This window comes from Deferrisoma palaeochoriense (assembly GCF_054656955.1).
Genome location: NZ_BAAHXI010000035.1, coordinates 1 through 42423 on the forward strand (window position 1 = coordinate 1; position 42423 = coordinate 42423).

Sequence of the window (42423 nt, forward strand, 5' to 3'; positions counted from 1 at the left end):
TCGAGGGGGCGTGGGTCGAGCGTGTGAGGCGAGGCGCGAGCGTGGCGAAGCGTGTGGAACCGAGGCCCGATGAGGTTGTTGATCTTTTTCGGTGGCGATAGCGAGGGGGACACACCCGTTCCCATTCCGAACACGGCCGTTAAGCCCCTCAGCGCCGATGGTACTGCCTGGGCAACTGGGTGGGAGAGTAGGTCGCCGCCGAGCCTTTTCGACGAAGCGCCCCCGTGGAGGTCACCCCTCCCGGGGGCGCTTTCCTTTTGCGGGATCTATCCTCAGCCCTTGAGAGCCTCCCGGACGAGTTCCACGAGCTCCGGGGTGCGAAGGGGCTTCCAAGCGAACCCGGCCAGCTCCAGTTCGGCCGCCTTTTCGGGGCCCAGCTCCGGGTCGAATCCGGTGCAGAGCACGACGGGGAGCCCCGGATGCCGGCCCCAGAGCTCCGGGAGAAACCCCGTGCCGCGGCCGTCGGGGAGGGTCTGGTCGAGCACCGCCGCGACGAGGTCCGGGCGGTCCAGATGACGGCGGGCCTCGGCGAGGCTGCCGGCCGTGACGACCCGGAAGCCGGCCTCTTCCAGGGCCTCGGCCGCGAGCTCCCGGATCGTCTCCTCGTCGTCCACGAACAGAACGGTGCCGCCGCCCGGCCGGCCGGGCAGCGGGGCGGGGGCCGCGGGGGGCGGTGCGGCCGCAGCCGCCTCGGCCACCGGGAAATAGAGGCGAAACTCGGTGCCTTTCCCGGGGCTGCTTCGGAGGGTGACGCGCCCGCCGGCGGCCGTCACCACGCTGTGCACCAGCGCCAGCCCCAGACCCGTTCCCTGGCCCGGGGGCTTGGTGGTGAAGAACGGCTCAAAGATCCGGGGTTGGAGCTCCGGGGGGATGCCTTCGCCCGTATCGGTGACGGTGAGCACGGCGGAGGGCCCCTCGGGGAGCCCCGGCGGGGGGGCGCCTCCCTGCTCCTTCGGCTGGAGTACGCGGATCTCGATCCGGCCCTCCCGCTTCCCGATCGCGTGGGCGGCGTTGGTGCAGAGGTTCAGGACGACCTGGTGAAGCTCGGTCGGGTCGGCGAATACGCGGCCCTCTGCCCCGGGATCCGCGGTGAACGAGACCTGGATGTTCGCCGGCAGGGTGGCCTCCATGAGGGCGGCGGCTTCCCCCGCGATATCGGCAAGGTCCACGATTCGGGGGGCCCGGGGCCGGTCGCGGCCGAAGGCGAGCACACGGGCCACGAGGTCCCGGGCCCGTTCGGCCGCCCGGGTGAGCTTCTGCAGGTTCTCGGCTTCACGGGACTCGGGGGGGAGTTTGCCCGCCACCAGGTCGGCATAGCCCAGGATGGGCTGGAGAAGGTTGTTGAGCTCGTGGGCGATGCCCCCGGCCAGCACCCCGAGGGCCTGGAGTTTCTGGGACACCGCGAGTTGGCGTTCGAGTTCTGCCTCGTGGGTGATGTCGCGGACGACCGCGAGCACCTCCGCTCCCGAGGCCGGGGCGAACCGGGCCTCGAACACATGGCGGCGGCCGTCGCGCTCCACCTCGAACTCCAGGTGCCCCCCCTGGGCGGCGGCCGCGCACTCCTGCACGACGGCGAGCGCATCGGGGGGGAGCGGTCCGTTCGGGCCGATGCGGTGCCCGACGGCCTGCCGGGCCTCTTCGGCCAGGGGAAAGCCCGGTGGGGCCGAGGCGTCCCGGTAGGTGCCGTCGGCGTCGATCCGCAAGAGGAGATCGGGAAGAGCCTCCAGGAGGGCCCGCAGACGCCGCTCGCTTTCGGCCACACGGCGGAATGCCCGGCTGGCCCTGTGGATGTGTCGGATCCGGTGCCCGAGGAGCCTCCAGCTCAGGGGTTTGCCCAGAAAGTCCGTGGCCCCGGCGTCGAAGGCGGCGGCCAGCGCCTCCTGATCGTCCCGGTCGGTGATGACGACCACGGGTATGGCGGGGCCTTCCGGGTGGCGCCGGATCTGTTTGCACAGCGTCAGCCCGTCGATGCCCGGCATTCGGACGTCGAGGAGCACGAGGTCCGGGGGCGAGGCGGTGAACGCCTCCCAGGCGGCCTCCCCGTCCGCGGCCTCCACCACGGCGAACCCCGCGTGCTCCAGGGTTGCCCGGATCAGGATCCGGGTGGTCGGTTCGTCGTCGGCCACGAGGGCCAGCGGCCGTTTCTCAGCGCGTTCCATGGTGCGTTTCCCCCTCCCGGGCCGAGGCCCACTTCGCGAGCGCCTCGGCCACCTCCTGGTACACCCCCTGGAGCCCCTCGGCCGTTCGCCGTGCCTCCTCCACATCGCCGGCCCGCAGCGCCTGGTCGATCGCCCGGCACCGCTCGTGGAGTCCCTCGGCCCCCACGTTCCCGGCCGCGGATTTCAGCGCGTGTGCGGCCTCCCGGGCATCCGAGGGGTCGCCCCCGTCGAGCCCCTCCCGGATCCGCGCCACGAGCCGGCCCGACGACGCCAGAAACGCCCGGGCCACCTCCCCGGCGAGGCCCGGCCCTAGGTCCGCGAGGGCCGCCTCGTTCACCGCCGGCGCCCCGGTGGGCGGGGCGGCCGGAAGCCACCGGCCCAGCAGTTCGGCCAACTGCGCCCTCCGGAACGGCTTGGCCAGGTAGTCGTCCATGCCGGCCGCCAGGCACGCCTCCCGGTCGCCGGCCATGGCGTGGGCGGTGAGGGCGACGATCGGCACGGTGCCCCCCCGACGCCGGATCTCCCGGGTCGCGTCGTACCCGCTCATCCCCGGCATCTGGCAGTCCATGAGGATGAGATCATAGCCCCCCTTCGCCCAGGCCTCCACGGCGGCCCGTCCGTCGGGCACCACGTCCACCCGGCAGCCCATCTCCTCCAGGAGTCCCCGCGCCACCACCTGGTTCGTCGGGTTGTCCTCGGCCAGGAGCACCCGGGCGTCGAAGTGGGTCGCGGGGGCGGCGGCCGCACCCGCCCGGACGTGTTCCTCGCCGGGGCCCGCGCCGGCCCCGCTGAGGAGGCGGCGCAGTTCGGTGGGCCGTACCGGCTTCCGGAGTACCGCCGCCACCCCGGCCCGAGCCGCTTCGTCGAAGGCCTTGGGATCGGCCGAAGAGGTGAGGAGGACTTTTCGGATGCCGGCCCACCGCGGGTCCTCGGCCATCCGTGCCGCGAGGTCGATGCCGTCCATGTCCGGCATGACCATGTCAAGAATCGCGAGGTCGGGGAGCCGCCCGTCCCGGGCCGCCCGTTCCAGGACCTCCAGAGCCGTGGGGCCGTCGGCCGCGCACAGGGCCTCGGCCCCCCAGCGCCCGAGTTGCTCGGCGAGGATCTCCCGGTTCGTCGCGTTGTCGTCCACCACGAGCACCCGAAGCCCCCCGGGCCCGCGTGTCTCCTCCTCCGCCTCCTCGGCGATCTCGAAGGGCACCGCGAACCAGAACCGGCTCCCCACCCCCTCCCGGCTCTCGAACCCGATCTCCCCGCCCATCCGTTCGACCAGGTGCCGGGAGATCGCGAGCCCCAACCCCGTGCCCCCGAACCGCCGGGTGGTGGAGCCGTCGGCCTGGGTGAACGCCTCGAAAATGTGGGGTTGGGCGGCTTCCGGGATCCCGATCCCGGTGTCGGCCACCTCGAAGCGGATCTCGGCCCGCCGGGCCGACCGGGCCGTGACCTCGGCCGAGACCACCACCTCCCCCTGGGGGGTGAACTTGACCGCGTTTCCCACCAGGTTGTGGAGGACCTGCCGGAGCCGCACCGGGTCGCCCCGCACGAGGGTCGGGAGCTCGGGGTCGAGGCGCACGGCCAGCTCCAGGCCCTTGGCGTGCGCCGCCTCGCTGAAGGTGTCGGCCACGTCCTCCACCAGAGCGGCCGGGGAGAGTTCGATCACCTCCAGCTCCAGCCGGCCGGCCTCGGCCTTGGAGAAGTCGAGGATGTCGTTCAGGAGCGCCAGCAGGTGCTCGGCCGAACGCTCGGCGGTGCGCACGAACCGCTCCTGGCAGGCGTCGAGCCGGGTGGAGAGCAGGAGATCCAGCATCCCGAGCACCCCGTTCATGGGGGTGCGGATCTCGTGGCTCATGTTCGCCAGGAACCGGCTCTTGGCCCGGCTCGCCTCCTCGGCCGCCTCCTTGGCCTCCCGCAGCCGCTCCACCGTGCGTTCGAGTTCCTCGTTGGTCCGCTCGAGTTCGGCCGTGCGCCGGGCCACGAGGTCCTCCAGCCGCTCCCGGTGGGCGGCAAGCTCCCGGTCCCGGACCTCGAGCTGTTCGAGCATCTCGTTGAACCCCAGGCACAGCCCGCCGATCTCGTCCGTGCCCTGGGGTTGGACCCTGAGGTCGAAGCGTCCGTCCCGGGTCACCCGTTCCATGGCGGAGGCGAGATCCTGCAGCGGCCGAGCCACGGCGGCCTGAAGCCCGCAGGGCCAAGGCGAGCGCCAGGGCCAGGATCCCCGCCGCCAAACCGGACGACGCGAGGAGGTCGCGAGCGAGCGCGCGGCGCCAGGCCCGTAGATCGGCCCGGAGCCAAAGGGCCCCGATCGGCCGGCCGTCAAGCTCCACCGGCGTGCCCACGACGAGTTCAGCCCCCTCCCACCGGACGGCGGACTCCCGCAGGACCCCGGCGGGAAACGGCGCCGATGCCCCCGCGGGGTAGGCGGCGAAGGGCCGCCCACCCGGCGTGAGGACGGCCGCCTCGGTCACGATGGGGTGGGCCCGAAGGGCCGAGAGGGTCTCCTCGGCGGCCTTGGTGTCCTGGAACGCCAGGGGTGCCGACACGTTCACCGCGAGCACCCGGGCCAGGGCCGTGAGTTCGTTGGCGGCCTGGGAGGTTTTGTCCCGGACCCTCTGGACCCCGAGCACCCCGGTGACCACGAGGGCCACGAGGGCGGTCGGCACCGCCACCGCGAGGAGGAGCTTCCAACGCACCGGAAGGTTTGCGAACGCCCGCACCCTCATCGGAGTTCCTCCACGAGCCGGGCGAGGCGCAGCACTTTGGAACTGAGCTCCAGACCGCCCCGCCGAAGCGCCGCCCGGTTCACATCGATCCGTACCCGGCCGCCCATATGCCAGAAGCTCACCGCTCCTCCCCAGGTCGCGAACCCCTCGATGTCCGCCACCGAGAGGACCGGTTTGCCCCGAATCGCGGCGATCACCTCGGCCGCCCGCTTTCGCTCCGGGGCCGCCACGTACGCGACGTGGCAGCCGTCGAGCGCGGTCAGGGCCTCCAGCCGCTGGGTCTCGACGGGGTGGCCCTTGACCGTCTCGCCCGCGAGGCCCGCAAGCGCCTGGGTCACGGGATCGTCGCCCAGGAGGCACACCCGAAGCGGGCTCGCCGCGACCGGGAAGGTGCCGGGGGGCCAGTCGGTGAACCGGGCGAGGTTGAGGACGATGGCCGCCTTGATCTCGGCTTCGGCGAGGCCCCCCTCGGCGAAGCCGAGCCGGGAGACGAGGGGCACCGCTGCGATGGCGGCCAGGAACTCGCGGCGGGTCAACGCCATGCCGGTCGCCTCAATGGGTCCAGGTCACCCGGGCGTACACCGACCGCTCCACCTCCGCCGGCACCGTGGAGAGGATGTCCGGGGTGAACTCGGGGTGCGCGGCGTCCAGGAGGTTCTGGCCGACCAGGGACACGGTGAGGCCCGGCAGCGGCGTCCACCCGATGCGCAGGTCGGCCGTGGTGTAGGCGTCCACGCCGAGGCCGGGGAGCCCGGCCACGTGACGCACCCAAAGGTCCAGTTCCCACCCGGCCGGGAGATCCCAGGACGACAGGAGGGACACCTGGTTTCGGGGTGCCTCGCCCTCCGCCGCCTCGGATAGGGTGTCCCGGCTTTCGTCCTCCGGGGTGAGCCGGAGCACCAGCCAGGTGTAGGAGAGCCGGAGCCGCCACCACTCGGTCGGGTGCCAACCCGTTTCCAGTTCGGTGCCGTAGACCGCACCCCGCATCCGGTTCTCGGCGGTCATCTCCTGGACCCAGATCCCTCCGGCCCCGGGGGTGGGGTCTCCCACGGGCTCCACGGTGCGCAGGTCCCGGTAAGCGTGCCAGAACGCGGTCGCGTCGGCGGTAAAGGTCCGCCCGAACGTGCCCCGGTAGCCCAGTTCGTACGCCGTGAGCTTCTCGCTTTCGAACTCCTCGTTCCCCACCAGGTGGATCTCCACCGGCACGGGCATTTCCCCCGTGGGCTCCAAGCGGGTCATCCGGAACCGGATGTCGGCCTCCGCGCGGCTCGGGGTGCGCACGGCCCGGCTCACGGCGGCCCACACCCGGTGGCGCGGGGTCACCACCCACAGGGCCCTGGCGTTGGGCTGCACCTCGGCCCCGGTGTAGTCGTTGTGTTCGAACTTGGAGCCCAGGGTCAGGCGCACCCGGCCCGGCACGAGATCGATCTCGTCCTGGAGGAAGGCGCTCCAGAGCCGGTCGGTCCGGCGGTCGTCGGACACCTCGGCGGCGTAGCTGTCGTCCAACCGGTCCCGGGTGAGCCGCGCCCCCAGGCCCCACACGATCTCGTGGCGTCCCCCAGGGTGAAGCGGTGCTGCAGATCGAGGTCCCAGGTGTCCCGCACCTCGCCCAGGACGTCGGAGGAGCGGTCGGTGCGGTCGTAGTAGGCCTGGACCGAGAGTTCCGCGGTGGGGGAGAACCACCGGTTCCAGCGGCCCAGCGCGTAGGCCCCCCGGACGTGATCCTCCTCGTCGAACTCCCGCGCGGGGTCCCCGGGCCCCACCAGGGCCCGGGTGCGGCTCTGCACGGCCTCGTGGTAGGCCTCGCCCTGGACCATCCAGGTCGAGGCGCCCGCCATCCCCCCGTCGAGGCGCCACCCGCCCCGGAGGCCCTGCCACGCGTCGTGGGCGTCCCGGCCGTTCGTGTCCACCGAGGCGTCCCGACCGAACCCCCGCGCCCACACCCGGCCGAAGGCGTTCCCCACCGCGAATCCGTGCCGCAGGTTCACGAAGCCCCGTTCCTCGGTTCCCCCGCCCAGGGTGATGCGGGTCCCCAGGGTGTCCTTGGCGTGGCGGGTGATGATGTTGATCACCCCGTTCACGGCGTTCGCGCCCCACAGGGTGGCCCCGGGCCCCCGGATCACCTCGATGCGTTCCACATCGTCCAGCGGAAGATCCTGCGCATCCCAGTGGACGCCGGAGAAGAGCGGCGTGTACACCGTGCGGCCGTCCACGAGCACCAGGAGTTTGTTGGAGAACCGTCCGTTGAACCCCCGGGCGCTCACGGCCCATTTGTTGGCGTCGATGCGGGCCACCTCGACCCCGGGCACGAGCCGGAGCGCCTCAGGCACGCTCGTGGCCCCGGACCGACGGAGGTCCTCGGCCGTGACGACCGTGACCGCGGCCGGCGCGTCGGACAGGACCTCGGCCCGGCGGCTCACGGTGGTGACCTCCGTGGAAAGGAGTTCCTCGAGGCTCATGGTCGTGAGCCCCCCGCCCTCCCCGGCGGCGGCCGGTACCCACCCCAGGCACAGGAGCGCGGCGAGGCACCCCGCAAAACCAACCGGTCGGTTGTCGGATTCCGTTTCGAGGGGCCATGCCGGTCTCTCCTTTGTGTCGGTCAGGAACGGGTCGCGGACGGGTGGGCCGGTACCTCGGCCGCCGACACCCCGTCGCGGCTCGTTTCCTTGACCCGGTACATGGCCTGGTCGGCGAGCCGCACCAGGGCCAGCTTCGTCTGGGCGTCGTCGGGGAAGGTCGCCACCCCGAAGCTTGCCGTGATCCGGATGCGGTAGCCTTCGTCCTGCAGGAAGTACCGCGACCGGATTCGGTTGCGCAGGTTCGAGGCCATCTGGACGGCCCCCTCCTTCGGGGTGTTGGGGAGCACCACCACAAACTCGTCGCCCCCGTACCGCACGGCCACATCGGCCTTGCGCACGTGGGACCGGATCACCCGGCCGACCTCGGTGAGGAGCCGGCTTCCCACCAGGTGTCCGTAGGTGTCGTTCACATCCTTGAAATAATCGAGGTCCAGGAACACGAGCGACACCGGGTACCCGTACCGTCGGGCCCGGTCGAGTTCGTAGTCGAGCACGTCCAGGAGGTAGCGGGCGTTGTAGAGCCCGGTGAGGTCGTCGGTGACCACCAGATCCCGCACCTTCTCCACGTACCGGGCGTTCTCGATGGCGATGGCCGCGTAGTCGGCGATGGTCGAAAGGATCTGCAGGTCGGCCTCGGTGAATGTGCGCTCGTCCAGGGGGTTCACGAGTTCGATCACCCCCAGAACCCGGTTTTTGCTTTTCAGCGGCACGCACACGATGGACCGGGTGTTGAACTGCACCGCCTCGTCCACCTTGGGCGCAAACCGCGGGTCCTGGCGGACGTCGGAGATGAGCAGGGGGTTCCCGTGGAGGGCGACCCACCCGGCGATGCCCTCCCCCTTCTGGAGGCGGATGTCCTTCAGGCGGTCGGCCGCCGGGGACACCGCGATCTCGAAGGTGAGCTCGCCGGTGCGCTCGTCCACGAGGAGGAGCGACCAGGTTTTGGGCCGAAGAAGCTGGCCCACCTTGTCCATGATGATGCTCAGGACCTCCTTGAGGTCCAGGGTCGAGGTCAGGGCCTTCCCGATCTCGACCAGGGTCTCCAGTTCGCGCGTTCTGCGCTCCAGGAGTCCCCGGAGTTCGGGCGGACAGGCGTCGTTGGGTTCGGCCATCTCGTCTCCCGTTGCGGTCGGCGGCCGCCGGGACGCTCCGGCGGCGTTATTGCGCTCCCCTACCTCTTCGGCTAGTATGCCCCGAGGTTTTAGCCCGAGAGGGTGGCGTTCCCCTTCCCACGGATCCGAGGCGCCATGCAGGTATCCTGCCCCAAGTGCCGGGCCCGCTACGAGGTGCCGGACGAGAAGCTCTCCCGGGGGGCCGTGAAGATCCGGTGTTCCCGGTGCGCCCACCTGTTCGCGGTGCGCCGGAGGCCGGAGGCCCCCCCCGAGCCTCCGGAGGCGAGGTTCGAGGACTTCGCTTCGGGGGGAGCGGCGGCCGCGCCAGGCGGGGACGAGGCGGCGGGGGGGAAGGGACCGGAGGGAGGGCCGCAGATCCCGGATTTCGAAGACCTGCCGCCCGTGGGGGAGCTGGACCTCGCGGAAGGCTCCGGGGAACCCGCCGCCCCTTCGGCGCCGCAGACCGAGCCCGAGGTCCCGCCCCTCGACGACCTGCCCTCCCTCGAAGACCTGGATCTGGGGGACTTTGCTGCGGAGCCGGCCGGCGAAAAGGCCGGGGAGGCCGCCCGGCCGGAGGCCGAGATCCCGGCGGTGGACGACCTGCCCTCGTTGGGGGAGCTCGATCTCGCGGATTTCGAGGCCGACGCCGGCGGGCCCGAGCCGGGCGCCGCCGAGCCCGAGCCGGAACTGGAACGGGTGAGGGAGGACGACCTCGTACCCCCCCATCGGCAGGCGGGCGTACAGGTGCAGGGGCTGGCCGACGACATGCCCCGCCTGGATCTCCAGCGGGGCCCCCGGAGCCGGCCCGAGGGGGCGGGCCGGTCGCCCCTCGTGGCCCGGGACCGGCGCCGGTCGCCGCTCTTCTGGGTGGTGGTTCTGGCCATTGCGGGAGCCCTCGGGTTCACCGGGTACAACGTGTACCGGCACCCCGAGGCCTTTACGTTCCTGAGCCCCTCGAAGATCCGGGCCCTGTGGCACCGCCGGGCCGTGGGGGCCCGGCTGGCCGTGCAGAACGTCGAGGGGTACTACCGGGATCTCGCGGGGGGGCGGCGGGTGTTCGTGATCCGCGGGGAGGTGTGGAACCGGTCCCAGGCGCCCCAGAGCCTGGTGCGGGTGCGGGGAAACCTGTTCGACGACCGCGGCCGCACGCTGGCCTCCCGGGAGGTGTACTGCGGGAATGTGCTCACGGAGAAGGATCTCGCCACCCTTTCGCCGGCCGACCTCGAGGCCCGGCTCCAGAACGAGGTGGGGGAGGGCCTGAGCAACATGGACATCCGGCCCGGGGGGCGGGTGCCGTTCATGGTGGTGTTCCTGCCGGCGCCCGAGGGGGCTGTGAAGTTCAACGCCGAGGTCGTGGAGGCCCGGGAGGGGGCCTCGGGCAGGTGAGTTCGCCGGTGTGATCCAGACGTTCCGACCCCTCGTTCCCCACCTGCGACCCCATGCGAAGTCGTTCGCATGGGGTTTTGTCGCGTTGGTGTTCTCCGTGGCCCTGCAGTTGGCGGGCCCCCAGGTGCTGCGCCGGGGGGTGGACGCCCTGGCCGGGGGGGAGGGAGACGTTCTGGGCCTCGCCCTCCTGCTGGGCGGACTCGCCGCCGGACAGGCCCTGTTTCGGTTTGCGTCCCGTCGGCTCACCCTGGGGGCGGCCCGGGCCGTGGAGCACGACCTGCGCATGGCGTACGTGGGCCACGTGCTGCGGTTGCCCCTCGAGACCCTGGACCGGGCCCGCAGGGGTGATCTCGTGAGCCGGGCCCTCCACGACCTCCAGGATCTAAGGCTTTTCCTGGGGGCGGGATGGCTCAATCTGTGCCAGACCCTCCTGGTGGGCTCCGGCACGGCGGTGCTCCTGTGGCGGATCCACCCGGGGCTCACCGCCGTGGCCCTGGCGCCGTTTCCGGCCATCGCCTGGGTCGTCCGGCGGATGAGCCCCCGGCTCCACCGGAGGTTCCTGGCGGCCGACCGGGCCGCCGGGGCGGTGGCCGACCGGGTCCACGAGACCCTCACCGCGGTCCGGCTGCTGCGGGCCATGCGCCGGGAGCGGTGGCAGGAGGAACGGTTCCGGGGCGAGAACGAGGCCCTGTGCCGGGCCCGGGAACGGGTGGTCTGGGCCTGGGCGGCCGTGTTCCCGGCGGTGGGCGTGCTCGCCGGCCTGGGCCACGTGGCCGTGCTGGGCCTCGGAGGATACTGGGTCGCCACGGGGGCCCTGTCCCTGGGCGGGTTCGTGGCCTTCAGCGCCTACCTTGCCATGCTGATCTGGCCCATGGTGGCCCTCGGCTGGACCCTGAGCCTGGTGCAGCGGGGGGCGGCCGCCCTGGGCCGGTTGGAGGAGGTCCGGCGCTGGCCGGCGGAGCCCGAACCGGGGGCACCCCTGCCGCCCCCGGCGGGGGTGTGCGTGCGGGCCGAGGGGGTGACCTACACCTATCCGGAGGCGGCCGCCCCGGCCGTGGCCGGGGTCGATTGGGCGCTTCCCGAGGGGGGCATGTGGGCCCTGGTGGGGCCCACGGCGTCGGGCAAGAGCACCCTGGTGTCCCTCGTGGCCCGGTTGCGCCGGCCCCAGCGGGGCACGATCGAGATCCACGGCGCGGCCCTCGACCGGGTGGCCGACCCCGCCCTGCGCCGCCACCTGGCGGTGGTTCCCCAGGAGGATTTTTTCTTTTCCGACTCGGTGGCCGCCAATGTGCTCCTGGGCCGGCCCCGGGACGACGACCGGATCTGGGAGGTCCTGGCGCTGGCCGGGCTCGACGCCGACGTGCGCTCGCTTCCGGGCGGGCTCGACGCCCGGGTGGGGGAGGGCGGGATCACCCTCTCCGGGGGGCAGCGCCAGCGCCTTGGGATCGCCCGGGCCCTCTACGGCGACCCGGACGTCCTCGTGCTGGACGGGAGCCTCTCGAACCTCGACGCGCGAACGGCCCGGGAGGTCCTCGGCCGCGTCCGGCGGCGCTTCCGGGGCCGCACCCTGGTGGTGGTGAGCCACCGGGCCTTCGAGGTGGAGGAGGCCGACGGGGTGTGGTTCCTGGAGCGGGGCCGGATCGTGGCTCGGGGCACCCACGGGGAACTGTGGCGCCAACTCCCGGCCTACCGCCGGCTCTACCGGGAGGAGGAGCTCCGGCGCGAGCTCGAGGAGGCGCCGTGAGACCCCACGCACCGGCGGCGCGGCCGGTGAGGCCGGGGGACTGGCGGCTCCTGGCCGAACTCTGGCCTCTGACCCGGCCGTACCGCCGGGCGCTCGCGGCCGGCGTGGGGCTGATGGCCCTCGGCGCCTTGGGCCGCATGGCCGGCCCCTATCTCGTAAAGCTCGCCATCGACGGCCCGGTGGCCCGGGCCGACGCGGGGGGGCTCGCCGGGCTTGCGGCCCTGTACCTCCTCGTGCAGGCCGGGGTCGGGGCCGTGGAGGCCGGGCAGACGGTGCTCCTTCGCACCCGGGGAGAGCGGATCCTGCGGGACCTGCGGGAGCGGCTCTTCGCCAAGGCCCTGCGGCTTCCGATGGACCGGCTCGACCGGACCCCGGCGGGCACGGTGGTGTCGCGGGTATCCTCCGACGTGGCCGTGCTGGCGGACCTCTTTAGCGCCGGGCTCGTGGGGGTTTTGGGGGACATCGTCCTGGTCCTGGGGATCCTGGCCGTTTTGTTCCGGCTCCATGCCGGGCTGGCCCTCACGGTGCTCGCGGTGTTCCCGGTGCTCCTCGGCGCCTCCGAGTGGATCCGGCGGGGCATGCGCGAGGCCTACCGCAACGCCCGGGAGGCCACGGCCCGGCTCACCGCGGCGATCCACGAGCACCTGCGGGGGGCCGAGGTGGTCCGGCTGTTCGGGGCGAGGGCCTGGAGCCTCGGCCAGGTCGAGGAGCGCGGGGAGGAGAACCTGCGGGCCCAGGTGCGTTCGGTGACCCTGCAGGCCCTCTTCTTCCCCTTGGTGGAGCTGTTTTCCGCCCTGACCCTGGCCTTGGTCCTCTGGAGGGGCGCAGGGTTCGCCGCCGGGGGGACCCTGACCTTCGGGGCCCTGGTGGCGTTCTTCGAGTACGTGCAACGGCTCTTCCGGCCGCTCCGGGACGTGGGCGAGCGGGTGAACGTGCTCCAGGCGTCCCTCGCCGCGGCGGAGCGGATCACCGGGTTCCTCGACGAGCCCTCGGAGGCCCCGGGGGGCCGCGCCAGGCCCCCGATCCGGGGGGAGATCGTGTTCGATGACGTGACCTTCGGGTACGGCGACGACGACGAGGTGCTCCGGGGCTTCGACCTGGTGGTGCGGCCGGGGGAGTCCGTGGCCCTGGTGGGGCCCACCGGGTCCGGCAAGACGACCGCCGTCCACCTGCTCCTCGGGTTCTACCCGCCCCGGGCGGGCGAGATCCGGATCGACGGCGTGCCCCGGTCCCGGCTCGACCCCGAGTGGTTTGCCCGCCACGTGGCGCTCGTGCCCCAGGATCCGGTCCTCCTCCGGGATACGGTGTTCGAGAACATCCGGCTGGGCCGGGAATGGGTGGGGCCGGCCCAGGTCGAGGCCGCGGCCCGGGCCGTGGGGCTTCACGAGATGATCGAGGGGCTGCCCGCCGGCTACGACACTCTCCTCGGCGAGGAGGGGGCGGGGCTCAGTTCCGGGCAACGCCAGCTCGTGGCGTTCGCCCGGGCCCTGGCCGGTGACCCCCGGATCCTGATCCTCGACGAGGCCACCTCGGAGGTGGACCAGGCCACCGAGGCCCAGATCGAGCAGGCCCTGGCCGCGCTGCTCCAAGGCCGGACCTCGCTTGTGGTGGCCCATCGCCTGAGCACCGTGCGCCGGGTGGATCGGATCGCGGTTCTTCGCCGGGGCCGGGTTGTCGAGCAGGGAGGCCACGACGCACTCTTGGGCCGGGGCGGATGGTACCGCAGCCTTTACGAACTCAACCTCCTGCGGGCGTGACCGGCCCCGGTGCCCCGCCTGGCCCGGCCTTCCGCCCTCGGCGAGCCCGTCCTCGGACCCCGCGCCGGCGGGGGGCGGGAGCCCCTCGGCCGAAGACCACGAGACCGTAGACCGCTTTTCCCGGGAGTCCCATCGTGAGCGAGTTCGACGTTCCGAAACACGTGGGGGCGCTGGTCGTGCTCCTCGTCCTGTCGGCGTTTTTCTCGGGGTCGGAGACCGCGCTACTGGGCGCCGACTGGTGGCGGATGCGCTACCGGGCCCGGGCCGGCGATATGCGGGCCCGGATCTACGAGGCCCTCCTGGCCCGCCGAGATCACCTGATCGGCACGATTCTGGTGGGGAACAACCTGGTGAACATCGCGGCCTCCGCCCTTGCCACGGCCGTGGCCATCCAGTGGTTCGGCGAGGAGGGGATCGCCGTGGCCACCGGGGTGATGACCTGCCTTCTCCTCGTGTTCAGCGAGATCGCCCCCAAGACCTTCGCATCACAGCGGCCCGAGGCGGTGGCCCTGGCCGTGGCCCCGGTGTTTGCGGTGCTGTGCCGGCTGTTCTACCCGTTCGTGGCCGCGGTGACCCTGGTGTCGAACGGCCTGCTGCGCCTCATGGGGGCGAGGCCCGAGGCCGCGGCCCGCCAAAGCCTGTCGGAGGACGAGATCCGGGTTCTCCTGGAGGACGGCACCGGAGCTTCGGTGGAGGAGGCCCGGCGCCGGATGCTCCACGGGATCTTCCGGATCGGCCGGCAACAGGTGCGGGAGATCATGGTGCCGCGAACGCGGGTCCAGGCCATCGACGTGGCCACCCCGCTCAAGGAGGCGGTGGAAACCTTCGTCCGCACGGGGTACACCCGGCTCCCCGTGTACCGGGAAAACCTCGACGATCTCGTGGGCATCGCCCACGTCCGAGACGCCGTGGCCCTCCTGATCCGGGACCCCGCAGCGGGCATCGCCCAGGTGGCCCGGGAGCCGTTTTTCGTGCCCGAAACCAAGGACCTGGAGAGCCTGCTCTACGAGTTTCGGACCCGCCGGACCCACATGGCCGTGGTGGTGGACGAATACGGGGGGGTGGAAGGGATCGTGACCCTCGAGGACGTGATCGAGGAGATCGTGGGGGAGATCCGCGACGAACACGACGTGGAGGCCGACGCGATCCGGTTCCTGCCCGGAGGCGAGGCTCTGGTCCACGGGGGCACCCCGATCCGGGATCTGAACCAGAAACTGGGCCTTCGGCTCCCCACCGAGCCCGACGTGACGCTGGCCGGGTTCCTGATGACCCGGCTCGGGCACATCCCCCAGGCCGGAGAGACCGTGGAATACCGGGGGCACCGGTACACGGTGGAGCGCACGGCCGGCCACCGGGTGCTGCTCGTGCGGGTCACCCCGCTGTCGGAGCCCGGCGCGGAGCCGTCGGCGCAGTCGCGCTGACGGCCCCCGGGGGCCGGCCTTCCCTCCTACGCGCCCCGAACCGGCGAGCCTTACACCGTGAACCGGGCCATGAGCCCCTTGAGGCTCAGGGTCTGGGAGCCCAGCCGCTCGGCGGTGCCCCGCGTCTGTTCCACGGCGGCGGCGAGCCGGGTGGCGAGCTCGGCCACGGCGTCGAGGTTCCGGCTGATCTCCTCCACCGCCGCGCTTTGCTGCTGGGTGGCGGTGGCGATCTGGGACACCCGGTCGGCGGTCTGCTCGATCTGGGCCACGATCTCCCGGAGCGCCTCCCCCCCTTGCCGCACCAGGGCGCTCGAAGCCTCGACCTCCCCCAGCCCCTCCTCCACAGATGCCACGGCGCGGCCGGTCTCGGTTTGGATGCCGGCGATCGTGTCCCGGACCCGGCGGGTGGCCTGGCCGGTCTTTTCCGCGAGCTTCCGGACCTCGTCGGCCACCACCGCGAACCCCCGGCCGTGCTCGCCGGCCCGGGCCGCCTCGATGGCCGCGTTCAGGGCGAGCAGGTTCGTCTGGTCGGCGATGTCCTCGATGACCTGCATCACGGTGCCGATCTCCTCGGCGCGCGCGCCCAGGTCCCGGACTTGGCCGGCGATGGCCCGAACCCGATCCTCCACGCGGGCCATGCCCTCCACCCCCCGGGCCACGGTGGTCCCGCCCTGTTCCGCCGTTTGCGACGCGGTCTGGGCCGTGGCCGCCGCCTCCTGGGTGTCTCGCGCCACCTGGAGCACGGTGGCGCTCATCTCTTCGGCCGAACTGGCCGCCGCGTGGGTACGGTCCTTTTGGGCCTCGGCCTGTTCGAGGGCGGCGCGGCTGGCCCCCAGGATCTCTTCGGCCCCGGCGGCCACCGCCTCGGCGGTGGCCAGGACCTCGCGCACCAGGGTTTGGAGGTTGGCGAGGAACCGGTTGAACGCCCCGGCCAGTTCGGCCATCTCGTCCCGCCCTTTCACGGGGAGGCGGCGGGTGAGGTCGGCCTCGCCCGTGGCCATCTCGTCCACCCGGGCCGCAAGCGCCCGGATCGGCCGGCTGACCCGGAGCCCCAGGAGGAACCAGGTGCCCAGGGAGGCCACCGCGAGCCCCGAGAGGCCGGTGACGATTCCGGTCGCCACGATGCCCCGGCGCGACGCGGCCACGAGGTGCCGGGTCTTCTCCTCGGCCCGGGCGAGGTGGGCGAGGCTGTACCGGACGTAGAGGACCCCGGCCAGATCCCCCTCCTTGGCCTCCTCGTGGCAGCGCAGGCAGTCCGCGGTCATCGTGTGGGAGCGCAAAAGGACGACCTCTCCCTCCCGTTGCATCTCGGTAAGGCCCTTGCGGGCCGCCGCGCGCTCGAACTCCTGGCGCGGGAACCGCTGCTTCACCGATTCGGGGCGGCTCGCGTAGTCCACGACGCCCTGGGCGTCGAGGAGGCCAATCTCGATCACCCCCTCGATCGTCCCCAGGTCGCCCAGGAGGTGCTGGAACTGGTCCATCTCGCCCCGCTCCAGGGACCCCTTGGTGCCGGTTTCGAGGCTTGTGAACACGTTTCGGGCCTGGGCCGCGGCCGCGTCGGCGAGCTCCAGGGCGCTGGCGCGGCCCAGTTCCTCCATGGCGCGGGTGGCGCGGGTCGTGGCGACCCAGGTGCTCACCCCGAACGCGAGCGCCAGCACGCCGAGAAGAAAGCCGCCCACCTTGAGCTGGATCCCGATTCGCATGAGGCTCCTCCCGGTCACGCCGTGCGCCCCTCGTGGAGGCGGTAGAACGGATACCCTGGGTTCCGGGCGAACCCGGGCCGGGCGCAGCCCGTGCAGGGAGCCCGGCCCCGCACGCACCAGTTCACGCCTGCGTTCCAGCCCCGCCACGGGCAGTCGGAGGGGGTCAGCACCCCCTGGCAGCCCAGTTGGAACAGGCACCCGTCCTCCCCGGGCGCCCGGGCGAACTCCTGGCGTTCGTACTGGGCGAAGTGGGGGCATTGGTCATGGACGGGCCGGGCGAAGAACGGGAGCGGCCGGCCCTCGTCGTCCAGGCGGAGTCCCGCCGGCCGCAGGGCGAGCACCGCGGTCCCCACGATCCAATGGGGGTGGGCCGGACACCCGGGAACGTTGATGACGGGTGAGGAAACACCGCGGTCCTTGAGAAACGCTCCCACGGGCACGGCGCCCGTGGGGTTCGGGGGCGCCGCCGGGATGCCGCCGAAGCTCGCGCAGGTGCCCACGGCCACGACCGCCGTGGCCCTGGGGGCCGCCCGTGCCACCACCTCGGCCAGGGGTTCCTCCCCCACCGTGCACGCGTCGGGCATGCCGGCCGGCACCGCCCCCTCCACCGCCAGCAGATAGCCTCCGGCCTCGATGGCCTTTTCCACGGCCTGGAGGGCGGCCGGCCCGGTGGCGGCCGAGAGCGTCGGATGGAACCGCAGGGCGAAGTAGCGGGTGATGAGTTCCGCCGGTCCCGGTCGTTCGGCGTTCAGGAGGCTCACGGAGCAGCCGGAGCACGACTGGCCCTGGAGCCACAGGAGCCCCGGCCGGTCGGCGGCGAGGCCCTCCAGGGCCCGGGCCACGCCGGGGACGGCCGGGCCGCCGAGGCCGAGGGCGGAGGCGAGGACGGCGGCGTCCCGGAGAAACTCGCGTCGGGTGATGGCCATGGTGGGTCTCCTCCCCTTGAGGTCAGTGGACCGCGCAGGCGATGCACGGATCGAACGACCGCACGACCCGGGCCACGGCGAGCCCCGGGGGCTCCCCCTTCCGAGCCCTGAGGCCCTCGAGCGCCGCCTCCACCGGCCCGGGGATGCCGGCGTCGTCCCGGGGCGAGAAGTTCCAGGTGGAAGGCACCACGCACTGGTACCGGTCGATCCGAAACCCCTCGATCCGGGCCCAGTGGCCCAGGGCCCCCCGGGGCGCCTCCACGAGCCCGGCCCCGGTTCCCGACGGCCGGGGGCTGTACTCGCCGGCGGTCGGGCCGCCGGGTTCGAGGCGTTCGAGCCATTCGTTCATCTTGCGGGCCAGGGCCCAGGCCTCGAGCCCCCGGGCCAGGTGCCGCCCCAGCACGCCCGAGAGGGCCCCGGCCTGGAGCCCCGCGGGCGCGAGCCAACGACCCTCGGCCTCGCGGATGTCCGGGTGGCCCCGGGCCGCGGCGATCCGGACCCGGGCGAGGGGGCCCACCTCCAGGGGGCGGCCGGCGTACCGGGGGGCCTTGAGCCAGGAGTAAGCCCCGGGTTTCCCCGGATCGGGCCGGGTCGCGCCCTCGGCGGGGCGCGACGGCCCGGCCGTGCGGTACCAACTGTGGCCCACCTCTTCGGCGATGGCCTCCGGCCGCAGGGGCTCGAGGCGGCCGTCGGCCAAGATCCCCGAGGGAAGCCAGGGGCTGCCGTCGGCCTCCTCGAAGGCCCCGAAGGCCAGAAACGCCCCGGGTCCCCGCCCCTCCTGGGCGAGGTGTGGAAGCCTCCTGCCGAGTTCCAGGAGGTCCGGCAGGTAGGCGGTTTCGACGAACGTGAGCACCCGGCCGAGATCGCTGCGGAACGCCTCCAGTTCCAAGGGGTTGACCGGGGTCGTGACGCCCCCGGGCACCAGGGAGGCGGTGTGGGGCATCTTCCCCCCGAACCGGGCGGCCATGCGGTGGCAGGCCTGCCGGACCTCGAGGGCCTCGAGGTAGTGGGCGAGCGCTGCGGCCGTCCACGGCCCGTCGGCCGGGAGTCCTCCCTCCCACTGGGGGAGGAACGGGGCGGCCGGCAGGACCCGGTTCGACCGCACCTCCCCCTCGGCCCAGGCCCGCAGGGCGGCCAACCGCGGGTCGTCCCCCTCGTAGGCCAGGATCCCGGCCACGTCCACGAAATCGAGCGCGCTCAGGTGATAGAAGTGGAGGAGGTGGCTCTGGAGGAAGTTCGCGCCCAACACGAGGCTGCGAAGCAACCTCCCGTTGGGGGGGACCGCGAGCCCCAACGCCTCCTCGAGGGCCCGGCACGAGGCCACGGCGTGGCTCACGGGGCAGACCCCGCAGATGCGCTGGGTGATCACCGGCGCATCGAGGGCGTCGCGGCCCTTCAGGATCGATTCGAACCCCCGGAACATCTCCCCGGCCATCCGGGCCTCGGCGAGTCGGTCGCCGTCCCAGCGGGTTTCGACCCGCAGGTGGCCCTCGATGCGGGTCACGGGATCGAGCACGAGTGTGGCCATGGGATGCCTCCTCCCTAGATGTTTCCCGGATGACGGCCTTGGATCCCGGCTATGGATTGTCCCGGTGGACACGTTGTTCCATCGGCGGGGACGAGGAACGGCTTGAGGGGAATTGGGAATATTTTGGAGAAAATCGTATGGAAAAGAGTTTAGAGTTATTTCTCTTTTGCAGTTTTTGGGCCATGTGTTGCAACTTGTTTCTTGTTCCCCCGTCCCAGCCCCCTTTCCGGGACGGGACACGTTTCTCCCACCCCGGCAAGATCTTTTCGGGAAAGGTCCTTGACAGGGGCGGGACCGGTTTGTATAGTCCGGCCATGTTGTGGGATGAGGTGGGATAGAGTGGGGCACCAGGCCATGGAGGCCGCATGTTCCGGGGATGCTTCGAGCACACCATCGACGACAAGGGTCGGCTCAGCATCCCCGCGCGGTTCCGGGAGGCCCTGGAGACCACGTTCAGCGCCCCCCTGTACCTGACCCGCCACAAAGACTGCCTCGTCGCGTACCCGGCCGACGAGTGGCGCGCCCTCGAGGCCCGGATCAACGAGCTGCCCGCCTTCGATCCCAAGATCCAGGCCTTCCGCAGGTTCTTCTACGCCCCGGCCCAGGAGTGTCCCGTGGACAAGGCGGGCCGGATCCTCGTGCCCCCGACGCTGCGCTCCTACGCGGGCCTCGACCGCCAGGTGGTCCTGGCCGGCATGGGAAAGAACTTCGAGATCTGGGCCAAGGAGCGCTACGACGCGGCCATGGACGCCGTGGCCGCCCAGTTCGACGAGATCGCGGGGGCCGTGGGAGGGTTGGGGCTGTGAACCGCATCGTGCGCCGAACCCACCGGGGGGTGCCGGTGGTGCGGATCGAGGGGGAGCTCGGGCTCGAGCGGGCCCAGGACTTCCGCCGGGTTCTCCGGGAGGCCCGGGGGGACCGGATCGTCGTGGATCTACGAAAAGCGAGCCACCTCCACTACCGGATGGCCACCGAACTCCTGGAGCTCGCCCGCCGCCGCCGCGTGGAACTCGTGGGGCCGAGCCCCTATCTGCGGGAGATCCTGCGGTTCGTGGGCGGGGCCGACGGGGTGCTGCCGGAGTTCCGGACGCTGCGGGAAGCCCTGGAGGCCCATGACGCGGCCTGACGGGGGCTACCACGTCCCGGTGTTGGCCCGGGAGGCGGCGGACCTCCTGGTGACCGACCCGGACGGTCTCTATGTGGACGGCACCCTCGGGGGGGGCGGGCACGCCCGGGAGATCCTGGCGAGGTTGGGCCCCGGGGGGCGGCTTCTCGGCCTCGACCGGGACCCCGACGCCCTGGCCCACGCGGCCGCCTGGGCCGGGGACCCCAGGGTCCTTCTCCGGCGGGCCAACTTCGCGGAATTGTCCGAGGTCCTGGAGGCCGAGGGGCTGGGGCCGGTCACGGGGGTGCTCCTGGATCTGGGGGTGAGCTCCCACCAGGTGGACGAGGGGGAGCGGGGATTCAGTTTCCTTCGCGACGGCCCCCTGGACATGCGGATGGACCCGGAGGGGCCGGTGACGGCCGCCGACCTCGTCAACACCCTGGACGAGGCCGAGCTCGCCCGGATCTTCCGGGAGTACGGGGAGGAACCCCGGGCCTCGCGGGCGGCCCGAGCCGTGGTGACCGCTCGGCGGAAGGCCCCGCTTCGGACCACCGCCGACCTGGCCCGGACGATCGAGGAGGCCCTGGGGCGGCGCGGGCCGAAGCACCCGGCCACCCGGATTTTCCAGGCGCTCCGGATCGCCGTGAACCGGGAGCTGGAGGCACTGGATCGGTTTCTCGAGGCCCTGCCCGGGGTGCTCGCCCCCGGAGGCCGGGTGGTCGTGATCTCGTACCACTCGCTGGAGGACCGCCGGGTGAAGCGGGCGCTCCGGGCGGGGGAGCCCCAGTGCCGCTGCCCCCCCGAGGCCCTTCGGTGTACCTGCGGCCGGCCCGGCTGGCTCCGGGTCCTCACCCGGAAGGTGGTGCGGCCCTCCGCCGAGGAGGTGGCCCGGAACCCGCGGGCCCGAAGCGCGCGCCTCCGGGCTGCCGAGCGGCTTGTACCCGACCGAGGTCAGGGAGGACAATGATGACCACCACTGCGCTCACCCGTGCCCTGCGAGCCGAGGCCTGGACCGCGTCCCTCTCGGGGTTCGTCCCCTGGCTCTGGAAGGCCGGCGCCTTCGGTCTGTGCCTCCTCGCGGCCCTTCTCTTGGTGACGCTCCGGATCCAGGCCACCCGGCTCCAGTACGAGATGGACGAGCTCGTGCGCCAGAAGCAGGGGCTTTCCGAACGGCTCTCCAATTTGGAGGTGGAGCGGTCGGCCCTGGCCGCGACGCCGCGCATCGAGCGGGAAGCCCGCCGCCTCGGGTTCGTGGTGCCGGGCCGGGATGCGGTCGTCGTCCTCCCAGAGTAGGAAGAAGGCGGCCGGACCGCTCCGGGGCGAGCGGGTCCGGCTGCGGCTCGTGGGGGCGGCCCTCCTGGGACTCCTGGCCGTCGCCGGTCTGCGGGCGGCCCACCTCCAGATCCGGCTGGCCCCCGAGCTCCGGGCCCGGGCGGCCCGCCAGCACCAGGGCCAGATCGAGATCCTTCCCACCCGGGGAGCGATTTTCGACCGAAACGGCCGGGAGTTGGCCTTGAGCGTGCCCGGCTGGAGCCTGTTCGCGGACCCCTCGGTATTACTGGAACGGGAGGACGATCTCGCCCGGCTCGCCGAAATCCTGGGGCAGCCCCAACCCGAGGTGCGAAGGCGCCTGGAGGCGGGGGGAAGGCGGTTCGCGTGGCTCAAGCGGGCCCTGTCCCCCGGGGAGCTCGCCCGGGTGCGAAAGGCCGACATCCCCGGCACGGGCCTGGCCCAGGAACCCCTGCGGTTCTACCCGAAGCGTTCCCTGGCCGGACAGGTGCTGGGGTTCGTGGGGGCCGACGGGAAGGGGCTCGGGGGCCTCGAGTTCGCGTTCGACGGGCTCCTCAGGGGCCGGGAGAAACGGGTGGTGGCGACCCGTGACGCCCGGGGTCGGCTCCTGTTGCGCAACGCCCCCGATCCCCTGGAGGCGAGCGGGGGAAGCCTGGTGCTCACGATCGACGAGACCCTCCAGCACATCGCCGAGGAGGAGCTCGCCCGGGCGGTGGAGGCGAGCCGGGCCCGGGGCGGGGTGGCGGTGGTGGTGGATCCGGGTTCGGGGGAGATCCTGGCGCTGGCCCAGGTGCCGCCGTTCAACCCGAACGATCTTGCCGGAAGCCAAGCCGAGGACCGGAAGGTTCGGGCCGCGGTGGACGTGTTCGAGCCCGGGAGCACCATGAAGCCGCTCTTCGTGGGCCTTCTGTTCGACCGTGGGGCGGCCCGGCCCGGGGAGCGCATCTTCTGCGAAAACGGGGAGTGGCCGGTCCACGGCCGGGTCATCCACGACCACAAGCCCCACGGCTGGCTCACGGTCGAGGAGATCCTTCGGGTCTCGAGCAACATCGGGGTCGCGAAGCTCTCGGAGCGGATCGCCCCCGAGGACCTCTACGCCGGATACCGCAGGCTCGGATTCGGCAGGCCCACGGGAGTCGAGTTGCCCGGCGAGTCCCGGGGGATCCTGCCGGAGCCGGGGGACTGGTCGCTCATGACCCCCAAAACCCTGGCCTACGGCCAGGGCATCGGGGCCACGGCCCTCCAGGTGGCCGGGGCCTTCGCCGCACTGGCCAACGGCGGCGTGGGGATGCGGCTCCGGCTGGTGCGGGAGGTCCGGGGCCCGGGGGGCGAGACGCTGGAGCGCACCGAGCCCGAACCCCGGGCCCGGGCCTTCTCCACCGCAACGGCCGCCCGGCTCACCGAGATTCTGGAGGGAGTGGCGGGGCCCGAGGGAACCGCGCCCCAGGCGGCCGTGCCCGGGTTTCGGGTGGCGGGGAAAACCGGCACGGCGTGGAAGGTGGAGGGGGGCCGCTACAACCCCAGGAAGGTCTGGGCGAGCTTCGTGGGGTACGTGCCGAGCCGGGCCCCGAGGCTGGTGATCCTCGTGGCGGTGGACGAGCCCACGAAGGGGCCTCGGTACGGCGGCGTGGTGGCCGGCCCGGCGTTCCGGGAGATCGCCCGGCGAAGCCTGGCGTATCTGGGGGTGGCGCCCGAACAGGCCGTTTCCCAGGCGCCCCCGCCGCCACGGGGGGAGCCGGCACCGGCGGACGGGCCGGCCGAGATCCGGCCCGGCGAGATGCCGGACTGCCGGGGGCTCACGCTCCGGGACGCGGTGCGGGTGCTGGGCCGGGCCGGCCTGCTGGAGGGGGCCCGGCTCCTCGGCACCGGGTGGGCCGCCCACCAGGACCCGGCCCCGGGCACTCGGGTGGAGCCCGGGACGAGCTGCACGGTGGTGTTCCGCCCCGCCTTCGACGGGTGACGAACGGCGCCCCCGGGTGTCCCCGCCGCGGCATGAACCAGCGGGCCGACGACCGCTGGCCGAACCCGCAAAGGAACAAAGACGTGACCGATGCGCCTCGGTGAACTGCTGGTCCATCTGCCGGGAGCAAGGCCCCTGGATCCGGGCGACCCCGAGATCCGAGGGATCACCTGCGACTCCCGGAAGGTGCGCCCGGGCTACCTCTTCGCCGCCGTGCCCGGCACCCGGGTGGACGGCCACGCCTTCGCCCCTGCCGCGGCCGCGGCAGGGGCTTCGGCGTGTTTGGTGGCCCGGGACGTGGCCGCGCCGGGGGCCGTGCGCGTCCTCGTGGCCGACCCCGAGGAGGCCCTCGCAAGGGCGGCCGCGGCGTTTCACGGCAACCCCTCCCGGGCGCTTCGGGTCGTGGGGATCACGGGCACCAACGGGAAGACCACCACGGCGTTCCTGGTCCAGCACATCCTGGCCTCGGAGGGCCGGATCACGGCCCGGTTGGGCACCGTGGGCTATGCCTTCCCGTCCGGGGAGGAGCCGGCCCCGCTGACCACCCCCGACGCCGAGACGCTCCAGGCCGCCCTCGCCCGGGCCCGGGCCGAGGGCGCCCAGGACGTGGTCATGGAGGTGAGCTCCCACGCCCTGTCCCGCCAGCGGGTCGGGGCGACCCGGTTCGCGACCGTGGCGTTCACGAACCTGACCCAGGACCACCTGGACTACCACGGCACCCTGGAGGCCTACTTCGAGGCCAAACGGAGCCTGTTCACCCGCCACGGCCCCGAGGCGCCCGCCGCCGTGAACGCGGACGACCCCTTCGGCCGGCGGCTTCTCGGCGAGCTCGGCGGCCGGGCCGTGCCCTTCGGCGTCGGCGAAGGGGAGGGGCTGCGGGTGCTAGTGGAGGAGGAGGGGCCGTGGGGGTTCCGGGGCAGGGTGCGGTTCCAGGGGCGCGAGGTGCCGCTTGCACTTCCCCTGGCCGGCCGGTTCAACGCGGCCAACGCGGCCTGCGCCCTGGCCTGCGCCCTAGCCCTGGGGGTGGATCTCGCCCGGGCCGCCGAGCACCTGGCCTCGGCCCCGGCCGTGCCGGGCCGGATCGAGGCCGTTCCCAACCGGCTCGGGATCGGGGTGTACGTGGACTACGCCCACACCCCCGACGCCCTCGACCGGGTCCTCGAAACCGTGGCCGCCGTGACCCCGGGCCGGGTGATCGCGGTGTTCGGGTGCGGGGGCGACCGCGACCGCACGAAGCGGGCGCCCATGGCCCGGGCCGCGGCCCGTTGGGCCCGGGCGGTCGTGCTCACGGCCGACAACTCCCGCTCCGAGCCCACGGAGAGGATCCTCGACGAGATCGAGGCCGGGATGCCCGAGGGATGGCAGAGGGTCCAAGCCCCCTCGGGCCTCGGGGCCGATCGGGCCTACGCCCGGGTGGCCGACCGGGCCGAGGCGATCCGGTGGGCCGTGGCCGCGGCCCGCCCGGGCGACGCCGTGGTGATCGCCGGCAAGGGGCACGAGACCACCCAGACCCTGGGGGACCGGGTGCTGCCCTTCGACGACCGCGTGGAGGCCCGAAGGGCCCTCGCGGAGCGGGAGGCGGCGGCATGAGGTGGCGGCTCGGGGAGCTCGCCGCGGCCGCCGGCGGGGAGCTCCGGGGCGGCGACCCGGACGCCCGGGTCGAGCGGGTCCACACCGACACACGGACGCTACGGCCGGGGGAGGTCTTCGTGGCCCTGGTGGGCCCCCGCCACGACGGCCACGACCACCTGGCCGAGGCCGCCCGGCGGGGTGCGGTGGCCGTGGTGGTCCACCGCACCGAGCGCCTCCCGGCCCTCCCGGCCGTCGTGGTGGACGATACGCTCCGGGCCCTGGGCCGGCTCGGGGCCGAGGCCCGCCGCCGGCTCGGGATTCCGGTGATCGGGGTCACCGGAAGCGCCGGGAAAACCACGACCCGGGAGCTCGCCGCGGCCCTCCTGCGGGACCTGGGCCGCCGGGTGCTCACGAGCCCGGGCAACTGGAACAACCGGATCGGCCTGCCCCTGACCCTGTTGGGGGCTTCGGGCGACGAGACCGCGGCCGTCTTGGAGCTCGGGATCAGCGAGCCGGGGGAGATGGCCGAGCTCACGGCGGTGGCCCGGCCCGACGTGGCCGTGATCACCTGCGTGGCCCCCTGCCACACCGAGGGGCTCGGGGGCCTCGAGGGGGTGGCGCGGGAGAAGCTCGCGATCGCCCGGGGCCTCCGGCCGGGGGGGACCCTGGTTTTGCCCTTCGGGGACGAGCACCTCTCTCCGCCGGAGGGGGTGCGGTGCCTCACCTTCGGATGGGAGGCCGGGGCCGACGTGCGGGCCGAGGGGTTCCGGCCCCGGGGTGCCGAGGGGGTGGAGTTTCGGCTGGAGGGCCGGCGGGTCCGGCTCCCGCTCCTCGGCCGGCACAACGCCGAGAACGCCCTGGCCGCCTGGGCCGCGGTCAAGGCCCTCGGCCTCGGCGCCCCCGACCCCGAGCGGGCCTGGCGGGAGGTGGCCTCGGCGCCGCTTCGGGGGGAGGTCCGGCGCACCCCCTCGGGGGCCCACCTCTACGTGGACTGCTACAACGCGAACCCCAAGGCCGTGGAAGCCGCCTTGGAGACCCTGGCCGGGCTCGCCGGAGGGGCCCGGATGCTCGCCGTGCTCGGGGAGATGCGGGAGCTGGGGGACCTCTGCCGGGCCGGCCACGAGGCCGTGGGCCGGGCGGCGGCCCGGCTCGGGGTGGCCGAGCTCCACCTCCTGGGCCCGCGCACGGCCGCCGTGCGGGAGGCGGCCCTCGACGCCGGGATGCCGCCGGAGCGGGTGTGGATCTACGACGACCGGGCCACGTTGGCGGCCGCCGTGGCCCGGCGGCTCCGGGAGGGCGACTGGGTGCTGGTGAAGGGAAGCCGGGCCATGGGGCTCGAGGCCGTGGCCGACGCGCTGGAGCGATGACGGGTGCTGTACCGCCTTCTCTACGGACTGAGCGATGCCTTCGGGCCCCTCAACGTGTTCCGGTACCTCACGTTCCGGAGCGTGGTGGGGATGCTGACGGCCCTGGGGATCGTGCTCTTTCTGGGGCCGGCCGTGATCCGGTGGCTCGCGAGGCTCAAGGTGGGCCAGGCCGTGCGCGACGACGGCCCCGAGCGGCATCTCGCCAAGGCGGGCACGCCCACCATGGGGGGCGTGCTCATCCTGGTGGGTGTGGCCGTGGCGACGCTCTGCTGGGCCGACCCCCTGGAACCCCGGGTCTGGATCGTGCTCGGCATCACCCTGGGGTTCGGGGCCGTGGGATTCGCCGACGACTACCTCAAGGTCTCGCGCCGAAACAGCAGGGGGCTTCCGGCCCGGGCCAAGTTCTGGAGCCTGGTGGCCGTGGCGACCGTGGGATGCGTGGCCCTGTGGGCGCTTCCCGGGTTCGACACCCGGCTTTCGGTGCCCTTTTTCAAGGCGCTCCAGCCCGATCTGGGGTGGGCCTACATCCCGTTCGCGGTATTCGTGGTGGTGGGTGCCGGGAACGCCGTGAACCTGACCGACGGCCTCGACGGGCTGGCCATCGGACCCGTGATCACGGCGAGCTTGACGTACCTCATCTTCACCTACGCCGCGGGGCACGCCCGGATCGCGGAGTACCTGCAGATCCCGTGGGTGCCCGGGGCCGGGGAGTTGGCGGTGTTCTGCGCGGCCATGGCCGGGGCGGCCCTCGGGTTCCTCTGGTACAACGCCTACCCCGCCCAGGTGTTCATGGGCGACGTGGGAAGCCTGTCGCTGGGGGGGGCCCTGGGGGCCGTGGCCGTGGTGAGCAAGTTCGAGATCGTGCTGGCCGTGGTGGGGGGCGTGTTCGTCGTGGAGGCCCTGAGCGTCATGATCCAGGTGGCCTCCTACAAGACCCGCCGGAAGCGGGTGTTCCGCATGGCCCCGATCCATCACCACTTCGAGCTCAAGGGGTGGGCCGAACCCAAGATCATCGTTCGGTTCTGGATCGTTTCCATCATCCTGGCCCTCCTGGGCCTCTCCACGCTGAAGCTGCGATGAGCCAGTCTGCCTACGAGGGTTCCCGGATCCTGGTGGTGGGGGCGGGCCGTTCCGGGCTCGCGGCGGCCCGGTACCTGGTGCGGGCCGGGGCCCGGGTGGAGGTCCACGACGACCGGCCGGTGGATCTGCCGCCGGACCTGGGGGCGGACCTGCGGGGCCGTAGGCCACTGGAGGACTACGACCTGGCCGTGGTGAGCCCGGGCATCCCGCCCCACCACCCGGTGTGGCGGGTGCTCCGGGAGTCCGGGGTGGCGGTGGTGGGGGAGCTGGAGCTCGCGGCCCGCCACCTGGCCTGCCCCTTGGTCGCCGTGACCGGCACGAACGGGAAGAGCACGGTCACCGAGATGTTGGGCCACGTGTTCCGGGCGGCCGGCCGCCGTGCCTTCGTGGGCGGGAACCTGGGCACCCCTCTGGTGGAGGCGCTCGGGGGGGAGTGGGACCTGGCCGTGGCCGAGGTGTCGAGTTTCCAGCTCGCCACGGCCGAGACATTGCGGCCCCGGGTGGCCGTGCTCCTCAACGTGGACCAGGACCACCTGGACTGGCACGGGTCGGCCGAGGCCTACCGGGAGGCCAAGGCCCGGATCTTCCGCAACCAGGGCCCCGGCGACGCGGCGGTGGCCTTTGCCGACGACCCGGTGGCCTGGGGTCTGGCCCGGCGGGGGCGGGGGACGCTCCTGGGGTTTTCGGAGGCGAGGCCCCAGCCGGCCGGGGCCTGGCTCGAGGGGCGCGAGGCCGTTGTTCTCCTGCCGGGGGAGGACGGGGTGCGCCTCCCCGCGGAGAAAGTGCTCCGGCAGGGCCGCCACCGGGTGCGAAACGCCCTGGCCGCCGTGGCGGCCGCGGGCTGGATGGGGGTGCCGCCCGAGGCCGCGTGGGAGGTCCTCGGGTCCTTCCGCGGCCTGCCCCACCGCATGGAGACGTTCCTGGAGTGGAACGGGGTCCGGTTCGTGGACGACTCCAAGGCCACGAACGTGCACGCGGCCCGGGAGGCCCTGGCGACCTGCACCGGCCCGGTGGTCTGGCTCGCGGGCGGCCAGGCCAAGGGCCAGGACCTCGCCCCCCTGGCCGAGGCCGCCCGGGGGCGGGTGCGGGAGGCGATCGCCGTGGGGGAGGCCGCCCCGGAGTTGGTGCGGGTGCTCCGGGAGGCCGTGCCGGTGCGGGCGTTCGATGGCTGGGAAGAGGCCGTCGAGGCCGCCGTGGACCGGGCCCGGCCCGGGGACGTGGTGCTCCTTTCGCCGGCCTGCGCGAGCTTCGATCGGTTTTCGGGCTACGCCGAGCGGGGCCGGGTGTTCCGGGACCTGTGCCGGCGGGCCGTGGAGCGGAGGGCCGACCGTGGCCGGGGCTGAACGCCGGTCCGACCCCTGGGTGATGGGCACGGCCGCCGTGCTCGTGGGGCTCGGCCTCGTGCTCGTGTACTCCTCGGCCACCCCCCGGGCGTTCGGGATCGGGGCCCAGGATCCCCTGTTCTACGTGAAGCGGTCGGCGGCCTACGCTGGGGTGGGGCTTCTGGCCATGGCCCTCATGAGCCGGGTGCGGGCCGAGTGGCTTCGACCCCTGGCCTATCCGGCCCTGGCCCTGAGCGTGGGGCTCTTGGTCCTGTGCTGGGTGCCCGGGTTCGGCCAGGAGGTGAACGGGGCCCACCGGTGGGTCCGGCTGGGGCCGGTGGGGTTCCAGCCGTCGGAGATCGCGAAGTTCGCGGTGATCCTGTTCCTGGCCGACAGCCTGGCCCGCCGGGGTGACCGGCTCCGGTCGTTCGCCTACGGCTATCTGCCCCACGTGCTCATTCCGGCCGTGCCGATCGCGCTTATCCTGGCCGAGCCCGATCTGGGCACCGCGGCCGTCGTGGCCGCCGTGGTGTTCCTGGTGTGCTTCGTGGCCGGGGTACGGCCGGCCCACCTGGTGGCCGGGCTGTTGCCGGCGGTGCCGGTAGCGGTGTGGGCCCTGTGGTTCGTGCCCTTTCGAAGGGCCCGGATCCTGGCGTTCCTAGATCCCTGGAAGTACGCCCAGGACGAGGGGTTCCAGCTCGTCCAGAGCCTCCTGGCCTTCGGCATGGGTGGGCTCTGGGGCGTGGGCCTGGGCCGGGGCCAGCAAAAGCTCTTCTACCTGCCCGAGGCCCACACCGATTTCATCCTGAGCGTCTGGGCCGAGGAGGCCGGGTTCGTGGGCGTGGCGGCCGTTCTCGCCCTCGTGGCCCTCCTCGTCGCCCGGGGCTGCTGGATCGCGGCCCGCCAGGCGGATCCCTACCGGCGGTACCTGGCCTTCGGCATCACCACCTGGCTGGGGCTCCAGGCCGGCCTGAACGCGCTGGTGGTGACCGGGTGCCTGCCCACCAAGGGACTCCCGTTCCCGTTCCTCTCCTACGGGGGCACCGGGTGGGTGGTGGATCTCGCCGCGGTGGGGGTGCTCGCGGGGATCGGCCGGTGCGACTCCTGATCGCGGGCGGCGGCACGGGGGGCCACCTGTTTCCCGGCATCGCCGTGGCCCAGGAGCTCCTGGGCCGGCCGGGCGGGCACGAGGTGGCCTTCGCGGGAACGGAGCGCGGCATCGAGGCCCGGGTGGTGCCGGCCCGGGGATTCCGGTTTTTCCCGGTGCGGGCGGCCGGGGTGGTGGGCAAGGGGCTCGCCGGGGCCCTCCAAGGGCTCGGCCGCACGGTCCTGGGGCTCCGGGACGCCGCGGGGGTGATCCGGTCGTTTCGGCCCGACGCCTGCCTCGGGGTGGGGGGATACGCGAGCGTGCCGGTTCTCGCGGTGGCCCGGGCGCGGGGGATCTTCACCGCGGTGCAGGAGCAGAACGCCTGGCCGGGGCTTGCGAACCGGGTCCTCGGCCGGTGGGTGCACCGGGTGTTCCTGGGGTTCGAGGAGGGCCGGGCCGGGTTCCCGGCGGGAAAGGCCGTGGTCACCGGAAACCCCCTGAGGCCGGAGTTCGCGGAACCCGCGCCCTATCCGGAGCGGGGAACGGGGGAACCCCTGCGGATCCTCGTGCTCGGGGGGAGCCAGGGGGCCCGCACCCTGAACCGGGCGGTGCCCGGGGCCCTCGGGCGCTTGGCGGGGCCTGCCGAGGTCCTGCACCAGGCCGGGCCCGGCCGGCGGCACGAGGCCGCCTACGGGAGCCGGCCCGGCGTGCGGGTGGTGGAGTTCGTGGACGACGTGGCCTCGGCCTACGCCTGGTGCCACCTGGTGGTGGCCCGGGCCGGGGCGCTTACGGTGGGGGAGGTGGCGGCCGTGGGCCGGCCGGCGGTGTTCGTGCCCTACCCCCACGCGGCAGGGGGACACCAGGAAAAAAACGCCCGGGCCGCCGAGGCGGCCGGCTGGGCCGTGTGCCTGCCGGATGCCGAGTGCTCCCCGGAGCGTCTGGCGGCGGTGCTGGAGGACCTGGCCGCCGAGCCGGAGCGTCTCCGGGCCATGGCGGACCGGGCGGCGGCCTGGGCCCGCCGGGACGCGGCGGCGCGGATCGTGGATGAACTGTTGGCGGCTGGGCGGCTAGGCGGCTAGGCGGCCGGACGGGAAGAAGGTCCGCTCGGCAAGACACAACGGGGGCGGCGTCTCGGAGTGCGGGGCAAGGGACCTGTCGAGGGAATGGGGGCCCATGGAGCAGAAAACGGCGGCACACTGCGCACTCGGGCCTGGCGTGCGCCGGATTCCGGATTCTGTCCCCTGGCACGGGCACGCCCGGCGCGCCAGCCGATCCCCAGCCCGTGGGTCGGCGGAGTCATCGGGAGCGGCGCCCCCGAGTTCGTGCATTCCGCGAAGAGGGAATCACGCGGAATTTAGCTGCCTAGCCGCCTAGCTGCCCAGCCGCCTAGCTGGGTCGGAGGAAGCGTGTACCGAAAAGACCACCGCATCCATTTCGTGGGCATCGGGGGCATCGGCATGAGCGGCATCGCTGAGGTGCTCCTCAACCTGGGGTACCGGGTGAGCGGCTCCGACCTGAAGGAAACGCCGATCACCCGGCGCCTGGCGGGCCTGGGGGCCCGGGTGCACCGGGGCCACGCCGCCGGGCACGTGGGCGACGCCACCGTGGTGGTGGTCTCCTCGGCGGTGAGCCCCGAGAACCCCGAGGTGGCCGAGGCCCACCGTCGGGGCATCCCCGTGATCCCCCGGGCCGAGATGCTCGCCGAGCTCATGCGCATGAAGTACGGCGTGGCCGTGGCCGGGGCCCACGGGAAGACCACCACCACCTCCATGGTGGGGGCGGTGCTCACCGAGGCCGGGCTCGACCCCACGGTGGTGGTGGGGGGCCGACTCCGGAGCGCCGGGACCAACGCGGTGCTGGGGCGGGGGGAGTTCCTGGTGGCCGAGGCCGACGAGAGCGACGGGAGTTTCCTCGCGCTGGTGCCCACGGTGGCGGTCATCACCAACATAGACCGGGAGCACATGAACCACTACGGCAGCGAGGAGGCCCTGGAGCGGGCGTTCGTGAGCTTCGCCAACAAGGTGCCGTTCTACGGCGCCGTGGTCGTGTGCCTCGACGATCCCCGGATCCAGGCCCTCCTCCCGGAGATCCGCAAACGGGTGATCCCCTACGGCCTCTCGGCCCAGGCCGAGGTGTCGGCCCGGGCGATCGAGACCTCGGGGGCCCGCACCCGGTTCGAGGTGCTGGTGCGGGGGGCGTCCGTGGGGCGGGTGGACCTGGCCGTTCCCGGGCTCCACAACGTGCGAAACGCCCTGGCGGCCGTGGCGGTGGCCCAGGAGCTGGGTGTGGACCCGGGGCTCGCCTGCCGGGCCCTCTCGGCGTTTCAGGGCGTCGAGCGCCGAAGCCAGGTCGTGGGGGAGGCCGCCGGGGTGGTGGTGGTGGACGACTACGGCCACCACCCCACCGAGATCCAGGCCGTGCTCCGGGCCCTCAAGGAGGCCTACGGCCGGCGGATCGTGGCGGTGTTCCAGCCCCACCGATACACCCGCACGGCCGACCTCCTGGACCGGTTCGCCACCTGCTTCTACGACGCCGACACGGTGCTGGTGACCGACCTCTACCCGGCGGGAGAGGCGCCCATCGAGGGGGTCACGGCCGAGGCGCTGGTGGAGTCGCTCAGGACCCACGGCCACCGGGACGCCCGGTACGCCGGGGCCCTCGAGGGGGTGCCCGGGGCGGTGGCCGAGGCGGCCGGCCCGGGAGATCTCGTGGTCACCCTGGGCGCGGGAAGCATCGGGGGCGTGGGCGGACAGATCCTCGAGCGGCTGGGAGGAAAGGGCTGATGGCGAAGACGGCGATCGACGAACTCCAGGAGCGGGTCCGCGGCAAGGTGGTCCTGAACGCCCCCATGGACCGGCTCACCACGCTCCGGGTGGGCGGCCCGGCCGACCTCCTGGTCTACCCCGAGGACCGGGAAGACCTGGCGGAGCTCATCTCGTTTTTGGCCGAGCGGGGCATTCCCTACTTCGTGCTCGGGAACGGCTCGAACCTGGTGGTGCGCGACGGGGGCATCCGGGGCGCCGTGATCTGCCTCACCGAGGGGTTCCGGGGCCTCGAGGGGCGCGAAGGAACCAGGTTCCGGGTCGAGGCCGGGGTGCCCCTGCGCCGCCTCGTGCGCTGGACCGTGGACCAGGGCATCACCGGCTTCGAGCCCCTGGTGGGCGTGCCGGGCTCCGCGGGCGGTGCCCTTGCCATGAACGCCGGTGCTTGGGGCATGGAGATCGGCGAGCGGCTGGTGGAGCTCGAGGCCCTGAGCCCCGAGGGGCGCGTGCAGGTCTTCGACCGCACGACCCTGCGGTTCGGGTACCGCCGCGCCGACCTGCCCCCGGGGTACGTGATCTTGGCCGCGGTGCTGGAGGGGGAGTCGGCCGACCCTGAGGAGGTCAAGGCGGCGGCCAAGGCGTTCTTCGCCCGCCGGAAGGAGTCCCAGCCGCTCGCCGAGCCCAGTGCGGGCAGCGTGTTCAAGAACCCGCCGGGCCAAAAGGCCGCCAAACTCATCGAGTCGTGCGGGCTCAAGGGCGTGCGGGTGGGCGATGCCGAGGTCTCCCGGCTCCACGCGAACTTCATCGTGAACGCCGGCATGGCCACGGCAAGCCAGGTGGTCTCGCTCATCGGCATGATCCAGGAGAGGGTGTTCGTAAAGCACAAGGTGAAGCTGGAGCCCGAGGTGGGGATCGTGGGGGAGTGGGCCAAAGGCAAGGTGCGAGTCACGGACTAAGCACGGGCCCCGACGAGGAGGCGGCATGGCGCGGGTCGCGGTGATCCTGGGCGGAAAGAGCAACGAGCGGGAGGTGAGCCTTCGCACCGGTCGCGCCGTGGCCGAGGGGCTGCGCCGGCGGGGACACGAGGCGGAGGAGGTGGACGCCGGTGGGGACTGGATCCCCCGGGTGCAGGCGCTTCGGCCCGACGCCGCCTTCGTGGCCCTGCACGGCCGGTGGGGTGAGGACGGCACCGTGCAGGGGGTCCTGGAGATCCTGGGCATCCCCTACACCGGGTCCGGGGTGCTCGCGAGCGCTTTGGCCATGGACAAGGTGGCCTCCAAGCGGATGTTCGAGGCCTGCGGGGTGCCCACCCCAGGGTGGCAGGTGCTCGGGCCGGGGGAGGCCGCCTCGGCCCTGCGGATCCGCCCCCCACTCGTGGCGAAACCCCCCCGGGGCGGCTCGACCCTGGGGGTGGGGGTGGCCCGGACGCCGGACGAGATCCCCGCCGCCCTGGACGCGGCTCGGTCCTGCGAGCCCGAGGTGCTGGTGGAGGAGTTCGTGGAGGGGAGGGAGCTCACCGTGGGGTTTTTGGACCGCGACGCGCTCCCGGTGGTCGAGATCGTGCCCGAGTCGGGGTTTTACGACTACGAGTCAAAATACACCCCGGGCCGCACCCGGTACCTGTGCCCGGCCCCCCTGGAGCCGGGCCTCGAGCCCCGGGTCGTCGAGGTGGCCCGTCTGGCTTACGAGGCCCTGGGATGCTCGGGAGCGGCCCGGGTGGATCTGCGGCTCGACCCGGCCGGCCGGCCGTGGGTGCTCGAGGTGAACACGATCCCCGGCATGACGCCGACGAGCCTTTTGCCCAAGGCGGCTGCGGCCGCAGGGGTGGGGTTCGACGAGTTGGTGGACCGGATGCTCGCCGGCGCGAGCCTGAAGGCGTGAGGACGGCATGAAGGTGGCCCGGCAGGGAGGTCCGAGGCGCAGGGGGCACGCGACCGCGGCGGCCGCGCTGGCCTGGCTCGCGGTGGGCGCGGCCCTGGCGGCGGTCCTCTACACCGGGCTTCGCCGGGGCCTCGGCACGGTGTTCCCGGTGACCACGGTGCGGGTCGAGGGCGCGGTCCGCACCGACCCCGAGGCCGTCCGCCGCGCGGCCGGCGTCGCCCCGGGCACACCCCTGTTCGGGATCGATGTGGAACGGGTCCAGCGGGCGGCCGAGGCGCTCCCCTGGGTCCGCTCGGCGCGGGCCATCCGGCAGGTGCCGGGCACCGTGCGGATCGCGGTGGCCGAGTGGGAGCCCCGGTATCTCTTGAAGGCCGAGCGGCTCGTGTACCTCACGGCCGAGGGACACGTGGTGGCCGCCCCGGTGGTGCCGGGCGACGACCTGCCCGTGGTGACCGGGATCACCCCGGCCGAACTCCACCGGAACGCCGGGGTCCGGGAGGCCCTCCTGGGGCTCCTGGCCCGGATCGAGGGCGGGTTGGCCGGCGAGCCGGTGGGGGAGGTCCACGTGAGCCCGGACGAGGGGTTCACGGTGTACACGGCCCGGCGGGCCGTGCGGTTCGGGTTCGGCCGGATCGACGAGAAGCTCGCGCGCCTCGAACGGCTGGATCACCACTTGGCCCGCAGCGGGCAGTGGGCCCGCACCGTGGACCTGGATTTCGAGGATCGGATCGTGGCCCGTCTGGAACCGGGCGCCCTTTCCGGAGGATCGAGATGAGACCGACCTCCCGGCAGGTCGTGGGGCTCGACGTCGGCACCACCAAGATCTGCGCGGTGGTGGCCGAAACCTCGCCCGAGGGGCTTCGGATTCTGGGGTTTGGCACCCATCCCTCGAAGGGGCTTCGCAAGGGGGTGGTAGTCAACATCGAGGCCACCGTCCAGTCGATCCGCAAGGCCGTGGAGGAGGCGGAGATCATGGCCGACCGGGAGATCCGGCAGGTGTACGCCGGCATCGCGGGCGGCCACATCCAGGGGTTCAACAGCCACGGCGTGATCCCCCTCAGGGACCGGGAGGTGCGCCAGGCCGACGTGCGCCGCGTGCTCGACGCGGCCCGGGCCGTGGCCATCCCCATGGACCGGGAGGTCATCCACATCCTGCCCCAGGAGTACATCGTGGACGACCAGGACGGCATCCGCGACCCCCTGGGGATGAGCGGCGTGCGGCTGGAGGCCCGGGTCCACATCGTCACCGGCGCGGTCACGAGCGCCCAGAACATCGTGAAGTGCTGCAACCGCGCCGGGCTCCAGGTGGCCGACATTGTGCTCGAGCCCCTGGCGAGCGCCGAGGCCGTGCTGACCGAGGACGAGCGGGAGATCGGGGTGGCCCTGGTGGACATGGGCGGGGGCACGACGGACATCCTGGTGGTGAGCCAGGGGGCCGTACGCCACTCGTCGGTGCTGGCCCTGGGCGGGGCCCATGTGACGAACGACATCGCCGTGGGGCTGCGCACCCCGGTGGCCGACGCCGAGAAGATCAAGCGCCGCCACGGCTGCGCCCTGGCCTCCCTGGTGGGCAAGGACGAAACCGTGGAGGTGCCGAGCGTGGGGGGGCGGCGGCCCCGGATGCTCAACCGCAAGATCCTGGCCGAGATCGTCGAGCCCCGCATGGAGGAGCTCCTCACCCTCGTCCACAGCGACCTCCAGCAGGCCAACATGGAGGACCGGCTCGCCTCGGGCCTCGTGCTCACCGGGGGAGGGAGTCTCCTGGAGGGCGCGGTGGAGATGGCGGAACAGATCTTCGGTGGGCTTCCGGTGCGGCGGGGGTACCCCCTGCGGCCCGAGGGCCTGCCCGACGGCCTGCGGGACCCGTCGTTCGCCACCAGCGTGGGGCTCGTGCTCCATGCCGCCCGGGCCTCGGCCGAGGGGGTGAGCCCGCTGGACCCGGCCGACGAGAACCTGTTCGCGAAAATCGTCACGCGCATGAAGGGATGGTTTCGCAACTTCTTCTGAGGCGGCCCCCGGGGATCGGTGACCGGCGGATCGAGGGGTTCCGCCGGCCACCCGTTCCCAGGTGCCGTTCCCAAGCCAGGAGGTGACCCATGGCGAAGTTTGAGTTCGCAGACGCGCACGTGTTCCAGGCCCGGATCAAGGTGGTCGGGGTGGGAGGCGGCGGCGGAAACGCGGTGAACACCATGATCGCGGCCGGCGTCACCGGGGTCGAGTTCATCGCGGCCAACACCGACGCCCAGGCGCTGGGCTCGAACCTGGCGCCGATGAAGATCCAGCTCGGGGGGGGCCTGACCCGGGGCCTGGGCGCCGGAGCGAACCCCGAGGTGGGCCGGCAGGCGGCGGTCGAGGACACCGCCGTGATCGCCGACGCCCTGGAGGGGGCGGACATGGTGTTCGTCACGGCCGGCATGGGCGGCGGCACGGGCACCGGCGCGAGCCCGGTCATCGCCCGGGTGGCCAAGGAGGTTGGGGCGCTCACCGTGGGCGTGGTCACGAAACCGTTCGGGTTCGAGGGGAAGCGCCGGATGCGCCAGGCTCTGGAGGGGATCGAGGAACTCCGCAAGGAGGTGGACACCCTCATCACCATCCCCAACGACCGGCTCCTTGCCATCGCCGGCAAGCAGGCCTCGTTCGTGGAGGCGTTCCGCATGGCCGATGACGTGCTCCGCCAGGCCGTGCAGGGCATCAGCGACCTCATCACCCGGGAGGGCCTCATCAACGTGGACTTCGCCGACGTGCGCACCGTGATGAGCGAAAAGGGCATGGCGCTCATGGGGACGGGCATCCGAAGCGGCGAGAACCGGGCCGTCATGGCCGCCCAGGACGCCATCTCGAGCCCGCTCCTGGACAACGTGAGCATCGAGGGTGCCCGCGGGGTGCTGATCAACATCACCGGGCCCTCGGACCTGGGCCTCGCCGAGGTGGCCGAGGCCGCCTCCCTGATCCAGGAGGCCGCCCACGAGGACGCGAACATCATCTACGGCCAGGTGATCGACGACACACTGGAGGACCGGGTCCAGGTGACCGTGATCGCCACCGGGTTCGGCGAGGCCAAGGTCGAGCAGGCGCCGATCGACCTGGAGACCGTGCGGGTGGCGAAGGCCGAAAAGGCCAAGCCCGTGGACTACGACCGGCCCGCGTTCCAGCGCCGCAAGGAGCCCTCGGCCCTGGCCGTGCGGGTGAGCCGGGTCGTGGGGGGTGACATGGAGGTGGACAGCGAGCTCGACATCCCGACGTTCCTGCGAAAGCAGGCGGACTGAGGGGGGGCGCGCGTGGGGCCAACGGCCGGCCCCCGGCCAGCGGCAGTCCCCCGGGAGCCATGATCCATCCGGAAGCGCTCCGGTCCTTTGAGCCGGTACCCCCTGGCCGGGCGGAGGTGACCTGCGCCCTCGTCTATCCCAACCGGCTGGCGCTCGCCGCCGCCAACCTGGGGTTCCAGACCCTCTACGCCCTCCTGAACCGGGAGGGCTGGCTTTGCCACCGGGCGGCGGCCGACCGACCCCGAACCGTCGAGGCCGACCGGGACCTCGCGGCCTACGACGTGGTGGCCGCGAGCCTCTCCTTCGAGGGCGATTACCCCGCGTTTCTGGAACTGCTCCGAGGCGCCCGGATTCCCCTGCGATCCCGGGACCGGAAGGTCTCCCACCCGCTAATCCTCGTCGGGGGCGTCGCCCCAACCCTAAACCCCGAACCCCTGGCCCCCTTCAGCGACATCGTGTTCCTCGGCGAGGCCGAGGCGGGCCTCGCCGGGCTTTTGGCCTTCCTGCGCGACCATCGGGAACTCCCCCGGCCCGAGCGGCTCCGGGCCCTGGCGGAGGCCCGGCTGGCCGGGGTGTACGTGCCGGCCCATCACGACCCAGCGGCGGGGTTTCGGGCCGAGCGGGTCTGGGCCCGGGTACCCTGGGACCCGGCCCGCACTCGGTTCCTCGTGCCCGACGACCCCTTCGGCGGGGCGTACCTCCTGGAGATCGGCCGGGGCTGCCCCCACGCCTGCCGGTTTTGCGCCGCGGGGTACGCGACCCGGCCGTTTCGGCCCCTGCCCCTCACGGCGTTGCTTCCCTGGGTCGGGTTTGGCGCCGAGAAGGCGGGAAAGGTGGGCTTCGTCGCCGCGGCCGTGTCCGACCACCCCGGCTTCACCGAACTGGCCCGGGCCGCCCTGGAGGCCGGGGCCGGGTTCTCCGTGAGCTCGTTTCGGGCCGAGAACCTGTCGGCCGAGGCGGCCGACCTCCTCGCCCGGGGAGGGCTCAAGACCCTGACCGTGGCCCTGGAGGCCGGAAGCCCTCGGCTGAGGACCCTCCTGGGAAAGCGCATCACCGAGGAGGACCTCTTGCGGGCCGCCCGGTTGGCCGGGGAGGCCGGCATCCCGAACCTTCGGATCTACGCCATGGTGGGGCTCCCCACCGAGACCGACGAGGACGTGGACGCGCTCGCCGACGCGGCCGAGCGGGCCCGGGCCGCCCTGGGTCGGGGCCAGGTCACGGTGAGCGCGGCGCCCTTCGTCCCGAAGCCCCACACCCCGCTCCAGTGGGAGCCCGCGCCGGCCGAGGCCTTGGTGCGGGCCCGGATCCGGCGGCTCCAGGCCCGGTGCGGGCGGGTCCGGGGGGTGCGGGCCGTCGCCGAAACCCCCAAATGGTCCCGCCTCCAGGCCCTGTGGAGCCGGGGTGGCCGGGCCGTGGGCGATCTGCTGGAACAGGGGGTTGGTTCCGGCGACTGGCGGGCGGTGCTGCGCTCGCCCCTGGCCCGGCGGGAGCTCGACGAGCCCCGGGATCCCGACACCCCGTTGCCCTGGGACTTCCTCGGGGGCGTGCCCGACCGGGCGCACCTCCTGCGGGAGCGGGCCGCGGCCCTGGCGGGGATGCCCCCGATCCCCTGCCGCCCCGGCACCTGCACCGCCTGCGGGGTGTGCGAGAGCGAAGGGGACGCCGCGGGACGGTGAAGGGGAAGGATGGGGCAGACACGGGTGCGCCCGGACACTTTGCCGATCTGGGATCCCGACGGAAGGGCTGACGGATTCCCGCCGTCGCTACGGGACCCGGCGGGTGGAGGGGGGTCGCGCCCGGCCGGGGCCGCTCCCCCGCCTGGGGCCGGCAAGCCTTTTGAAAGCTTGGGTATCCCGGCAACCTCAGCAGGACCCCGAAAGGGCCGAGTGTACCCCTACCGCTCGAAACTGCATGGTTTTTCAAGAAATGTCTTGTTGAAGTCGAAAACGTCTTGTAGCCTTCGAAGCGGTGCCCCCAGGGCTGGCCCGTGGGGTTGCGCGTGGGGGAGGGGCTCCCACGGCGGGAGAGGCTGCGACGCGCCAATCAGGGAAGATTGCAGCTTGGGATCGGCCAAGCGCGATCTGCATCGAAGGGTGCCCTCGCCTGAGGAGGGGTGTGGCATGCAGACGGCGGTTACGAAACGGGGTCAGACGGTCATCCCGGCCGCCCTCCGGCGGAGGTACGGCATCCGGGAGGGGGACCGGATCGAGTGGATCGACGAGGGAGGGGTTTTCCGGGTGGTGCCCGTGGGCCGGGACCCCGTGGCGGCGCTCCGCGGCCGGGGCCGCGGGCAGGGGTTGACGCGGCGCCTGCTCGACGCCCGCCGGGAGGACCGGGATCGTGAGCGTTGACGGCTACGTTCTGGACACCTCGGCCCTGTTTACGTTGATCGAGGACGAACCCGGCGCCGACCGGGTGGAGGCGGTGCTTCGGACCGGGTCGGTGTGGATCCCGAGCCTGGTGCTGATGGAGCTCGTCTATGTGAGCCGGCAGGAGGTGGGGCCCGAAGAGGCGCACCAGCGCTACGCCCTTGCCAAGGCGCTGCCGGCCGACGTCGTCTGGGAAATCGACGAAAGGATCCTGCTCACCGCCGCCCGGTTCAAGACGGAGCACAGGGTGTCGCTGGCGGATGCGGTGATCGCGGCCGTGGCCGCGGTCCGCGGGGCCACCTTGATCCACAAGGATCCGGAGTACGAATCCCTGGCGGCCGAGGTCGCCCTGGAACCCCTTCCGTACAAGTAGCCCGGCGACGGGCCCCCCGGGCCCCGGTTGGTTCGTTCAGGAAACAGCACAGGCCCCCGGGAGGGGGCCTGTTTGGGGTCGGCGGGGGGAGGGGAGCCTACCGGAGCACCGCCCGGGCGTTCAGGGGCTGGACCGGGCGGTTGTTGTCGTGGTGCATGACGTGTCGGAATGCTTCCACCTGTTCCGCCGACACCGTGGCCGGGGTTTTCAGCACGAGCCACAGTACGCCCTCGGTGCAGGGCGGGGTGGTCAGGGAACCGTTGTACCGGTAGTAGTCCCGGGAGGCCGGCAGGAGGGCGTCGGCCCGGACCGAGACCCCCTCGGGGCTGGCCTGGCTGCCGGCCGAGGCGGGCATGTGGGCCCAGATCTTGGCGAGTTCGGGGTTCTCCTCCCCTTGCTCGAACAAGAGGGCCAGAACGGCCAGGTTCCCCTGATCGTCGGCGTGGACGAAATGGGCCTCCAGCGGAAAGCTTTTTCCTTCCACGGTGTTTTCGCTGGGGGCGTGGAAGTGGAACTGCTTGAGCACGAACGTCCGGCCGTCCACCGTGAGGGTGCTCCCGGCCGGGTAGTTCACCTGGATCGTGTGGCCGTTGTTCACCACGGCCAGGGGGGCCTCGGCGTACGAGATTTCCAGGGGGGCGAGGCCCGCCTCGATGAACCCACGAAGGTCCACGGGGGACTGATTCTTCCCCTTCCCGCACGCCCAGAACTCGGGCGAGAGTTCCTCCCAGTGAGCCGGACCCTCGTGGCCCTCGTATCCCCAGTGGGGCACTTCCCCGGCCACCGCGAGCCCGGCTGCCAAAAGCCCCGCCACAACGCCTCCGAGAAACCGCTTCATGGAAAACACCTCCTCCTCGAACCGATGGAAAACGAAACGACCCCTCCCCCCGCCTCCCGGCCAGCGTAGATACCACAGCGGGGCCGGCGGAGACCAGCGGTAACGAAGGGGTTGACCCGAGGCGGAAGCCTTGATTACTCTTCTGGCATGAAGACGAACGGAGGGTCCCTCGAAGACCGCTTTGCCCGGCGGGCGGCCGTGCTGAAAGCGCTCGGGCACCCGACCCGGGTGGCCATCCTGGAGGTGCTGCGCTCGGGTGAGGAGTGCGTGTGCCGGATCTGCCCCCAGATCGAGGGGAGCCAGCCCAACACTTCGAAGCACCTGGCCATTTTGAAGAAGGCCGGCATCCTGGCCTCGCGCCAGGAGGGCACCATGACGTTCTACCGGGTGCGCGATCCCCGAATCTACGAAATCCTCGACGCCGTGGACGAACTCGGGCGCCTCTAATGCCAAGTTGCGCTCAGGCAGACACCCATCCCGGGGGTCCGGCAAGGGGCCTCGTTCCGGCCGTGCGTGAGTGCGGCATCCGGCCACTGTAAGAGCCACGCCCGGCGTTCCACCAGGCCCCTTGCCGGGCCGAATCAGGAAACGATACTTCTGAACTTAACTTGGTATAAGGGGGCGCCCGAGGGACCGCGCGGGGGCAGGGCGGGACAAGCGAGGGCGCCGGAACCAAAGGGGTGTCAGCCTCCCAGCCTCCGAGCCTCCCAGCCGCGCCCCTACACCGTGTCGTCCCGGAACACGGGTTCCCGGTCGTCCTCCGAGAGGATGCCCCGGCGCACGAGGTCCTCGGCCACGTCGGCCAGGCCCAGCTTCTCCAGGGTGCCGATGGTCGGGATCCCGTCCTGGGTCCAGCCCTTGAACGTGTAATAGTCGCTCAGGACCTTCTGCTCCTTTTCCGGGTCCCGGATCTGCCAGTGGTCCTCCGGCGGCCGCTCGTCCTTGCGCCGCAACCCCCGGCGCACGTTGATCGCCCGCACCAGGTTGCGGTTCCGCCGCCCCAGGTTCCAGAGTTCGTGGGGCGTCAGCTCGATCCCGGCCGCCGCCCGGATGAACGTGGGCAGGTTGAAGATGTGATACGGCGGCTGACCCCCGAACTGCCCCCGGAACGACGAC

The 42423-nt window shown here is 72.7% G+C and carries 36 protein-coding genes, 1 rRNA gene and 1 pseudogene; 26 read left to right on the forward strand and 12 right to left on the reverse strand.

Annotated elements, in window-relative coordinates; translation table 11 throughout:
- Positions 1-87: 87 nt before the first annotated feature.
- Positions 88-204: ribosomal RNA gene (rrf, locus tag ACYQ8L_RS10805) — 5S ribosomal RNA — on the forward strand.
- 68 nt (positions 205-272) lie between these two features.
- Here rrf and ACYQ8L_RS10810 read toward each other — a convergent pair.
- The 7 genes and pseudogenes from ACYQ8L_RS10810 to ACYQ8L_RS10840 all read right to left on the reverse strand — a co-directional run bounded on the left by ACYQ8L_RS10810 (position 273) and on the right by ACYQ8L_RS10840 (position 8570).
- Entirely contained in the window at positions 273-2159 is a 1887-nt protein-coding gene (locus ACYQ8L_RS10810) for an ATP-binding response regulator (RefSeq protein WP_459941806.1), read from the reverse strand.
- The gene (locus ACYQ8L_RS10815; protein WP_459941807.1) at positions 2146-4326 is read right to left on the reverse strand and encodes a response regulator; all 2181 of its coding nucleotides are present in this window, start codon (positions 4324-4326) and stop codon (positions 2146-2148) included. The genes ACYQ8L_RS10810 and ACYQ8L_RS10815 overlap by 14 nt, the downstream gene beginning before the upstream one ends.
- 130 nt (positions 4327-4456) lie before the next feature.
- Positions 4457-4879, reverse strand: a pseudogene (locus tag ACYQ8L_RS10820) (CHASE sensor domain-containing protein); the annotation flags it as partial.
- Positions 4876-5421: a YfiR family protein gene (locus ACYQ8L_RS10825; RefSeq protein ID WP_459941808.1), complete on the reverse strand. Its 546-nt coding sequence runs from the start codon at positions 5419-5421 to the stop codon at positions 4876-4878. The gene ACYQ8L_RS10825 and the pseudogene ACYQ8L_RS10820, both read right to left, overlap by 4 nt.
- Positions 5422-5431: 10 nt before the next feature.
- Positions 5432-6385 (reverse strand): TonB-dependent receptor plug domain-containing protein, encoded by a 954-nt coding sequence (locus ACYQ8L_RS10830; RefSeq protein WP_459941841.1) that lies wholly within the window; start codon positions 6383-6385, stop codon positions 5432-5434.
- Positions 6277-7338 (reverse strand): TonB-dependent receptor plug domain-containing protein, encoded by a 1062-nt coding sequence (locus ACYQ8L_RS10835; protein WP_459941809.1) that lies wholly within the window; start codon positions 7336-7338, stop codon positions 6277-6279. Before ACYQ8L_RS10835 ends, ACYQ8L_RS10830 begins: the two co-directional genes overlap by 109 nt.
- Before the next feature lie 140 nt (positions 7339-7478).
- A complete protein-coding gene (locus tag ACYQ8L_RS10840) occupies positions 7479-8570 on the reverse strand; it encodes a GGDEF domain-containing protein (protein WP_459941810.1) in 1092 nt (363 codons plus the stop codon).
- Between the two features lie 135 nt (positions 8571-8705).
- Here ACYQ8L_RS10840 and ACYQ8L_RS10845 point away from each other — a divergent pair, with 135 nt between their 5' ends.
- From ACYQ8L_RS10845 to ACYQ8L_RS10860, 4 genes are all read left to right on the forward strand, one after another.
- Complete coding sequence (locus tag ACYQ8L_RS10845) at positions 8706-9956, forward strand: DUF3426 domain-containing protein (protein WP_459941811.1); 1251 nt, start codon at positions 8706-8708, stop codon at positions 9954-9956.
- A gap of 10 nt (positions 9957-9966) precedes the next feature.
- Positions 9967-11700 (forward strand): ABC transporter ATP-binding protein, encoded by a 1734-nt coding sequence (locus ACYQ8L_RS10850; RefSeq protein ID WP_459941812.1) that lies wholly within the window; start codon positions 9967-9969, stop codon positions 11698-11700.
- Positions 11697-13457 (forward strand): ABC transporter ATP-binding protein, encoded by a 1761-nt coding sequence (locus ACYQ8L_RS10855; RefSeq protein WP_459941813.1) that lies wholly within the window; start codon positions 11697-11699, stop codon positions 13455-13457. The genes ACYQ8L_RS10850 and ACYQ8L_RS10855 overlap by 4 nt, the downstream gene beginning before the upstream one ends.
- 134 nt (positions 13458-13591) lie before the next feature.
- On the forward strand, positions 13592-14878 hold the full coding sequence (locus tag ACYQ8L_RS10860) for an HlyC/CorC family transporter (protein WP_459941814.1): 1287 nt from the start codon (positions 13592-13594) through the stop codon (positions 14876-14878).
- 50 nt (positions 14879-14928) lie between these two features.
- Here the strand turns inward: ACYQ8L_RS10860 and ACYQ8L_RS10865 are convergent, their stop codons facing one another.
- Genes ACYQ8L_RS10865 through ACYQ8L_RS10875 form a run of 3 tightly spaced genes read right to left on the reverse strand, consistent with a single transcriptional unit; the run spans position 14929 to position 19035 of the window.
- A complete protein-coding gene (locus ACYQ8L_RS10865) occupies positions 14929-16581 on the reverse strand; it encodes a methyl-accepting chemotaxis protein (RefSeq protein WP_459941815.1) in 1653 nt (550 codons plus the stop codon).
- Positions 16582-16595: 14 nt separating this feature from the next.
- Positions 16596-17507, reverse strand: a complete 912-nt coding sequence (locus ACYQ8L_RS10870) for a hydrogenase small subunit (RefSeq protein ID WP_459941816.1) — start codon at positions 17505-17507, stop codon at positions 16596-16598.
- A gap of 22 nt (positions 17508-17529) precedes the next feature.
- Positions 17530-19035, reverse strand: coding sequence for a nickel-dependent hydrogenase large subunit (locus ACYQ8L_RS10875; RefSeq protein ID WP_459941817.1), 1506 nt, complete (start codon positions 19033-19035; stop codon positions 17530-17532).
- A 365-nt stretch (positions 19036-19400) separates the two neighbouring features.
- Between ACYQ8L_RS10875 and mraZ the strand changes: the two genes are divergently transcribed.
- The 20 genes from mraZ to ACYQ8L_RS10975 all read left to right on the forward strand — a co-directional run bounded on the left by mraZ (position 19401) and on the right by ACYQ8L_RS10975 (position 40469).
- A complete protein-coding gene (gene mraZ, locus ACYQ8L_RS10880; protein WP_459941818.1) occupies positions 19401-19841 on the forward strand; it encodes a division/cell wall cluster transcriptional repressor MraZ in 441 nt (146 codons plus the stop codon).
- Positions 19838-20161: an STAS domain-containing protein gene (locus tag ACYQ8L_RS10885; protein ID WP_459941819.1), complete on the forward strand. Its 324-nt coding sequence runs from the start codon at positions 19838-19840 to the stop codon at positions 20159-20161. The genes mraZ and ACYQ8L_RS10885 overlap by 4 nt, the downstream gene beginning before the upstream one ends.
- The gene (gene rsmH, locus ACYQ8L_RS10890; RefSeq protein WP_459941820.1) at positions 20148-21107 is read left to right on the forward strand and encodes a 16S rRNA (cytosine(1402)-N(4))-methyltransferase RsmH; all 960 of its coding nucleotides are present in this window, start codon (positions 20148-20150) and stop codon (positions 21105-21107) included. The genes ACYQ8L_RS10885 and rsmH overlap by 14 nt, the downstream gene beginning before the upstream one ends.
- Positions 21107-21433, forward strand: coding sequence for a cell division protein FtsL (locus ACYQ8L_RS10895; RefSeq protein WP_459941821.1), 327 nt, complete (start codon positions 21107-21109; stop codon positions 21431-21433). Before rsmH ends, ACYQ8L_RS10895 begins: the two co-directional genes overlap by 1 nt.
- Entirely contained in the window at positions 21408-23390 is a 1983-nt protein-coding gene (locus ACYQ8L_RS10900) for a penicillin-binding protein (RefSeq protein WP_459941822.1), read from the forward strand. Before ACYQ8L_RS10895 ends, ACYQ8L_RS10900 begins: the two co-directional genes overlap by 26 nt.
- A gap of 90 nt (positions 23391-23480) precedes the next feature.
- Positions 23481-24980 (forward strand): UDP-N-acetylmuramoyl-L-alanyl-D-glutamate--2,6-diaminopimelate ligase, encoded by a 1500-nt coding sequence (locus ACYQ8L_RS10905; protein ID WP_459941823.1) that lies wholly within the window; start codon positions 23481-23483, stop codon positions 24978-24980.
- On the forward strand, positions 24977-26329 hold the full coding sequence (locus tag ACYQ8L_RS10910; protein ID WP_459941824.1) for a UDP-N-acetylmuramoyl-tripeptide--D-alanyl-D-alanine ligase: 1353 nt from the start codon (positions 24977-24979) through the stop codon (positions 26327-26329). Before ACYQ8L_RS10905 ends, ACYQ8L_RS10910 begins: the two co-directional genes overlap by 4 nt.
- A gap of 3 nt (positions 26330-26332) precedes the next feature.
- Complete coding sequence (gene mraY, locus ACYQ8L_RS10915; protein ID WP_459941825.1) at positions 26333-27409, forward strand: phospho-N-acetylmuramoyl-pentapeptide-transferase; 1077 nt, start codon at positions 26333-26335, stop codon at positions 27407-27409.
- Positions 27406-28752: a UDP-N-acetylmuramoyl-L-alanine--D-glutamate ligase gene (murD, locus tag ACYQ8L_RS10920; RefSeq protein WP_459941826.1), complete on the forward strand. Its 1347-nt coding sequence runs from the start codon at positions 27406-27408 to the stop codon at positions 28750-28752. The genes mraY and murD overlap by 4 nt, the downstream gene beginning before the upstream one ends.
- Entirely contained in the window at positions 28739-29839 is a 1101-nt protein-coding gene (gene ftsW / locus ACYQ8L_RS10925) for a putative lipid II flippase FtsW (RefSeq protein WP_459941827.1), read from the forward strand. Before murD ends, ftsW begins: the two co-directional genes overlap by 14 nt.
- Positions 29827-30897 (forward strand): undecaprenyldiphospho-muramoylpentapeptide beta-N-acetylglucosaminyltransferase, encoded by a 1071-nt coding sequence (gene murG / locus ACYQ8L_RS10930; protein WP_459941828.1) that lies wholly within the window; start codon positions 29827-29829, stop codon positions 30895-30897. The genes ftsW and murG overlap by 13 nt, the downstream gene beginning before the upstream one ends.
- Positions 30898-31224: 327 nt before the next feature.
- A complete protein-coding gene (murC, locus tag ACYQ8L_RS10935; protein WP_459941829.1) occupies positions 31225-32601 on the forward strand; it encodes a UDP-N-acetylmuramate--L-alanine ligase in 1377 nt (458 codons plus the stop codon).
- Complete coding sequence (gene murB, locus ACYQ8L_RS10940; RefSeq protein ID WP_459941830.1) at positions 32601-33536, forward strand: UDP-N-acetylmuramate dehydrogenase; 936 nt, start codon at positions 32601-32603, stop codon at positions 33534-33536. Before murC ends, murB begins: the two co-directional genes overlap by 1 nt.
- Before the next feature lie 25 nt (positions 33537-33561).
- The gene (locus ACYQ8L_RS10945) at positions 33562-34461 is read left to right on the forward strand and encodes a D-alanine--D-alanine ligase (protein ID WP_459941831.1); all 900 of its coding nucleotides are present in this window, start codon (positions 33562-33564) and stop codon (positions 34459-34461) included.
- A gap of 7 nt (positions 34462-34468) precedes the next feature.
- Complete coding sequence (locus tag ACYQ8L_RS10950) at positions 34469-35236, forward strand: cell division protein FtsQ/DivIB (RefSeq protein WP_459941832.1); 768 nt, start codon at positions 34469-34471, stop codon at positions 35234-35236.
- Positions 35233-36468 (forward strand): cell division protein FtsA, encoded by a 1236-nt coding sequence (ftsA, locus tag ACYQ8L_RS10955; RefSeq protein WP_459941833.1) that lies wholly within the window; start codon positions 35233-35235, stop codon positions 36466-36468. The genes ACYQ8L_RS10950 and ftsA overlap by 4 nt, the downstream gene beginning before the upstream one ends.
- An 89-nt stretch (positions 36469-36557) precedes the next feature.
- Positions 36558-37727: a cell division protein FtsZ gene (gene ftsZ, locus ACYQ8L_RS10960; RefSeq protein WP_459941834.1), complete on the forward strand. Its 1170-nt coding sequence runs from the start codon at positions 36558-36560 to the stop codon at positions 37725-37727.
- A 59-nt stretch (positions 37728-37786) separates the two neighbouring features.
- Positions 37787-39403, forward strand: coding sequence for a radical SAM protein (locus ACYQ8L_RS10965; protein ID WP_459941835.1), 1617 nt, complete (start codon positions 37787-37789; stop codon positions 39401-39403).
- A gap of 444 nt (positions 39404-39847) precedes the next feature.
- On the forward strand, positions 39848-40078 hold the full coding sequence (locus ACYQ8L_RS10970) for an AbrB/MazE/SpoVT family DNA-binding domain-containing protein (RefSeq protein ID WP_459941836.1): 231 nt from the start codon (positions 39848-39850) through the stop codon (positions 40076-40078).
- The gene (locus tag ACYQ8L_RS10975; protein WP_459941837.1) at positions 40068-40469 is read left to right on the forward strand and encodes a PIN domain-containing protein; all 402 of its coding nucleotides are present in this window, start codon (positions 40068-40070) and stop codon (positions 40467-40469) included. The genes ACYQ8L_RS10970 and ACYQ8L_RS10975 overlap by 11 nt, the downstream gene beginning before the upstream one ends.
- 97 nt (positions 40470-40566) lie before the next feature.
- Here ACYQ8L_RS10975 and ACYQ8L_RS10980 read toward each other — a convergent pair whose 3' ends face one another.
- Positions 40567-41307 carry a carbonic anhydrase gene (locus tag ACYQ8L_RS10980; protein ID WP_459941838.1) on the reverse strand — a complete coding sequence of 247 codons (741 nt, stop codon included), beginning with the start codon at positions 41305-41307 and terminating at the stop codon, positions 40567-40569.
- Positions 41308-41505: 198 nt separating this feature from the next.
- Here ACYQ8L_RS10980 and ACYQ8L_RS10985 point away from each other — a divergent pair, with 198 nt between their 5' ends.
- Entirely contained in the window at positions 41506-41754 is a 249-nt protein-coding gene (locus ACYQ8L_RS10985; protein ID WP_459941839.1) for an ArsR/SmtB family transcription factor, read from the forward strand.
- 272 nt (positions 41755-42026) lie between these two features.
- On the opposite strand, the gene ACYQ8L_RS10990 is transcribed toward ACYQ8L_RS10985, so the two are convergent.
- A partial coding sequence (locus ACYQ8L_RS10990; protein ID WP_459941840.1) for an aldehyde ferredoxin oxidoreductase C-terminal domain-containing protein occupies positions 42027-42423 on the reverse strand: 397 nt, incomplete at its 5' end.

What these genes read in the sequence shown, in the direction of transcription:
- ACYQ8L_RS10970 (WP_459941836.1), top strand. Translation starts at nt 39,848, where the DNA reads ATGCAGACGGCGGTTACGAAACGGGGTCAGACGGTCATCCCGGCCGCC.
- ACYQ8L_RS10825 (WP_459941808.1), bottom strand. Translation starts at nt 5,421, where the DNA reads ATGGCGTTGACCCGCCGCGAGTTCCTGGCCGCCATCGCAGCGGTGCCC.
- ACYQ8L_RS10900 (WP_459941822.1), top strand. Translation starts at nt 21,408, where the DNA reads ATGCGGTCGTCGTCCTCCCAGAGTAGGAAGAAGGCGGCCGGACCGCTC.
- ftsA (WP_459941833.1), top strand. Translation starts at nt 35,233, where the DNA reads ATGAGACCGACCTCCCGGCAGGTCGTGGGGCTCGACGTCGGCACCACC.
- ftsZ (WP_459941834.1), top strand. Translation starts at nt 36,558, where the DNA reads ATGGCGAAGTTTGAGTTCGCAGACGCGCACGTGTTCCAGGCCCGGATC.
- murB (WP_459941830.1), top strand. Translation starts at nt 32,601, where the DNA reads ATGGCGAAGACGGCGATCGACGAACTCCAGGAGCGGGTCCGCGGCAAG.
- rsmH (WP_459941820.1), top strand. Translation starts at nt 20,148, where the DNA reads ATGACGCGGCCTGACGGGGGCTACCACGTCCCGGTGTTGGCCCGGGAG.
- ACYQ8L_RS10810 (WP_459941806.1), bottom strand. Translation starts at nt 2,159, where the DNA reads ATGGAACGCGCTGAGAAACGGCCGCTGGCCCTCGTGGCCGACGACGAA.
- ACYQ8L_RS10905 (WP_459941823.1), top strand. Translation starts at nt 23,481, where the DNA reads ATGCGCCTCGGTGAACTGCTGGTCCATCTGCCGGGAGCAAGGCCCCTG.
- ACYQ8L_RS10910 (WP_459941824.1), top strand. Translation starts at nt 24,977, where the DNA reads ATGAGGTGGCGGCTCGGGGAGCTCGCCGCGGCCGCCGGCGGGGAGCTC.
- ACYQ8L_RS10835 (WP_459941809.1), bottom strand. Translation starts at nt 7,338, where the DNA reads ATGAGCCTCGAGGAACTCCTTTCCACGGAGGTCACCACCGTGAGCCGC.
- ACYQ8L_RS10895 (WP_459941821.1), top strand. Translation starts at nt 21,107, where the DNA reads ATGACCACCACTGCGCTCACCCGTGCCCTGCGAGCCGAGGCCTGGACC.
- ACYQ8L_RS10845 (WP_459941811.1), top strand. Translation starts at nt 8,706, where the DNA reads ATGCAGGTATCCTGCCCCAAGTGCCGGGCCCGCTACGAGGTGCCGGAC.
- mraZ (WP_459941818.1), top strand. Translation starts at nt 19,401, where the DNA reads ATGTTCCGGGGATGCTTCGAGCACACCATCGACGACAAGGGTCGGCTC.
- ACYQ8L_RS10965 (WP_459941835.1), top strand. Translation starts at nt 37,787, where the DNA reads ATGATCCATCCGGAAGCGCTCCGGTCCTTTGAGCCGGTACCCCCTGGC.
- ACYQ8L_RS10840 (WP_459941810.1), bottom strand. Translation starts at nt 8,570, where the DNA reads ATGGCCGAACCCAACGACGCCTGTCCGCCCGAACTCCGGGGACTCCTG.
- ACYQ8L_RS10870 (WP_459941816.1), bottom strand. Translation starts at nt 17,507, where the DNA reads ATGGCCATCACCCGACGCGAGTTTCTCCGGGACGCCGCCGTCCTCGCC.
- ACYQ8L_RS10945 (WP_459941831.1), top strand. Translation starts at nt 33,562, where the DNA reads ATGGCGCGGGTCGCGGTGATCCTGGGCGGAAAGAGCAACGAGCGGGAG.
- ACYQ8L_RS10950 (WP_459941832.1), top strand. Translation starts at nt 34,469, where the DNA reads ATGAAGGTGGCCCGGCAGGGAGGTCCGAGGCGCAGGGGGCACGCGACC.
- ACYQ8L_RS10980 (WP_459941838.1), bottom strand. Translation starts at nt 41,307, where the DNA reads ATGAAGCGGTTTCTCGGAGGCGTTGTGGCGGGGCTTTTGGCAGCCGGG.
- ACYQ8L_RS10865 (WP_459941815.1), bottom strand. Translation starts at nt 16,581, where the DNA reads ATGCGAATCGGGATCCAGCTCAAGGTGGGCGGCTTTCTTCTCGGCGTG.
- ACYQ8L_RS10875 (WP_459941817.1), bottom strand. Translation starts at nt 19,035, where the DNA reads ATGGCCACACTCGTGCTCGATCCCGTGACCCGCATCGAGGGCCACCTG.
- murD (WP_459941826.1), top strand. Translation starts at nt 27,406, where the DNA reads ATGAGCCAGTCTGCCTACGAGGGTTCCCGGATCCTGGTGGTGGGGGCG.